Origin of the sequence: Streptomyces sp. NPDC059909, assembly GCF_042730885.1 — a bacterium.
GTDB lineage: Bacteria > Actinomycetota > Actinomycetes > Streptomycetales > Streptomycetaceae > Streptomyces.
The window spans coordinates 58,728-114,272 of the sequence record NZ_JBHWKX010000004.1 but is presented as its reverse complement, the minus strand read 5'-3'; the positions used below and the strand labels follow the sequence as shown (position 1 = coordinate 114,272).

Annotated in this window: 50 protein-coding genes and 6 pseudogenes (1 of these 56 cut by a window edge); 34 read left to right on the top strand and 22 right to left on the bottom strand. The window is 71.5% G+C overall.

All coding sequences use genetic code 11. The features are described from left to right. The 3 genes from ACFV9O_RS05760 to ACFV9O_RS05750 form a co-directional block, all read left to right on the top strand. Positions 1–592, top strand: the end of a protein-coding gene (locus tag ACFV9O_RS05760) for a glycoside hydrolase family 13 protein (protein WP_385412756.1). 1,025 nt of this gene lie to the left of the window's left edge; the window shows 592 of its 1,617 coding nt (coding positions 1,026–1,617); its start codon lies off the left edge, out of view; its stop codon occupies positions 590–592. Positions 593–617: 25 nt separating this feature from the next. Next, entirely contained in the window at positions 618–1,652 is a 1,035-nt protein-coding gene (locus ACFV9O_RS05755) for a LacI family DNA-binding transcriptional regulator (RefSeq protein ID WP_385412754.1), read from the top strand. An 86-nt stretch (positions 1,653–1,738) separates the two neighbouring features. Next, complete coding sequence (locus ACFV9O_RS05750; RefSeq protein ID WP_385412751.1) at positions 1,739–2,614, top strand: phosphatase PAP2 family protein; 876 nt, start codon at positions 1,739–1,741, stop codon at positions 2,612–2,614. A 149-nt stretch (positions 2,615–2,763) separates the two neighbouring features. Here ACFV9O_RS05750 and ACFV9O_RS05745 read toward each other — a convergent pair. Beyond that, positions 2,764–3,189 (bottom strand): annotated as a pseudogene (locus ACFV9O_RS05745) (amidohydrolase family protein); the annotation flags it as partial. Between ACFV9O_RS05745 and ACFV9O_RS05740 the strand changes: the two are divergent. The 3 genes and pseudogenes from ACFV9O_RS05740 to ACFV9O_RS05730 form a co-directional block, all read left to right on the top strand. Next, positions 3,183–3,440, top strand: a pseudogene (locus ACFV9O_RS05740) (TetR/AcrR family transcriptional regulator); the annotation flags it as partial. The pseudogenes ACFV9O_RS05745 and ACFV9O_RS05740 sit on opposite strands and share 7 nt — an antisense overlap. Before the next feature lie 69 nt (positions 3,441–3,509). After that, entirely contained in the window at positions 3,510–4,412 is a 903-nt protein-coding gene (locus tag ACFV9O_RS05735; RefSeq protein ID WP_385412749.1) for a DUF2199 domain-containing protein, read from the top strand. Then, the gene (locus tag ACFV9O_RS05730) at positions 4,409–4,885 is read left to right on the top strand and encodes a DUF6924 domain-containing protein (RefSeq protein ID WP_385412748.1); all 477 of its coding nucleotides are present in this window, start codon (positions 4,409–4,411) and stop codon (positions 4,883–4,885) included. The genes ACFV9O_RS05735 and ACFV9O_RS05730 overlap by 4 nt, the downstream gene beginning before the upstream one ends. A 25-nt stretch (positions 4,886–4,910) precedes the next feature. On the opposite strand, the gene ACFV9O_RS05725 is transcribed toward ACFV9O_RS05730, so the two are convergent. Then, positions 4,911–7,898 (bottom strand): bifunctional [glutamine synthetase] adenylyltransferase/[glutamine synthetase]-adenylyl-L-tyrosine phosphorylase, encoded by a 2,988-nt coding sequence (locus ACFV9O_RS05725; RefSeq protein WP_385412745.1) that lies wholly within the window; start codon positions 7,896–7,898, stop codon positions 4,911–4,913. Positions 7,899–8,041: 143 nt separating this feature from the next. Here ACFV9O_RS05725 and ACFV9O_RS05720 point away from each other — a divergent pair, with 143 nt between their 5' ends. From ACFV9O_RS05720 to ACFV9O_RS05710, 3 genes are read left to right on the top strand one after another with little or no spacing between them, the layout of a single operon-like run. Beyond that, on the top strand, positions 8,042–8,605 hold the full coding sequence (locus tag ACFV9O_RS05720) for a pyridoxamine 5'-phosphate oxidase family protein (protein ID WP_385412922.1): 564 nt from the start codon (positions 8,042–8,044) through the stop codon (positions 8,603–8,605). 33 nt (positions 8,606–8,638) lie between these two features. Next, entirely contained in the window at positions 8,639–9,073 is a 435-nt protein-coding gene (locus tag ACFV9O_RS05715) for a VOC family protein (RefSeq protein WP_385412743.1), read from the top strand. A 37-nt stretch (positions 9,074–9,110) separates the two neighbouring features. Then, a complete protein-coding gene (locus ACFV9O_RS05710) occupies positions 9,111–9,554 on the top strand; it encodes a VOC family protein (RefSeq protein WP_385412742.1) in 444 nt (147 codons plus the stop codon). Positions 9,555–9,595: 41 nt separating this feature from the next. On the opposite strand, the gene ACFV9O_RS05705 is transcribed toward ACFV9O_RS05710, so the two are convergent. Further along, positions 9,596–9,790: a hypothetical protein gene (locus ACFV9O_RS05705; protein ID WP_385412740.1), complete on the bottom strand. Its 195-nt coding sequence runs from the start codon at positions 9,788–9,790 to the stop codon at positions 9,596–9,598. Between the two features lie 217 nt (positions 9,791–10,007). Next, a pseudogene (locus ACFV9O_RS05700) lies at positions 10,008–10,091 on the bottom strand (glutamine synthetase); the annotation flags it as partial. A gap of 81 nt (positions 10,092–10,172) precedes the next feature. On the opposite strand from ACFV9O_RS05700, the pseudogene ACFV9O_RS05695 reads away from it, so the two are divergent. After that, positions 10,173–10,271: pseudogene (locus tag ACFV9O_RS05695) on the top strand (Ku protein); the annotation flags it as partial. A 237-nt stretch (positions 10,272–10,508) separates the two neighbouring features. On the opposite strand, the gene ACFV9O_RS05690 reads toward ACFV9O_RS05695, so the two are convergent. After that, positions 10,509–10,850, bottom strand: a complete 342-nt coding sequence (locus ACFV9O_RS05690; protein ID WP_385412737.1) for an SH3 domain-containing protein — start codon at positions 10,848–10,850, stop codon at positions 10,509–10,511. A gap of 410 nt (positions 10,851–11,260) precedes the next feature. Between ACFV9O_RS05690 and ACFV9O_RS05685 the strand changes: the two genes are divergently transcribed. Together ACFV9O_RS05685 and ACFV9O_RS05680 are read left to right on the top strand one after the other, a co-directional pair. After that, on the top strand, positions 11,261–11,491 hold the full coding sequence (locus ACFV9O_RS05685) for a response regulator transcription factor (RefSeq protein ID WP_385412734.1): 231 nt from the start codon (positions 11,261–11,263) through the stop codon (positions 11,489–11,491). A 375-nt stretch (positions 11,492–11,866) separates the two neighbouring features. Next, positions 11,867–13,510 (top strand): FAD-dependent oxidoreductase, encoded by a 1,644-nt coding sequence (locus ACFV9O_RS05680; protein WP_385412732.1) that lies wholly within the window; start codon positions 11,867–11,869, stop codon positions 13,508–13,510. A 504-nt stretch (positions 13,511–14,014) separates the two neighbouring features. Here the strand turns inward: ACFV9O_RS05680 and glnA are convergent. Next, complete coding sequence (gene glnA, locus ACFV9O_RS05675; RefSeq protein ID WP_385412729.1) at positions 14,015–15,376, bottom strand: type I glutamate--ammonia ligase; 1,362 nt, start codon at positions 15,374–15,376, stop codon at positions 14,015–14,017. 141 nt (positions 15,377–15,517) lie between these two features. Here glnA and ACFV9O_RS05670 point away from each other — a divergent pair, with 141 nt between their 5' ends. The 4 genes from ACFV9O_RS05670 to ACFV9O_RS05655 all read left to right on the top strand — a co-directional run bounded on the left by ACFV9O_RS05670 (position 15,518) and on the right by ACFV9O_RS05655 (position 18,107). Beyond that, the gene (locus ACFV9O_RS05670; protein ID WP_385412726.1) at positions 15,518–15,919 is read left to right on the top strand and encodes a hypothetical protein; all 402 of its coding nucleotides are present in this window, start codon (positions 15,518–15,520) and stop codon (positions 15,917–15,919) included. 153 nt (positions 15,920–16,072) lie between these two features. Next, a complete protein-coding gene (locus ACFV9O_RS05665) occupies positions 16,073–16,717 on the top strand; it encodes a DUF3105 domain-containing protein (RefSeq protein ID WP_385412723.1) in 645 nt (214 codons plus the stop codon). Next, the gene (locus ACFV9O_RS05660) at positions 16,714–17,412 is read left to right on the top strand and encodes a DUF305 domain-containing protein (protein ID WP_385412720.1); all 699 of its coding nucleotides are present in this window, start codon (positions 16,714–16,716) and stop codon (positions 17,410–17,412) included. Before ACFV9O_RS05665 ends, ACFV9O_RS05660 begins: the two co-directional genes overlap by 4 nt. Before the next feature lie 275 nt (positions 17,413–17,687). Further along, positions 17,688–18,107, top strand: a complete 420-nt coding sequence (locus ACFV9O_RS05655; protein ID WP_385412718.1) for a CBS domain-containing protein — start codon at positions 17,688–17,690, stop codon at positions 18,105–18,107. A 148-nt stretch (positions 18,108–18,255) separates the two neighbouring features. On the opposite strand, the pseudogene ACFV9O_RS05650 reads toward ACFV9O_RS05655, so the two are convergent. Together ACFV9O_RS05650 and ACFV9O_RS05645 are read right to left on the bottom strand one after the other, a co-directional pair. Continuing rightward, positions 18,256–19,089: pseudogene (locus tag ACFV9O_RS05650) on the bottom strand (alpha/beta fold hydrolase); the annotation flags it as partial. Next, complete coding sequence (locus ACFV9O_RS05645) at positions 19,086–19,769, bottom strand: DUF998 domain-containing protein (protein WP_385412715.1); 684 nt, start codon at positions 19,767–19,769, stop codon at positions 19,086–19,088. The gene ACFV9O_RS05645 and the pseudogene ACFV9O_RS05650, both read right to left, overlap by 4 nt. A 401-nt stretch (positions 19,770–20,170) precedes the next feature. On the opposite strand from ACFV9O_RS05645, the gene ACFV9O_RS05640 reads away from it, so the two are divergent. Both ACFV9O_RS05640 and ACFV9O_RS05635 read left to right on the top strand, forming a co-directional pair. Beyond that, positions 20,171–21,865 carry a multicopper oxidase family protein gene (locus ACFV9O_RS05640; RefSeq protein ID WP_385412713.1) on the top strand — a complete coding sequence of 565 codons (1,695 nt, stop codon included), beginning with the start codon at positions 20,171–20,173 and terminating at the stop codon, positions 21,863–21,865. A gap of 97 nt (positions 21,866–21,962) precedes the next feature. Further along, positions 21,963–23,723, top strand: a complete 1,761-nt coding sequence (locus tag ACFV9O_RS05635) for an NAD+ synthase (RefSeq protein WP_385412711.1) — start codon at positions 21,963–21,965, stop codon at positions 23,721–23,723. Here ACFV9O_RS05635 and ACFV9O_RS05630 read toward each other — a convergent pair. The 4 genes from ACFV9O_RS05630 to ACFV9O_RS05615 all read right to left on the bottom strand — a co-directional run bounded on the left by ACFV9O_RS05630 (position 23,689) and on the right by ACFV9O_RS05615 (position 28,835). Continuing rightward, complete coding sequence (locus ACFV9O_RS05630; RefSeq protein WP_385412708.1) at positions 23,689–24,927, bottom strand: MFS transporter; 1,239 nt, start codon at positions 24,925–24,927, stop codon at positions 23,689–23,691. The two genes, ACFV9O_RS05635 and ACFV9O_RS05630, sit on opposite strands and share 35 nt — an antisense overlap. A gap of 255 nt (positions 24,928–25,182) precedes the next feature. Continuing rightward, complete coding sequence (locus ACFV9O_RS05625) at positions 25,183–26,130, bottom strand: endonuclease/exonuclease/phosphatase family protein (RefSeq protein WP_385412920.1); 948 nt, start codon at positions 26,128–26,130, stop codon at positions 25,183–25,185. Positions 26,131–26,468: 338 nt separating this feature from the next. Then, complete coding sequence (locus ACFV9O_RS05620; protein WP_385412918.1) at positions 26,469–27,092, bottom strand: TetR/AcrR family transcriptional regulator; 624 nt, start codon at positions 27,090–27,092, stop codon at positions 26,469–26,471. A gap of 111 nt (positions 27,093–27,203) precedes the next feature. Next, positions 27,204–28,835 (bottom strand): MFS transporter, encoded by a 1,632-nt coding sequence (locus tag ACFV9O_RS05615; protein ID WP_385412707.1) that lies wholly within the window; start codon positions 28,833–28,835, stop codon positions 27,204–27,206. A gap of 182 nt (positions 28,836–29,017) precedes the next feature. On the opposite strand from ACFV9O_RS05615, the gene panB reads away from it, so the two are divergent. From panB to ACFV9O_RS05595, 4 genes are all read left to right on the top strand, one after another. Continuing rightward, entirely contained in the window at positions 29,018–29,884 is an 867-nt protein-coding gene (panB, locus tag ACFV9O_RS05610) for a 3-methyl-2-oxobutanoate hydroxymethyltransferase (RefSeq protein ID WP_385412704.1), read from the top strand. A 178-nt stretch (positions 29,885–30,062) separates the two neighbouring features. Further along, complete coding sequence (locus tag ACFV9O_RS05605) at positions 30,063–30,428, top strand: cupin domain-containing protein (RefSeq protein WP_385412702.1); 366 nt, start codon at positions 30,063–30,065, stop codon at positions 30,426–30,428. A 166-nt stretch (positions 30,429–30,594) separates the two neighbouring features. Further along, the gene (locus ACFV9O_RS05600; RefSeq protein WP_385412699.1) at positions 30,595–31,590 is read left to right on the top strand and encodes an ATP-binding cassette domain-containing protein; all 996 of its coding nucleotides are present in this window, start codon (positions 30,595–30,597) and stop codon (positions 31,588–31,590) included. Next, entirely contained in the window at positions 31,587–32,420 is an 834-nt protein-coding gene (locus ACFV9O_RS05595; protein ID WP_385412696.1) for an ABC transporter permease, read from the top strand. The genes ACFV9O_RS05600 and ACFV9O_RS05595 overlap by 4 nt, the downstream gene beginning before the upstream one ends. Here ACFV9O_RS05595 and ACFV9O_RS05590 read toward each other — a convergent pair. Beyond that, on the bottom strand, positions 32,368–35,856 hold the full coding sequence (locus ACFV9O_RS05590) for a BTAD domain-containing putative transcriptional regulator (protein ID WP_385412693.1): 3,489 nt from the start codon (positions 35,854–35,856) through the stop codon (positions 32,368–32,370). The two genes, ACFV9O_RS05595 and ACFV9O_RS05590, sit on opposite strands and share 53 nt — an antisense overlap. 158 nt (positions 35,857–36,014) lie before the next feature. Between ACFV9O_RS05590 and ACFV9O_RS05585 the strand changes: the two genes are divergently transcribed. Further along, on the top strand, positions 36,015–36,821 hold the full coding sequence (locus ACFV9O_RS05585) for a site-2 protease family protein (protein WP_385412690.1): 807 nt from the start codon (positions 36,015–36,017) through the stop codon (positions 36,819–36,821). Here the strand turns inward: ACFV9O_RS05585 and ACFV9O_RS05580 are convergent. The 3 genes from ACFV9O_RS05580 to ACFV9O_RS05570 form a co-directional block, all read right to left on the bottom strand. Continuing rightward, on the bottom strand, positions 36,811–37,005 hold the full coding sequence (locus ACFV9O_RS05580; protein ID WP_385412687.1) for a hypothetical protein: 195 nt from the start codon (positions 37,003–37,005) through the stop codon (positions 36,811–36,813). The two genes, ACFV9O_RS05585 and ACFV9O_RS05580, sit on opposite strands and share 11 nt — an antisense overlap. Before the next feature lie 100 nt (positions 37,006–37,105). Then, positions 37,106–37,822, bottom strand: coding sequence for an NADPH-dependent F420 reductase (gene npdG, locus ACFV9O_RS05575; protein ID WP_385412684.1), 717 nt, complete (start codon positions 37,820–37,822; stop codon positions 37,106–37,108). Between the two features lie 10 nt (positions 37,823–37,832). Then, a complete protein-coding gene (locus ACFV9O_RS05570; protein WP_385412681.1) occupies positions 37,833–38,156 on the bottom strand; it encodes a hypothetical protein in 324 nt (107 codons plus the stop codon). A gap of 119 nt (positions 38,157–38,275) precedes the next feature. Here ACFV9O_RS05570 and ACFV9O_RS05565 point away from each other — a divergent pair, with 119 nt between their 5' ends. Continuing rightward, a complete protein-coding gene (locus ACFV9O_RS05565; RefSeq protein WP_385412678.1) occupies positions 38,276–38,881 on the top strand; it encodes a hypothetical protein in 606 nt (201 codons plus the stop codon). Positions 38,882–39,104: 223 nt separating this feature from the next. Beyond that, complete coding sequence (locus tag ACFV9O_RS05560) at positions 39,105–40,418, top strand: MFS transporter (protein ID WP_385412676.1); 1,314 nt, start codon at positions 39,105–39,107, stop codon at positions 40,416–40,418. A gap of 18 nt (positions 40,419–40,436) precedes the next feature. Here ACFV9O_RS05560 and ACFV9O_RS05555 read toward each other — a convergent pair whose 3' ends face one another. Beyond that, entirely contained in the window at positions 40,437–40,667 is a 231-nt protein-coding gene (locus ACFV9O_RS05555; RefSeq protein ID WP_385412674.1) for a hypothetical protein, read from the bottom strand. Between the two features lie 119 nt (positions 40,668–40,786). Here ACFV9O_RS05555 and map point away from each other — a divergent pair, with 119 nt between their 5' ends. Both map and ACFV9O_RS05545 read left to right on the top strand, forming a co-directional pair. After that, on the top strand, positions 40,787–41,644 hold the full coding sequence (gene map / locus ACFV9O_RS05550; protein ID WP_385412672.1) for a type I methionyl aminopeptidase: 858 nt from the start codon (positions 40,787–40,789) through the stop codon (positions 41,642–41,644). A gap of 146 nt (positions 41,645–41,790) precedes the next feature. Then, positions 41,791–42,441: a heme oxygenase (biliverdin-producing) gene (locus ACFV9O_RS05545; RefSeq protein ID WP_385412916.1), complete on the top strand. Its 651-nt coding sequence runs from the start codon at positions 41,791–41,793 to the stop codon at positions 42,439–42,441. A 24-nt stretch (positions 42,442–42,465) separates the two neighbouring features. On the opposite strand, the gene ACFV9O_RS05540 is transcribed toward ACFV9O_RS05545, so the two are convergent. Then, on the bottom strand, positions 42,466–43,164 hold the full coding sequence (locus ACFV9O_RS05540; RefSeq protein WP_385412670.1) for a PhzF family phenazine biosynthesis protein: 699 nt from the start codon (positions 43,162–43,164) through the stop codon (positions 42,466–42,468). Between the two features lie 293 nt (positions 43,165–43,457). On the opposite strand from ACFV9O_RS05540, the gene efeO reads away from it, so the two are divergent. Genes efeO through ACFV9O_RS05520 form a run of 4 tightly spaced genes read left to right on the top strand, consistent with a single transcriptional unit; the run spans position 43,458 to position 47,794 of the window. Next, the gene (efeO, locus tag ACFV9O_RS05535; protein WP_385412667.1) at positions 43,458–44,606 is read left to right on the top strand and encodes an iron uptake system protein EfeO; all 1,149 of its coding nucleotides are present in this window, start codon (positions 43,458–43,460) and stop codon (positions 44,604–44,606) included. Positions 44,607–44,625: 19 nt separating this feature from the next. Beyond that, the gene (gene efeB / locus ACFV9O_RS05530) at positions 44,626–45,924 is read left to right on the top strand and encodes an iron uptake transporter deferrochelatase/peroxidase subunit (protein WP_385412664.1); all 1,299 of its coding nucleotides are present in this window, start codon (positions 44,626–44,628) and stop codon (positions 45,922–45,924) included. Positions 45,925–45,951: 27 nt separating this feature from the next. Beyond that, positions 45,952–46,926, top strand: a complete 975-nt coding sequence (gene efeU, locus ACFV9O_RS05525; RefSeq protein ID WP_385412662.1) for an iron uptake transporter permease EfeU — start codon at positions 45,952–45,954, stop codon at positions 46,924–46,926. After that, positions 46,844–47,794, top strand: coding sequence for a hypothetical protein (locus ACFV9O_RS05520; protein WP_385412913.1), 951 nt, complete (start codon positions 46,844–46,846; stop codon positions 47,792–47,794). The genes efeU and ACFV9O_RS05520 overlap by 83 nt, the downstream gene beginning before the upstream one ends. A 63-nt stretch (positions 47,795–47,857) precedes the next feature. Here ACFV9O_RS05520 and ACFV9O_RS05515 read toward each other — a convergent pair whose 3' ends face one another. Beyond that, positions 47,858–48,631, bottom strand: a complete 774-nt coding sequence (locus ACFV9O_RS05515; protein ID WP_385412659.1) for a bifunctional DNA primase/polymerase — start codon at positions 48,629–48,631, stop codon at positions 47,858–47,860. Between the two features lie 146 nt (positions 48,632–48,777). Further along, a complete protein-coding gene (locus ACFV9O_RS05510) occupies positions 48,778–49,386 on the bottom strand; it encodes a TetR/AcrR family transcriptional regulator (protein ID WP_385412655.1) in 609 nt (202 codons plus the stop codon). 148 nt (positions 49,387–49,534) lie between these two features. Between ACFV9O_RS05510 and ddaH the strand changes: the two genes are divergently transcribed. Then, a complete protein-coding gene (gene ddaH, locus ACFV9O_RS05505) occupies positions 49,535–50,389 on the top strand; it encodes a dimethylargininase (protein ID WP_385412911.1) in 855 nt (284 codons plus the stop codon). Positions 50,390–51,095: 706 nt separating this feature from the next. Here ddaH and ACFV9O_RS05500 read toward each other — a convergent pair. Continuing rightward, a complete protein-coding gene (locus ACFV9O_RS05500; RefSeq protein WP_385412653.1) occupies positions 51,096–52,067 on the bottom strand; it encodes a small ribosomal subunit Rsm22 family protein in 972 nt (323 codons plus the stop codon). Positions 52,068–52,212: 145 nt separating this feature from the next. On the opposite strand from ACFV9O_RS05500, the gene ACFV9O_RS05495 reads away from it, so the two are divergent. Continuing rightward, complete coding sequence (locus ACFV9O_RS05495) at positions 52,213–53,547, top strand: hypothetical protein (RefSeq protein WP_385412652.1); 1,335 nt, start codon at positions 52,213–52,215, stop codon at positions 53,545–53,547. On the opposite strand, the gene ACFV9O_RS05490 is transcribed toward ACFV9O_RS05495, so the two are convergent. After that, positions 53,529–54,854: a multidrug effflux MFS transporter gene (locus tag ACFV9O_RS05490; protein ID WP_385412650.1), complete on the bottom strand. Its 1,326-nt coding sequence runs from the start codon at positions 54,852–54,854 to the stop codon at positions 53,529–53,531. The two genes, ACFV9O_RS05495 and ACFV9O_RS05490, sit on opposite strands and share 19 nt — an antisense overlap. A gap of 59 nt (positions 54,855–54,913) precedes the next feature. On the opposite strand from ACFV9O_RS05490, the pseudogene ACFV9O_RS05485 reads away from it, so the two are divergent. Next, a pseudogene (locus ACFV9O_RS05485) lies at positions 54,914–55,545 on the top strand (Gfo/Idh/MocA family oxidoreductase); the annotation flags it as partial.

Below are 55,545 nucleotides of genomic sequence, written 5' to 3'. Positions count from 1 at the left end.
CCACCCGACCCGCTACGGCGACGGCCCCGTCGGTGTGCGGCGGGCGCGTGCGGCGACGTTGCTGATGCTGGCGTTGCCGGGTTCCGCGTATGTGTATCAGGGGGAGGAGCTGGGTCTGCCGGATGTGACGGATCTTCCGGACGAGGTGCGTCAGGATCCGTCGTTCTTCCGTGCGGAGGGGCAGGACGGTTTCCGGGACGGGTGCCGGGTGCCGATCCCGTGGACGCGGGAGGGTTCCTCGTACGGGTTCGGCAGCGGCGGCAGCTGGCTTCCGCAGCCGCGGGTGTGGGGTGAGCTGAGCGTGGAGGCGCAGACCGGGGTTCCCGGCTCGACGCTGGAGCTGTACCGGGCGGCTCTCGCGGTGCGCCGTGAGCACCCGGGTCTGGGCGCCGGGGACGCGGTGACCTGGCTGGACGCGCCCGAGGGCGTACTCGCCCTCGCCCGCGACGGATTCATCTGCACGACGAACACGCGCGACACGGAAGTGGAACTGCCCGTACCGGGCAGCGTGCTCCTGTCGTCGGCGACACCCGAGTTCACCGGCGGTACGGTTCGCCTTCCCGCCGACTCCAGCACCTGGTGGGCAATCTGACATGCGACCGGTACAGTCCAATCCCATGACCGCACGGCTTGCCGACATCGCAGCCCAGGCGGGGGTCAGCGAAGCCACGGTCAGCCGAGTGCTCAACGGCAAGCCCGGCGTGGCCGCGACCACCCGCGAATCGGTGCTCGCCGCACTCGACGTCCTGGGCTATGAACGCCCCGTCCGGCTGCGCAGGCGCAGTGCCGGACTTGTCGGACTCATCACGCCTGAACTGGAAAATCCGATATTCCCGGCCCTGGCCCAGGTCATCGGACAGGCGCTGACCCGCCAGGGCTACACCCCCGTGCTCGCCACCCAGACCCCCGGCGGCTCCACCGAGGACGAGCTCACCGAAATGCTCGTGGACCGCGGGGTGTCCGGCATCATCTTCGTCTCCGGACTGCACGCCGACACGAGCGCCGACATGCAGCGCTACGAGAAGCTGCGCGCCCAGGGCGTCCCCTTCGTCCTCGTCGACGGCTTCTCGCCGCAGGTGCAGGCCCCGTTCATCTCGCCCGACGACCGGGCGGCGATGCGGCTCGCGGTGACGCATCTCGTCTCCCTCGGCCACACCCGGATCGGCCTGGCGCTCGGACCGAAGCGATTCGTCCCGGTCCTCCGGAAAATAGAGGGTTTCGTCAAGGCGGTCCATGAACAGCTCGGCCTGACGGACGAGGAGATCGAGGCGGAGCTCATCCAGCACTCCCTCTACACCCTGGAGGGCGGACAGGCCGCGGCGTCCGCGCTGATGGACCGCGGATGTACGGCGATCGTCTGCGCGAGCGACATGATGGCGCTCGGCGCGATCCGGGCGGCACGGCAGCGCGGACTCGAAGTGCCGGACGACATCTCGGTCGTCGGCTTCGACGACTCCCCTCTCATCGCCTTCACCGACCCGCCGCTGACGACGATCCGCAAGCCGGTGCCGGCGATGGGCCAGGCGGCGGTCCGGACACTGCTGGAGGAGATCGGCGGGACGCCCGCACCCCACAGCGAGTTCGTTTTCATGCCGGAGTTGGTCGTACGTGGTTCAACGGCTTCCGGTCCCGGGGTTGCACCTAGTTCCTAGGTAGTACTCAGGACGTACCGCATGCGGTCGGAACCAGCCCGGGGGATGATCGGACGAGAGTTGTCTATCTGGCAGACTCTCTCCCTATGGGTGAATCGACCGTGAAGACTTTGGTAGGCCGGACGGCCCCTCCGTCACCCATGGTGAGCGAGGAGAGTCCGGAGCCGAAGCGCGGACGGCTGCGCGGACCGCGGACTCCGCGCCGGCCCCGGATCTGGTTCGAGATCCTGCTCATCGCGGTCAGTTACTGGACCTACTCCCTCATCCGCAACGCGGTGCCGGAGCAGAAGGTCCAGGCCCTGCGCAACGCCGACTGGATCTGGGACGCCGAGAACGCGCTCGGCATCGCGGTCGAACAGACGGTCAACCACGCCGTGAACTCGGTGACATGGCTCGTCGTGACGATGAACTACTACTACGCCACGCTGCACTTCCTGGTGACCATCGGCGTGCTCGTCTGGCTCTACCGCCGTCATCCGGGCCGCTATGCGGCGGCGCGCTCCGTCATCTTCGCGACGACGGGTGTCGCGCTCGTCGGGTACTACCTGTACCCGCTGGCCCCGCCGCGCCTGATGAACGGCCAGAACTTCATCGACACCGTGCTCGTGCACCACACCTGGGGCTCGATGGCCTCGGGCAATCTGAAGAACATGTCGAACCAGTACGCGGCGATGCCGTCGATGCACATCGGCTGGTCGCTGTGGTGCGGGCTCATCATCGTCGCGCTGGCGTCGGCGCCGTGGGCAAAGGTCCTCGGCGTGCTGTACCCGACCCTCACACTCATAGTCATCGTCGCCACGGCCAACCACTTCTGGCTCGACGCGGTGGGCGGCCTGATGTGCCTCGCGTTCGGGTACGGCGTGTCGTACGTGCTGTACGGGGCGATGCCGCACCGCTTGCCGAGGCATGTCGCGATGCCGGCGACCGTTGCGGTGACGGAGCTGAACGCGGCGCGGCAGTGACATGACGCCTGGGAGACGCCGGGGCATGCGCCGTCACAATGCGTAACACGGTTGTGGGCATACGCTCCGCCGCGACGGGACGCGACGAGACGGGGGGCACAACCCCCCGGTACCCGGCACCGTTACGGCACCAGCCGCCCCGGGGGCGGTCAGGAAGCCCGATGCACGACATGCCCGCCCATCATCGTGAGGCGGATCGGCGCATCCGTGACCTCGTCCACGGGCGCCTCCACCGGATCCACCCCGAACGCGGTGACGTCGGCCCGGAAGCCGACGGCCACGCGGCCCGCCACCGTCTGCTCACCCGCCGCCACCGCCGCATGCGATGTGCAGCCCTCCAGCGCCATCAGCCCGGTCAGCCCGCGCCCGAGTGACGCCGAGCCGTGCGGAGCGCGGCCCATCGCCGGCACCTGACGGGCGTCGTGGTGCGCGATCGGCCAGTCCGAGCCGAGTGCCGGCCACTCGCCCGCGTCACGCAGATCGCGGCAGCGCCACGCCCGCAGCGCCCGCTCGTCGCCCAGCCGCTGCGACCACTCGTCGCTGTGGTCGGCGCGCGTGTACGCGGTGTGCGGTGGGCCTGCTGCTGGGCGCCGGTTTCGTGCTCCAGGACGTCATGCCCGTGATCACCGCCCTGGAGAACCTGGTCCTGGGCTCGGCGCTGGACCTCGCGGCGCCGGAGACGATGTGGGAGCTCCCGGACGAGACGACCACCCCGCAACTCGCCGCCGTGCTCACTGCGGTGGCCTCACCCGGCCGGGCGGACACGGCGTTCGAACTGGCGCCGGCGGGGTGCATCGGGCACTTCCGGGAGCTGCCGGCGGGCTGAAACGCTTGGCCCCGCCGGCACCCTGCCCTGCCGGTCATGGCCCACGGGCCAGGGCCTAGGCTGCGGGGCGTGACGACCCCAACGACTTCCTGTTCCTGCTGCGGGGAAACCCTCGCGGACGAGCGGCGCATCGACGTCCGTTTCAACCTGCCGGACGCGGCGCTCACCGCACCGGACGAGGCCCGGCACAGCCTGGGACCCTCCCACCTGCTCCGCGTGGACGGCGTCGGCTCGTTCGTCCGCTGCCTGCTCCCTGTCCGGCTGACCGGCGACACCGAACTGGTCATGAGTGCCTGGCTGGAGGTCGACGACACCGCCCTGCGGCACGCCCACGCCGTATGGGAGGACCCCGCCTACGCGGGTCTGACCCTGCGGGGCACGCTGGCCAACGCGATTCGGCCGTGGGGCGACGAGTTGTTGGGCGCACCCGTCACGGCCGAGGTCAGGAACCCGGAGGAGCTGCCGTACGTCGTCGCCGGCCACGACCCGCTGGCCGGCCGCCTCCTGGCGGACACCTGGGACCGCGACGACGTCCTCAGCCGCTTCGCGCACCCGCTGCCCGTCGCCATACGCCTCGAGCTGGACGACCACTGGTCCGTCGAGCGCAGCGCCGGTATGGCGGCCCGGTTCGCCGACGGCGCGGACCAGTTCGCCGGGCCGGCACGCAGCGTGGCCGTCACCGTGTTCGAGGACGACACCCCGGGCCGCACCCCCGACGACTTCCTGGCGGCCCTTCTCGCCGGCTCCCCCGACGCCCCGCCCGCACAGCGCCTCACCGAACGCCTGCCGCACGGCGTGCGCCACGCCTTCTGGCTCACCCCGCGCGACCACGGCCGGGAGCGGCACGAGTTCTACGCGTTCACGGTGCCCTCCGGCGGGACTGCCGCCGGCTTGTTCTGCAGTCACGAGGCGGCGGAGGACCTCCCCTGGGCCCAGCACGTCTGGCGGTCCCTGCAGTGGAGCGGAGCATGAGCGCGCGACCCGCCGTCACCGGGCGCGGCGAGTGGGACGCGCTGGTCGTCAGGACCGACTACAGCGACGAGCAGGCATGGCGGGACGTTGCGGCAGCGTTGACGGAGCCCTGGGGTGACGGAGCGTTCGAGTCGAGCATCCATTTCATCGACGGCCCGGCCTGGGCGGATGCGACCGTCGACGACGTGCTGGTGGCGGTCTCCGGCGACGAGGATCTGAGCGTCGTCTTCCTCGCGGACGGGACGACCATGCGGGACCAGCGGCACCCGCTGCTCGCGGTCACCACGCTCACGCGGGAGGACTGCGGGGACGACGAGGACTACGAGCAGCTGACCGAGTTCGGCCGCGAGTTCCGCACGGTCCCGGGGGGAGTCCCCGACATCCACGCCAACCTGAGCATCGCCAACCTGGGCTTCGAGGACTACGCAGCGGCCGCGCACCAGGACCCCGAAAGGATCCTGCGGGCCCTCTGAGTCCGAGTCGAGAAGCGGCCCGGCCCTACGCCCCGTAGAACAGCTCCTCCGCCACCGCCCGCGCCCTCCGCGTCATGCGCCGGTAGTCGTCGACCATCTCCCCCACATGCCCGGGCCCGTACCCCAAGTACCGCCCCACCGCCCCCAGTTCGCGGGAGTCCGACGGGAAGGTGTCGCCCGGGCGCGCGCGCACCAGCATGACGCCGTTGCGGACGCGAGTGGCGAGGACCCAGGCGTCGTCGAGGGTCTGGGCGTCCTCCGTGGACAGCAGTCCCGCGGCGTGGGCGGCGGCGAGGGCCTCGCGGGTGCGGGTGGTGCGCAGGCCGGGTTCAACCCAGCCGTGGCGCATCTGGAGGAGCTGGACCGTCCACTCGACGTCGCTGAGGCCACCGCGGCCCAGCTTGGTGTGGAGGGTCGGGTCCGCGCCGCGCGGCAGGCGTTCCGTCTCCATCCGGGCCTTGAGGCGGCGGATCTCGCGGGCCGCCTCCTCGCCGAGGCCCTCCACGGGATAGCGCAGGGGGTCGATCAGCTCGATGAAGCGCGCGCCCAGGTCGGCGTCGCCCGCCATCGGTTCGGCGCGCAGCAGGGCCTGGCTCTCCCAGACGAGCGACCAGCGCCGGTAGTACGCGGCGTACGAGGCGAGGGTGCGCACGAGCGGGCCGCTCTTGCCCTCCGGGCGCAGGTCCGCGTCGATCATCAACGGCGGGTCGGCGGTGGGGAGCTGGAGCAGGCGGCGCATCTCGGCGACGACGGTGTTCGCGGCCTGCGCGGCCTCCTGCTCGTCGACGCCTTCGCGCGGCTCGTGCACGAAGAGGACGTCGGCGTCGGAGCCGTACGAGAGCTCGTGCCCGCCGAAGCGGCCCATGCCGATGACGGCGAAACGGGTCGGAAGGGTGTCGCCCCACTTCTCGCGGACGACGGCACGCAGCGCGCCCGCGATGGTCGCCGCGCTGAGGTCGGTGACCGCGTTGCCGACACGGTCGACGAGCGCGCCGGGGTCCTGTTCGGCGGGGCTCTCCTCGGTGCCGTACGAGCCGATCAGATCCGCCGCGGCCGTACGGAACAGCTCGCGCCGCCGCACTCCGCGCGCCGCCGCGACCGCCGCCTCGGCGCCGTCCGCACGGCCGACGGCGGCCAGCACCTCCTGTTCCAGGTGCTCCCGGCCGCGCGGCTTCAGCCCCTCCGGGTCACCGAGGAGCGCCACTGCCTCCGGTGCGCGCAGCAGCAGGTCGGGGGCGAGGCGGCCGGCGGACAGGACGCGCGCGAGGTTCTCGGCCGCCGCGCCCTCGTCGCGGAGCAGCCGCAGGTACCAGGGCGTCTTGCCGAGCGCGTCGGACACCTTGCGGAAGCCGAGCAGCCCCGCGTCCGGGTCGGCCGAGTCCGCGAACCAGCCCAGCAGCACCGGCAGCAGCGTCCGCTGGATCGCCGCCTTGCGCGTGACCCCGGACGACAGGGCCTCCAGGTGGCGCAGCGCGGCGGCCGGGTCGGCGTAGCCGAGCGCTTCGAGACGCTGCCGGGCGGCCTTCGCGCTGAGCCGGATCTCGCCGGGTGCGAGCTGCGCGACCGCGTCCAGCAGCGGCCGGTAGAAGAGCTTCTCGTGCAGCCGCCGTACGACCGCCGCGTGCCGCCGCCACTCCTTGTTGAGTTCGGCGACCGGGTCGGTGCGCAGGCCGAGCGAGCGTCCGAGGCGGCGCAGGTCCTCCTCGCCCTCCGGTACGAGGTGGGTGCGGCGCAGCCGGAACAGCTGGATGCGGTGCTCCATCGCCCGCAGGAAGCGGTACGCCTCGTCGAGCTGGGACGCGTCCACGCGGCCCACGTAGCCGCCGGCCGCGAGTGCCTTCAGCGCGTCGAGCGTGGTCCCGCTGCGCAGCGTCGCGTCACTGCGGCCGTGCACCAACTGCAGCAGCTGGACGGCGAATTCGACGTCGCGCAGCCCGCCGGGGCCCAGTTTCAGCTCGCGGTCTATCTGGGCGACGGGGATGTTGTCGACGACCCGGCGGCGCATCTTCTGTACGTCGGGGACGAAGTTCTCGCGCTCCGACGCCTGCCACACGAGGGGCGAGACGGCCTCGATGTAGTCCGCGCCCAGCTCGGGGTCCCCCGCCACCGCACGGGCTTTCAGCAGCGCCTGGAACTCCCAGGTCTTCGCCCACCGCTGGTAGTACGCGAGATGGCTGGTGAGCGTGCGGACGAGTGGGCCGTTGCGGCCCTCGGGGCGCAGATTGGCGTCGACGGGCCAGATCGCGCCCTCGACGGTGGTCTCCGAGCAGATCCGCATGAGGTGGGACGCGAGCCGGGTCGCGGCCTTGAGGGCCGTGGACTCGTCGGACCCGTCCGCCGGCTCCCCGACGAAGATCACGTCGACGTCCGAGACGTAGTTGAGCTCATGGCCACCGCACTTGCCCATCGCGATCACCGCGAGCCGGCAGACGGCGGCGTCCTCGGGCGCGGCGGTACGGGCGATGGCGAGCGCCGCACGCAGCGTCGCCGTCGCCAGGTCGGCGAGCTCGGCCGCGGTCTGGGCGACGTCCGTGGTCCCGCACACGTCGCGCGCCGCTATGGACAGCAGACAGCGGCGGTAGGCGACGCGCAGCGACACCGGGTCGGTGGCCTCGGCGAGCCCGCGCTCGAACTCCTCCACACCGGGGTGCAGATCGGCCGCCTCGTACGTCACGAGCGCATACCAGTCGCGCGGGTGCCGCGCCAGGTGGTCACCGAGCGCCTCGGACGCGCCGAGCACGCCGAGCAGTCGGTCCCGCAGCGGTTTCGCGGAGATCAGGGTGTCGAGGAGGCCCTGCCGCTCGTCGGGCTCCTGTGCCTCCACCAGGCGTACGAGCCCGCGCAGCGCCAGGTCGGGGTCGGCGGTGGCGCCCAGCGCGTCGAGGAGGACGGAGTCGGCTCGTACGGGCGCCATCTCGGGCAGGTCGAGGAAGCGCTCCGCGACCGCGGGGTGGGTGAAGCCGTGCCGCAGCAAGCGGGTGAACGTACTGCTTCTGCGCCCCGGCACCGTCATCCCGCCGCCTCCGATCACGCACCCGATCAAGGTCCCGGTCCGAGCCTAACGGCAGGCGGCGGATTGCGATGAGTCCGGTCGGCGGGCGGAGTCAGCACTTCGAAGGGACCATGTGAAGGATGCAGGACCGAGAGGACGCCGACATGCCTGCACAGTCGCAGTCGCAGTCACAGTCACAGGAGCAGCCGCAGGGAGCACAGGAGCCGCGGACCGAGCTGGACCCCCGCTACAGCTCCCCCGACGCCACCGCGACGCCGTGGTCCGACGCCGTCGCGCTGCTGGAGAAGGCCGAGGTCTTCTGGCTGGCGACCGTACGGCCCGACGGCCGCCCCCATGTCACGCCGCTGCTCTGCCCCTGGCTGGACGGGGCGCTGTACTTCACCACGGGTGAGGACGAGCGCAAGGCCCGCGACCTCGCCGCCAACCCGCACGTCGTGCTCACGACCGGCACCAACGCGTCCGACGGCGGCTGCGACCTGGTCGTCGAGGGCGAGGCGGTCCGGATCGGCGACGAGAAGCGGCTGGCCCGGCTGGCCGAGGCGTGGGCGGCGAAGTACGGGCCGGAGTGGCGCTTCGAGGTACGGGACGAGGCCTTCCACTCCCAGGCGGGTGGCCGCGCCCTGGTCTTCGAGGTCGCGCCCCGCACGGCCTTCGGCTTCGGCAAGGGCGAGACCTTCAGCCAGACCCGCTGGCGCTTCACCGGCTGAGCCCCACCCAGGACCCGTGTTCGGAGAGCCACCATGGAATGGACCCTCGAGGTGATCACCGTCCCGGTCACCGACGTCGACCGGGCCAGGGAGTTCTACGTGGACAGATGCGGATTCAGGGCCGACGTCGACGTGTCCCCGTTCGAGGGCGCCCGCTTCGTACAGCTCACCCCGCCCGGTTCCCGTTGCTCCATCGTCCTCGAGGCCGGCCTGCCCGACTCACCGGGCCAGCCGCGGATGGCCCCGGGCTCGCTCCAGGGCCTGCAGCTCTGTGTCACCGACATCGACGAGGCCAGGGACGAACTCTCCGCCCGCGGGGTCGAGGTCGGTCCGGTCCAGCACGTCGGGCCGTCCGGCTGGGAGGATGGCAAGGGCAAGGAGACCTGGAACTCCTTCCTCTTCTTCAAGGATCCCGACGGCAACGGCTGGGTCGTGCAGGAGGCCCCGGTCCCGCTCGCCGAACGGTGACGGACGGCCGAAGGGCCGAGACCCCCCGGAGGGCGCCATGGAATGGACCCTCGAAGTGATCCTCATCCCGGTCACCGACGTCGACCGGGCCAGGACCTTCTACGCCGATCAGTGCGGCTTCACGGTCGACCACGACACCCGCATCGGCAAGGGCGTCCGCATCATCCAGCTGACCCCGCCCGGCTCGCCCTGCTCCATCGTCATCGGCTCCGGCATGCCCCCCGCCCCCGGCCAGACGACGATGACGCCGGGCGCGATCCAGGGTCTCCAGCTCTGCGTCCCGGACATCGCCTCCGCCCACGACGAACTGCTCGCCCGCGGCGTCGGGGTCAGCGCCGTCCAGCACGTCTCCCCGACGGGCTGGGCCCCGGGCAAGGGCGATCCCTGGAACTCGTTCATGTTCTTCCAGGACCCCGACGGCAACGGCTGGGTGGTCCAGGAAGCGCCGACACCCCTCGCGGAACGCCGCCATCTCGTGTGACGGCGTGCGAGGGGTGCGAGGGGAACGACGGCGGCGGAGGACTACGGCACGTCGACGAGGATGATCAGGACGTTGTCGAAGTTCCTGTGGTGGACGAAGTCGAAGTAGTCGCGGTCATCATCGTCGTCGTCGTCGCAGTGGTGGCCGTGGTGGCGACCGTCGTGCCAGCTCCCCCAGTCGGAGCACCCGCGGTCGGCCCTGACGTCGCTCGAGGCGAACGCCCCGGTCGCCGGCATCACGCCAAGTGCGAGTCCTGCAGCCGCTGCCGAGACTGCAGCAACGATCCTTCGGCGCATTTCCATGCACCTCCCAGCGCTTGTCGCCAATCGGGCATTCAGCCCATTTACACCCTCCTCTCTCTTCGGGCACGTCGTCAACAACACGCCATGGCCGACGGTTCACCACCGTCGGACCTCGGGTCACGTCGGCGGGATCCTCCCTGACCTGTGGTGACAGCACCGGCAGGTTCTTCCGCAGCTCGAAGGCCGTGACCTCGGAGCGGCACTCCTCCCACTCCTGCATCTTGTTGCGCGGGAAGTGATGAGCCGCCGCGCCCCGCGTGCCACTCTGTGCCGGTCGCAATAGCCTGGCGATCCCAGGGAGGCCTGGAGGTGCACGATGCCCCGGCCGGTGCGGAGCGGCGCGATCTCGTTCGGCCTGGTCACGATCCCGATCAAGCTGCTGCCCGCGACCGAGGACCGCAGCGTCCGCTTCCGGTCGCAGCGCGCAGGGCTGGGAGATGCGCCTCCTCTACGCGCTGTCGCCCTGCGGCCTGGCGCTCCTGGCAGTGGGTCAGGGATGGTCGCTGCGCCGTAGAAGCTGACCGTCGCCCCGCCGGAGACGCCGGCCGGCGCCCGCACCGCCCGCTCCCCGTGCGTGCGACGCGGCATAGTCCCGCACGCCACGCCGCACGCGTCCGTCGTCCCGCTCATGCAAGCCGGGGCGGCCTCCGGGTCAGAAGCCGCACCACACGTAGGAGCCGTTGCCGGGCAGCAGGGTGTCCTTCACCCACCCTTCGGTGCCGTCGTCGCTCTCGTTCCTGAGATACGTCCAGGTGGACCCGTCAGAGGCGACCGTGTAGCAGTGGTAGTCCAGGGTGTCCTGGTTGTCGGCCCAGCCCTTGACCGCGCAGCTTGTGCTGGAGCCGCTGCGCATGTTCGCACTGACGCCCGCCGTCTGCCTCGGCCAGCTGCTCGAGTCCTTGTCCGGCGCCGTCCTGCCACAGGAGGCGCTCGCCGAGGCCGTTCCCGCGGTACCCACCACCAGCCCTGCCGGGACGGCAAGTGCTGCCACCATCAACGACGCCAACTTCACCCGTCGTGCCACTCGCATATCCGATCCCCTCCCGATGGCCCCTGACCTTTTGCCCTGGGCACGGAAGGAGCATGGGGGAGCAGCGGCTCCGTCCGGAAGAAGTTTTGAGCTCAGTCGAATTGAGCGCCGTGGCTCGACTCGTGGACCGCAGATGTCGCCGCCGTGTGCGTTTCGGGCATCGCCGTCCTCGCGCCCCCGCCAACCCGCCGACGCACCGCGATGCACCTGCGGGTGTGCCCTGTGACGCGCCTGTGACAGTCGGGGGACACCGTCATGAAGTCGCGGCGGCAGGCTTTTGAACAGAGGACAAAAGACTCTATTCGGACATACGCCCCCTGCTTCCGACGGTGCGAGCAGTGACGACGACCGTCCGATCCGTCGGAGGAAATCCCATGAGCCTCGCACTCGCCACGCCGAACACCGAAACCGCCGCACCCGCCCTGGCCCCGCGCGAGCAGGAGACGCTGCGACACATCGCCGCCGGGCGCACCTACCTGCAGACGGCCCGCCACATGGGGCTCTCCAAGCACACGGTCGACGCCTATCTCCGCCGTATCCGGGCCAAGCTCAACATCAACAGCACGGCCGAGCTCACCCGACTGGCCATCTCCCTCGGCCTGTGACACCCTCCTGCCCGACGGGTCACCACCCGTGGACGGGACTCCGGCCCAGAGCCGGTGACAAGCCGTAGGGCCACCACCGTCGGTCGGTCTGGCTCGCTCGGCAGGGCGCTGCCGCCAGGGCCAGACTACCTAGAATCGAACTTATGTACGAATAAGTCGCGTCTGGAGCGCCTGCGCAGTGTCCGCGAGTGGCCGGCCCGGCAACTGCGCCGCACCGACGAGATCATCGCGGAGCTTGAGCGGCAGGAGGTAGCGGCTGCCCGTGCGGTCCGTACGGGGCCCCCGCCCCAACCGGGGTGGAAGCGCGCGATGCAACGAGCGGGCGGTAAGGCTGTGAGCACGTGGTCGGCCTCGGCGCCACGCAGATCCTCGACGGTGCAGTGGCCGTCGGCGACCCCAACCGCAGTCGCACGTGCCGTCCCTCGTCTCCCGCAAAGCACTGCGCCGGCCGGACGGAAACGGTCCAGTGTTGCCGCGCGGGTGGCCAGTTGCGGCGGCACGGTGTCGGTGGTGCTGTTGAAACGAAGGAGGTGGCCGCACCCGGCCCAATGCACAACCGGTCGATACGAGTCGCTTTCCTGTTCATCTATTTCGCGCTCATATATCGAAACGGGAGCGGACATGGGCAACACGAACCAAAGCCTTCATGCCGATGTGCTCGTGATCGGGTTCGGCAAGGGCGGGAAGACGGTGGCCACGACGATGGGTCGGCTCGGCAAGCGCGTGGTGCTGGTCGAGCGGTCGGAGAGGATGTACGGCGGCACCTGCCCGAACGTCGGCTGTGTACCGACCAAGGCACTTGTCCACCATTCCCGCAAACGTCGGCCGGAGGACGTGCCGCAGGAGTGGTACGAGCGCTCCGTCGGCGAGGTGCAGGCGCTGACCAAGCTGTTCCGCGGCGTCAGCTACGACGTGTTGAACGACATGGACACCGTCACGGTGATCACCGGCGCGGCTGCGTTCACCGACCCGCACACCGTGAGCGTCGAGACCGGCGACGGCCGCCTGACGGTCACCGCCGAGACGATCCTGATCAACACCGGGTCGGAGCCGATCGTCCTCGATATTCCCGGCCTGCGGACCAGCCAGTACACCGTGACCAGCCGCGAACTGATCGACACGACCATCCTGCCGGGACGGCTGGCGATCATCGGAGGCGGCTACCTCGGCCTGGAATTCGCCTCGATCTATGGGCAGTTCGGATCCCAGGTCACCGTGCTCGAGGCAGGACCGAAGATCTTTCGCCTCGTGGATGACGACGTTGCCGCTGTCGCCGAGGGCATCCTGGTGGACGAAGGCATCGAGATCATCGTCGGTGCGAACAGCACGGAAATCCGTGACGGCGAGACCTCCGCGACCGTCGTCTACGAAAAAGACGGCCAACAACACACCCTGGAAGCCGACGCGATCCTGGCCGCCACAGGCCGCGCACCGGCCACCGGCGATCTGGCGCTGGACGCCGCCGGTGTGCGCACCACCGAGCGCGGCGCGGTCGAAGTCGACGAGTACCTGCGCACCAGCCAGCCGCACATCTTCGCCCTCGGCGATGTCAACGGCGGGCCGCAGTTCACCTACATCTCCCTCGACGACAGCCGCATCGTCCTCGACCAACTCACCGGCGAGGGCAAACGCTCCACCGCCGACCGGGTCGCCATCCCCCACACCCTCTTCATCACCCCCCCACTGGCAACCGTGGGACTCACCGAGAAGGAAGCCCGCGCGGCCGGGCACCGAGTCAAGATCGCAAGCCAGCCGGTCGCCGAGATCCTCCCCATGCCGCGTGCGTACATCGTCGAGGAGACCCGCGGAGTCATGAAGTTCGTCATCGACGCCGACACCGACGAGATCCTGGGCGCCGCCCTGCTCGCCGTCGAAGCGCAGGAACTCATCAACACCGTCGCGCTCGCCATGCGGCACGGGGTCACGGCGGCCGAACTCCGCGACACCGTCTACAACCACCCCACCTCCACCGAGGCCTTCAACGGCGTCCTTGCCACCATCGTCCGAGCCGACACGTAAAAGCTGCCGGCATGCCATCCATCCCGCAGACGGCTGTGATCGCCGAGTGGCGACGGTTCGGCCGCGCCCCAGTCAGGTCGCCCCGAGCAACCGCCCCCGACGCGCCTGCCGAGGTGCGCGCTCGAGTCCGGGCCGACACGCCCAGGTCCATGGTCCACAGCGAAACCCGGCCGAAAGGGTGACCCGCTGGGTCCCCCGGCATGGTCACCTGGCGTGGGCCGGGCTGCGCAACCAGAGCTGATACGGCGCAGCGGTACCGCAAACGGGCCTGTCGCAGCAGTTGCGGGTACGCCGGCAGGCCGCCGGGAGCCACCGGGTCTGTTGCGACGCATGTCCAGCAGCGTCGGCTGATCTCAGAGAGGGCCGTGGACAGCCTCTCTCTGCGGCGCTGACTCGCCCCACGGCCCACAGACGGCCCAGGCCGGTAAGACGCCTTCGGGCCGACGGTCCGGTGACCGTCGGCCCGGAGTGGCGTCCAGTGCGAAAAGCCGCGCTGACCTGCGCTTACAGCACCGGCAGGTTCTTCCGCAGCTCGAAGGCCGTGACCTCGGAGCGGTACTCCTCCCACTCCTGCTTCTTGTTGCGCAGGAAGAAGTCGAAGACATGCTCCCCGAGCGTCTCGGCGACCAGCTCGCTGCGCTCCATCAGCGTGATCGCCTCGCCCAGGTTCTGCGGCAGCGGCTCGATACCCATCGCGCGCCGCTCGGCGTCCGACAGGGCCCAGACGTCGTCGTCCGCGCCGGCGGGGAGCTCGTAGCCCTCCTCGATGCCCTTGAGGCCCGCGGCGAGCAGGAGCGCGTAGGCGAGGTAGGGGTTGGCGCCGGAGTCGAGGGAGCGGACCTCGATGCGGGCGGAGCCGGTCTTGCCCGGCTTGTACATCGGGACGCGGATCAGGGCCGAGCGGTTGTTGTGGCCCCAGCAGATGTACGAGGGGGCCTCGCCGCCCGATCCGGCGGTGCGGGCCGAGCCGCCCCAGATGCGCTTGTAGGAGTTGACCCACTGGTTGGTGACGGCCGAGATCTCGGCGGCGTGCTGGAGCAGGCCGGCGATGAAGGAACGCCCCACCTTGGAGAGCTGGTACTCGGCGCCCGACTCGTAGAAGGCGTTCCGGTCGCCCTCGAAGAGCGACAGGTGGGTGTGCATTCCGGAGCCCGGGTGCTCGGAGAAGGGCTTCGGCATGAAGGTCGCCTGGACCCCCTGCTCCAGCGCGACCTGCTTCATGACCAGGCGGAACGTCATGATGTTGTCCGCGGTCGACAGCGCGTCCGCGTACCGCAGGTCGATCTCCTGCTGGCCGGGCGCGCCCTCGTGGTGGCTGAACTCCACCGAGATGCCCATGGATTCGAGCATCGTGATGGCCTGGCGGCGGAAGTCCATCCCCACGTTCTGCGGGGTGTGGTCGAAGTACCCGGAGTTGTCCGCGGGGGTGGGGCGGGACCCGTCCAGCGGCCGGTCCTTCAGCAGGAAGAACTCGATCTCCGGGTGGGTGTAGAAGGTGAAGCCCAGGTCCGAGGTCCTGGCCAGGATGCGCTTGAGCACGAAGCGCGGGTCCGCGAAGGACGGGGAGCCGTCGGGCATGAGGATGTCGCAGAACATCCGGGCGGTGCCGGGGGCCTCCGCACGCCAGGGCAGGATCTGGAAGGTGCCCGGATCCGGCTTGGCGATCATGTCGGACTCGTAGACCCGCGCGAAGCCCTCGATCGCGGACCCGTCGAAGCCAATGCCCTCATCGAACGCCTGCTCGAGCTCGGCCGGGGCCACCGCGACCGACTTGAGGAAGCCGAGCACATCGGTGAACCACAGGCGCACGAACCGGATGTCGCGCTCCTCGAGCGTGCGGAGCACGAATTCCTGCTGCTTGTCCATAGCCACATCCTTGCAGTTCAGACGGCCTGTGCACCACCGCCAGGGCGTAGGGAGGAGCTTCAGTATCACGACCCGGGGTTTCGCCCAGATTACGCACCCCGTATGACATGCGGCACGCCCCCGCCACTACCATCAGCGCCCATGGGGGGCCCGCGGCACAAGCGCATCGTGCGCATCGCGCGTCCCACGGCGCTGGTGAGTGCCGTGGCGACGCTCCTCGCCACGCTCTTCATCTGTCTGGGCGGCCGGGCCGACGCCCGTACGGAAGCGGGACTGGACCATGCCGACGGCCATACGGCCATCACGGCCGCTCCCTCCGCCCAGGTCCGCGCCGAGTACACCTGTCCGTACGACCGCGGCGACTGCGGGCTCTTCCCGCATCTCAGCCCGGCCGTGCTCACCGCCCCGCCGGTGGACGGGCCCGTGGACGGCGCCACGCCGCCGCCCGTCCCCGCCCCGGCGCACGATGCCGGTCCGGCGCCCCGCACGGGAGCGCTTGCCCGCGCCCCGGATCTCCACGTCCTTCAGGTGCTGCGGACGTAGCGGGGCGCTCCATCCCGCACCGCACGCACAGCACCGCACCGCATCGCACGCGCCGCCTCGCACGGCACCGCGCCGCACGCGAGCGACGCAACGACGTCTCGACGCAACGACGTATCGACGTATCGACACAGCGCAGAAGAAGGACGAAAATTCATGGCCACCAAGACCAGCAGCAACGACCGCCGGGCCCGCATAGAAGAGATGCGCCGCGCCGACCAGGCCCGCGAGCGCCGCAACCGCATCATCACCATCTCGGTGAGCGCCCTCGTGGTCGCCGGGCTCGTCACCTTCGGTACGTACGTACTGAACAAGGAGTCCGAGAAGAAGGAGCAGGCGGAGGCCGCCGCCAAGGCGCCCGTCAAGGAAGAGAAGTCCTGGGACGCGAAGAAGCTCGGCCGCAACCACGTCGCCAAGGCGGTGACGTACCCGATGAAGCCGCCGGTCGGCGGTGACCACAACCAGGTGTGGATGAACTGCGACGGCGACGTCTACGACAAGGCGATACCCGACATGAACGCCGTGCACTCGCTCGAGCACGGCGCGGTGTGGGTCACCTACAGCGACAAGGCCCCGGCCGGCGATGTGCAGAAGCTCAAGGACAAGGTCAACAAGACCCCGTACTCGCTGATGAGCCCGGTGAAGGACCAGGCCGGGGCGATCATGCTCAGCGCCTGGGGCAAGCAGGTCACCGTGGACGGCGCCGACGACCCGCGGGTCGACCAGTTCTTCACCAAGTACGTCCAGGGTCCGCAGACCCCGGAGCCGGGTGCCGCGTGCACAGGCGGGCTGAGCTCGTGACCCTGAGGCTGACCCGCACGCACTGGGCCTCGATCAGCGCGGTCGTACTGGCCCTGCTGTTCGCGGGCGCGGCCACCGTCGCGTCCGCGGGCGACGACGGCGGCACGGGGACCGCGGCGACGGTCCCGGCGGCGGACTCCGCCGAGGCGGGCTTCGCCCGCGACATGGCGGTCCATCACCAGCAGGCGGTGGAGATGTCCTTCATCGTCCGCGACCGTACGCAGGACGAGGAGGTACGCCGGCTCGCGTACGACATCGCCAACACGCAGGCCAACCAGCGGGGCATGCTGCTGGGGTGGCTGGATCTGTGGGGGCTGCCGAAGGTGGAGTCGGGGACCGAGCCGATGGCCTGGATGTCGTCGGCGGGTTCCGCACATGCAGGGCACGGCGGGCAGAGCGGCCATGGCGAGCACGGCGGGCACAAGGCGCGCGACGGTTCCCTGATGTCCGGCATGGCCACGAAGACCGAGCTCGACCAGCTCGCCGAGGCGAGCGGCAAGCAGGCCGAGATCCTCTATCTGCAGCTGATGACCGACCACCACAAGGGCGGCGTCACGATGGCGCAGGGCTGTGCCGACCTCTGCACGGTGCAGACGGAGAAGTCCCTCGCCCAGGGCATGGTCGACGCCCAGCGGTCCGAGCTGGACCTGATGGCCGACCTGCTGAAGAAGCGGGGCGCGGCGCCCCGCGGCTGACCGGGCTCCGCCGCCCGCCCCGGACCGCCGCACCGTCCGGGGCGGGCGGGTGGCCGCCACGCACAGCGGCGGCCCGTAGGAACCGCTCGTCCCGTCGGGCGCCTCGCCGATGACGGCGGTAACGTCGAATACGGCCTTCTCACGGAGGCCGAGGTGAGCGAGCCGGGCCATCGGCAGGCTCCAGTCCGCCCGTTCGGGGCAACCTTCGGGCTACCACGGGTGACGTCGGGGGACAACGGTCGTCGCGTGGGCCGCACTCAGGAGGTACGAACTCCATGACCACCGCCAAGGACATCATGCATCCCGGGGCCCAGTGGATCCCGGCGCACGAGACGCTCGACCGCGCCGCGCAGCTGATGCGCGAACTGAATGTGGGCGCACTGCCCATCGCCGACGCCGATGAACGGCTCTGCGGCATACTCACGGACCGCGACATCGTCGTCGGCTGTGTGGCAATGGGCCATGACCCGTCACGGATCACGGCCGGTGACATGGCCAAGGGCACCCCGCGCTGGATCGACGCGGGCGCGGATGTGGACGAGGTGCTGCACGAGATGCAGGACCACCAGATCCGCCGGCTGCCCGTGATCGAGAACAAACGGCTGGTCGGGATGATCAGCGAGGCCGATCTGGCCCAGCATCTGCCGGAGGACCAGATCGCGTCGTTCGTCGAGCAGGTGTACGCGAGGAGCTGACCCCTGTCGGGTCCTCCCCCACCTGATCCCGACCCTGACCCAGGTCCCGTCCCTGATCCCGGTCCCGACCCTGACCCAGGTCCCGTCCCTGATCCCGGTCCCGACCCTGACCCAGGTCCCGTCCCTGATCCCGGTCCCCACCCTGATCCAGCACCGCCCGGGCCACCGCGTCCGGGCGGTCCAGCATCATCAGATGGCCCGACGGTTCGACGGCCTCGAAGCGGGCGTCGCCGAGCCGCCGGGCCAGCGCGCGCTGACGCGCCGGCCAGGCCGGCGCGATCCGCCCGACGCGCCCGTCGTACGCCACGAGCACGGTCACCGGGGCCCCGTCCGGAAGCGGGAACCGCTCGCGCAGGGCGAGCAGTTCGGCGGCGACGGCACGGTAGTGGGTGTTCTCCAGCAGGGCCCCCCGCAGCACCCGCGAGGTGCCGTAGCAGCGGCGTACAAGCGCGGCGGGGGCCGGGTCGCCGCCGCTCGCGCGGGAGAGCCGGACCATGGCCCGACGGGTGAGGGGGCCGAGCGCGGCGGGCGCGCCCACGGCGGTCAGCGCCGTCCCGACACCGCGCGCGACGGCCGTACGGACGGCGGGGGCGGCGGGTACCCGCGCATGCTCCTCGACGCTGGAGTCGACGAGGACGATGCCGGACGTACGGGCCGGGTGGAGGCGGGCGAAGGCTTCCGCGTGGAATCCGGCGATGGAGTGGCCGACGACGGTGGCGGGCCCGCCGCCGAGTCCGAGCGCGTCGAGGAGCGCGGCGATGCGGTGGGCCTCGCCGGCGGCGGACGGGGGCACGAGCGCCGGTCCGCTCAGTCCGTGACCGGGGCGGTCGAAGCGGACCACGGTGCGGTGCGGTGCGAGCAGGGGGACGACGGGGTCCCAGTCGAACCAGCTCATGGCGAGGCCGGCGCTCAGGACGCAGACGGGGCCGCTGCCCTCGACGACGACGTGGTGCGGTACGCCGCCGATCCGTACGAAGCTCACCTTGCGCGTCTCCCCTCCCGCGCCACGGACAGCGCGAGTACCGCCAGCCACCCTGCCACGAGCAGCACCTGGACGCGCTGCCCGGCGCCGAGCGCCCAGCTGCCGCGGCCCGTCTCGAGGGCGGCGACTGCGGCCAGGGTCCAGGCGGTGGCGGCGAGTTCGAGGACGACGAGGAACGGTCCGGTCCGTGCGAGGGGCCGCCACCAGCCGTAGCGGCGGGCGGCGGCGGTGAGCGCCACGACGCCGGTGAGCGCGCCGGCCATGGCGAGACCGGAGCTGACGGCGTGCGCACTGTGGGTCGCCGGGACGAGCCCCGCGGTCTCGCGTGCCGCGCACTCCGGATCCGCGGTGGGGGCACAGCTGAGCGGCAGCTGTGAGTCGAGGGCGGTCGCGGCGCCGAACAGCAGCAGTCCGGCCCAGCCGCCGACCGCCCAGGGGCGCCGCGGCAGCCGCACCAGGGCCACGCACGCACCGGCGAGCACGAGCAGCCCGGCGGCGAGGTCGGTGGCACGGAACAGTCCGCCGAGGGGCTGGTCGGCGGCGGCGAGTTCGCTGACGTACGCCCGGACGGGATCGAGCCCGGTGTGGAGGACGAGTTCGAGCACCCATGCGGTGTACGCGACGGCGCCGAACGCGATCAGCAGGGCGACAGTGCTGGACTTTCCGAATGATTCGGACATGATGGCCCCGCATGCATGCTGATGCGCGTCGTTAGGTGTCGTTGGTGTCGTTACGTGTCGATACGATCCATCTACCCGGACTGTATACCCGGTAGGGGTAGTGTGCCTCGTATGACGAACGACCGGAGGGACCCGTACGGACGGCACCTACTGCCGTTCGCCGCCCTGCTGTTCGGAATATCCGCGCGCCCGCTCTGAGCGGCGGCCCGGGCACAGGCAGGGAGCGAAGGAGCGCCCGCCGCTGTCCGTACGGCCGATTCCGCCACCCCGCCGGACCGTGCTCGTCGCCTCGTCGGTGCTGCGCCAGGAGGAGCGCGTCCGGCCGTCCCGTCCTGCCCGGACGGCGGTGGCAGACGCACGCCTCCCCCTGCCTTCACCCCACAACGAGGTGCACACCAGACATGCGCATGGACCACACCAGTCAGACCTCCCGCACGCGTCGCTCCGTGCTCGGCGCGGGGATCGCCGCGGCCGGCTCCGGGCTGCTCGCCGCCTGTTCGAGCGACGGAAGGGTGCACCACGGCAGCCCTGGCGCGCCCGCGGCGAACACCCCCGACGGCTTCGTCGCACCGAGTGACAGTGAGGTCGACGCGGCGCATCCGGAGCCGGTGGGACCGCTCCGCAAGCACACGTTCACCGCCACCCCCACCGCGGTCGAGCTGGGCGCCGGACGCACCTTCAGGTCCTGGACGTACCAGGGCCTGCTGCCGGGCCGGGAGGTACGGATCACCGCGGGCGACACCCTGTCGCTCACCCTCGCCAACCATCTGCCGGTGGCGACCACGGTGCACTGGCACGGCATCGCCATCCGCAACGACATGGACGGCGTGCCGGGGGTGACACAGCGGCCGGTCAAGCCGGGCGAATCGTTCGACTACCGCTTCGCCGTGCCGCACCCGGGCACGTACTGGTTCCATCCCCACATGGGTGTGCAGCTCGACCGCGGGATGTACGCGCCGCTGATCGTGGACGACCCGCGGGAGCCGCTCAAGTACGACCACGAGTGGATCATCGTCCTGGACGACTGGATCGACGGGGTGGACGGCTCGACCCCGGACGACGTCCTCGCCCAGCTCCGCCACGGCAAGCCCGCCATGGGCCACGGCGGGGAGCACGAGGGCCACGAGGACGACGGCCAAGGGAACGGCAAGCCCGACGGGCCGCTGGGCGCCGGCGGCGGGGCACTGTCGTCGGCGCCGGCACAGGACGGGAAGGCCCCGTCACCGTCGCCGTACCGCGGGAAGGGTCCGCGTCGGCTGATGACGGGCGCCCACAGCGAGCTGCTGGGCGGCCACGCGGGCGACGTGGCCTACCCGTACTACCTGATCAACGGGCGCACCGCGGACGACCCCACCCAGTTCAAGGCCAAGCCCGGCGACCGGATCCGGCTGCGGATCATCAACGCCGGCGGGGAATCGGCCTTCCGGGTGGCGCTCGGCGGACACGAACTCACGGTCACCCACACCGACGGCTATCCGGTCCGGCCCTACCGGACCGACGCGCTCGTCATCGGCATGGCCGAGCGGTACGACGCGCTGATCACCGCGAAGTCCGGGGTCTTTCCGCTCGTCGCGCTCGCCGAGGGCAAGAAGGGCCGGGCGATGGCGGTCCTGCGCACGGGCAGCGGCGCGGTCCCCCCGCCGTCCGCGCACCCCGCGGAGCTCGACCGCAAGGTGCTGGTCTCCGCCCGCGGACTCGTGCCGGACGAGTCGGTCGCGATGTCCCACCGCAGGTACGACCGCCTGATCAAGATCACGCTGACCGGCAACATGAAGAAGTACGACTGGGGCATCGACCACAAGCCCTACGACCCGGACGTGCGCCACACGGTGGAACGCGGCGAGCGGGTGCGGCTGGTGGTCATCAACGCCACCGACATGTGGCACCCCGTACATCTGCACGGCCACACCTACACCCTGGCCGGCATCGACTCGCACGGCGCGCGCAAGGACACGTCGATCCTGCTGCCGCACCACAAGATGGTCGCGGACTTCGACGCGGACAATCCGGGCCTGTGGATGCTGCACTGCCACAACATCTACCACTCGGAGTCCGGGATGATGACGACCCTCGCGTACCGCCGCCGCCGCAGGTAGCTCTCCGCACCGCTCCCCGGCGCAGCCGCCGCGGGAGTGGGGCGGCCCACATCTCCGCACAGGGACATTGCGTCAGAGAGACGATTACACTGGGCGCGTGCCTCAACTTCGCCTCGCTCTGAATCAGATCGACTCGACCGTCGGCGACCTCGCCGGCAACGCCGAGTCGGTCGTGCACTGGACCCGGCACGCCGCCGAGCAGGGAGCGCACCTCGTCGCGTTCCCCGAGATGGTGCTGACCGGCTACCCCGTGGAGGACCTGGCCCTGCGCTCGTCCTTCGTGGAGGCGTCCCGGGCCGCCCTGCGGGCACTCGCCGCGCGCCTCGCCGACGAGGGTTTCGGGGAGATCCCCGTGATCGTCGGCTATCTGGACCGCTCCGGGAAGGCCCAGCCGCGGTACGGCCAGCCCGCGGGCTCCCCGCAGAACGCCGGGGCGGTGCTGCACCGCGGCCAGGTGGTGCTGAGCTTCGCCAAGCACCACCTGCCCAACTACGGCGTCTTCGACGAGTTCCGCTACTTCGTGCCGGGCGACACCATGCCGGTCGTCCGTGTCCACGGCATCGACGTCGCCCTCGCCATCTGCGAGGACCTCTGGCAGGACGGCGGCCGCGTCCCGGCCGCCCGGTCCGCCGAGGCCGGGCTGCTGGTCTCGATCAACGCCTCGCCGTACGAGCAGAACAAGGACGACACCCGTCTGGAGCTGGTCCGCAAGCGCGCCCAGGAGGCCGGCTGCACGACGGCCTATCTGGCGATGATCGGCGGCCAGGACGAGCTCGTCTTCGACGGCGACTCGATCGTCGTCGACAAGGACGGCGAAGTCATCGCCCGCGCCCCGCAGTTCTCCGAGGGCAGCGTGATCCTCGACCTCGACCTGCCGGCCGCGTCCCCCGAGCCCCCGACGGGCGTCGTCGACGACGGCCTCGCCATCGACCGGGTCGTCATCTCCGACGAGCCGCTCCCGTCGTACGAGCCGGAGCTGACGGGCGGTTACGCCGAGCGCCTCGACGACGACGAGGAGGTGTACTCCGCGCTGGTCGTCGGCCTGCGCGCGTACGCCGCCAAGAACGGATTCCGGTCCGTCCTGATCGGCCTCTCCGGCGGCATCGACTCGGCGCTCGTCGCCACGATCGCCTGCGACGCGCTCGGTGCGGAGAACGTGTACGGCATCTCCATGCCGTCCAAGTACTCCTCGGACCACTCCAAGGGCGACGCGGCCGAGCTCGCGCGCCGCACCGGTCTGAACTTCCGCACCGTGTCGATCGAGCCGATGTTCGAGGCGTACATGTCGTCGCTCGGCCTCACCGGTCTCGCGGAGGAGAACCTCCAGTCGCGGCTGCGCGGCACGATGCTCATGGCGGTCTCCAACCAGGAAGGCCACATCGTGCTCGCGCCGGGCAACAAGTCCGAGCTGGCAGTGGGCTATTCGACGCTGTACGGCGACTCGGTCGGCGCGTACGGCCCGATCAAGGACGTCTACAAGACCTCGATCTTCCGGCTGGCGAAGTGGCGCAACCGGGCGGCCGAGGAGCGCGGCCAGACCCCGCCGATCCCGGAGAACTCGATCGTCAAGCCGCCGAGCGCCGAACTGCGCCCGGGGCAGGTCGACACCGACTCGCTCCCGGACTACGACGTCCTCGACCGGATCCTGGAGCTGTACGTCGACCGCGACCAGGGCAAGGACGCGATCGTGGCGGCCGGGTACGACGAGGAGCTGGTCGCGAGGACCCTGCGGCTCGTCGACACGGCCGAGTACAAGCGCCGCCAGTACCCGCCGGGCACCAAGATCTCGACGAAGGTCTTCGGCAAGGACCGGCGGCTGCCGATCACGAACCGCTGGCGCGAGACGACGACGCACTGACCTGCTGGTCGGCCGCCGCCACTGTGAGGGGGCTTCCCGTGACGACGCGGGAGGTCCCCTTCGCCGTACGGTCCAGCAGACCGGCGACCGCCGCGACGGCCAGGCCGACGACGGTGAGGGCCGCGCCGACGAGGGCCGGCGACGTCCAGCCCCAGCCGGCGGCGATGGCGGCGCCGCCGAGCCAGGCGCCGCCCGCGTTGGCCAGGTTGAAGGCGGAGTGGTTGGAGGCGGAGGCCAGGGTCGGGGCGTCCTGGGCCTTGCGCATGACCAGCATCTGGAGCGGGGTGGTGGTCATGAAGCCGACCGCGCCCAGGACGACCACGGTCACGAGGGCCGCCCACGGGATGTGCACGGTGAAGCGGAAGGCGACCAGCACCAGGGCGAGGGCGGCGAGCGCGCCGTACAGGGTGGGGCGCAGCGCCCGGTCGGTCAGGGGTCCGGCGGCGAGCGCGCCGAGCGTCATGCCGATGCCGAACAGGGCGAGGACGAGCGTGACGGAGGACTCGCCGAGCCCCATCGCCTCGGTGGTCATCGACGCGAGGTAGGAGTAGACGGCGAAGACCCCCGCGAAGCCGAACACCGCGGTGAGCAGTCCGAGCAGCACCTGCCGGTTGCCGAGGGCGCGCAGTTCGCGGCCGAGGCTCTGGTGGGCCTCGACGGGTACGTACGGGACGAGCCGCGCGAGTGCGGCCATGGCGACCAGCCCGATCGCCGTCACGACGAGGAACGTGGCGCGCCAGCCGAGGTGCTGGCCGAGGAGGGTGGCGGCGGGCACGCCGACGATGTTCGCGACGGTGAGGCCGAGGAACATCGTGGCCACCGCCCGCGCCTGCCGCCCCTCGGCGACGAGCCGGGCGGCGACGACCGCGCCGACCCCGAAGAACGCGCCGTGCGGCAGCCCCGCGAGGACGCGCCCCGCGAGAAGCGTGCCGAAGCCGGGGGCGAGCGCGGAGGCGAGGTTGCCGACCGTGAACAGGGCCATCAGCAGCACGAGCATCCGCTTGCGGGGCACGCGCGAGCCGAAGGCGGTGAGCAGCGGGGCACCGATGACGACCCCGATGGCGTACGCGGAGACGAGGTACCCGGCGGTGGGGACGGAGGTCCCGAGATCGTCTGCGACGTTGGGGAGCAGGCCCATCATCACGAATTCGGTGGTGCCGATGCCGAAGGCGGAGACGGCGAGTGCGAGCAGCGCCAGGGGCATGAAGAGAGCCTTTCCGATTTAGTTCTCCTACGGAACAAAGGCTCTCACGCGGATTCTTCCCGCACGTGAACACATGGTTGCGCCGAGATTTTCCCCACCGCGCCTGGCAGGCACCGGGGCTCCGCCCCGAACCCCGCCGGTTCCGGCGCCCATCAAGCCCGTCCGGCGACCGAGGACGGACACGCGGGCCACCCCGCGGTATCGGCCGCCCGCAGGGCGCGGGGGGCCGGGGCGGGGCCCCGTGGTGGGGGAAGGTCAGAGCTTGACGCGGGCCGCGATCGGGAGGTGGTCGCTGGCCGTGCGCGGGAGGGTCCAGGAGGACACCGGCTCGACGCCCCTGACCATGATCTGGTCGATCCGTGCCATCGGGAACGACGCCGGCCAGCTGAAGCCGAAGCCGTCCCCCGCCGCGCCCTGCGTCGAGCGCATCTGGGACGTGACCGCGTTCAGGGCACGGTCGTTCATCGTGCCGTTGAGGTCGCCGAGCAGGATCACGCTGCGCACCCCGTCACCCGCGATCGCCTCCCCGAGCGCGTCCGCGCTCTCGTCCCGCTGGTTCGCCGTGAACCCGGCGTTCAGCTTCACCCGCACCGAGGGCAGGTGCGCCACGTACACCGCCACCTCGCCCGCCGGCGTCGTCACCGTCGAACGCATCGCACGGACCCAGCCGAGCCGGATGTCGACGTTCCGGGTGTCGCTCATCGGGTACTTGCTCCACAGCCCGACCGTGCCCCGCACGGAGTGGTAGCGGTAGACCGACGCGAGCGCCTTCTCGTACGCGGGGACCGCGTCCGCCTTGAGCTCCTCCAGCGCCACGACGTCCGCCCCGGACTCCGCCACCTGGCGCGCGGTGCCCTCCGGGTCGGTGTTGTCGGCGTTCACATTGTGCGTCGCGACCGTCAGGTCTCCCCCGCCGCCCGTCTTGTCCGTCAGCAGTCCGCCGAAGAGATTCAGCCACACCACCGCCGGCACCAGCAGCGCGATCAGCGCCGTCGCGGACCGTCGCACCAGCCCGCACACCAGCAGCACCGGGACGAACACCCCCAGCCAGGGGAGGAACGTCTCCGTCAGACTGCCCAGGTTGCCCACCCTGTTCGGAATCTCCGCATGGAAGATCATCAGCAGCGCGAGGACCACGGCACAGATCGCGAGCAGGATGCCGCGCCGCCAGATCCCCGCGTCGCCGCGCCAGCGGTCGAGCATCGCCCGGACCCGGGATCCGGGACGGGGGTCCTCCCCGCCGTCGTTCCCCGTCTCCGTCATGTATGCCTGCCGCATCACGTTGTCCTCACTGCCTTGCTGACTTGCTGCCTTGCTGCCGTACGGCTCAATACCGCTCGTCCCGCACGCCGGTGCACGCCCGCCCCGACCCTAGGCGATGACCGACGGCTTGCTGCCGTACGGTCACGAGGACGACCTGGCGGCGCGCCGGGTTCCGATCAAGGACGTCAGCACGTCGGCTGTGACAGAACGCGCATATTGCACGTCACGGGCTGTGGTTCTCAGGCCATGCATCTCAGGCTGGGCATCCGGATTGCCCGTCAGGGGGCCGCCGTTGGCGGCGGACGCAGCCCCTGCAGCGCCACCGAGACGATGCGCTCCGCCAGATCGTCGGCGAGCGGGGCGTCGGGCCGCATCACGGCACGTACGAGCATGGGGCCGACGACGAGATCGTTGATCAGGTCGATGTCGACGTCGCCGCGGATCTCCCCGCGGGCGATCCCGCGCCGCAGAATCTCCAGCACGGTCACGCGCCGGGGATCGATCACGGTCGCGACGTACGCCTCCCACAGCCTGGGGTGGCTCTTCATCTGTGCCACCACGTTGTGCAGAAGCGTCGACGAGCGCTGCGCGAGACCGCGCACGCGCACGGACTCCAGCATCACGACGAGGTCGTCGCGGGCGGAGGTGCCGGGCAGTTCGGGGTCCGGGGGCTCGATGTCGCGGAGGACCTCGACGAAGAGCTCCTCCTTGTCGCTCCAGCGCCGGTAGATGGTGGCCTTGCCGACCCCCGCCGTGCGGGCGATGCGCTCGATGGAGATCTCGCCGAGCGGTACGCCCTCCTCGAGGAGGGTCACCACAGCGGCGCGGATCGCCCGTTCGGCCGCCTCGCTCCGGGGGCGGCCACGCCGTGCCGCTCTGCCCACGGGTGCGTCCACGCCCACGCCGGCACTCGCGCCCGCGCCCGCACCGCGCACCGTCTCGACCTCGCCCCGCACCGCCGTCGCCTCCGCTCGTCCGTCCCGTACCGGCGCCCGCTGCTCACCCGACGGCCCTCACCCCCGGGCCGCCTCCGCCTCCGGCCGTTCCCCCGCCCCCTGCAGGACGGGCGGCGGCCCGTCCTTCGCGGGACGGGCGCGCCCGGGAAGGTACCGCGCCACGACCACGGCTCCGACCAGCGTCACCGCGGCCGCCCCCAGCGAGGCGAGGTGCATGGCGCCGATGAAGGCGTGGTACGCGGGCCCGATCAGCACCTCTCCGGGCGGCCCGAGCTTCTCCACGACACTCAGCGTCGCCTCGAGCGACTCCCCCGCCGCGCCCTTGGCCTCGGCCGGCACAGCCGCCGTCGCGTTGAGGGTCGGCTCGATCCCGGTGCGGTACGTCGCGGACAGGATCGAGCCGAGCACCGCCACTCCGAGCGCACCGCCGATCTGCCGGAAGGTGTTGTTGATCGCGGAGGCCACGCCCGCCTTCTCCCGAGGCAGCGCCTGCATCACCGTGGTCGTGACCGGTGACATCACATGCCCCATTCCGGCGCCCTGGATGAAGAGGGCGATCTCGATCGCCCACAGGGGTGTCGAGGTGTCGAAGAAGGCGAAGGAGGCGAGCCCCGTGGCGATCATCAGCATTCCGGCCGTGCAGGTCGCCTTGGCGCCGAACCGGCCGACGGCCAGCCGGGCGCGCGGCGCGAACGCCGACTGGGCCACCGCGAGCGGCAGGACCAGCAGTCCGGCCTCCAGCGGGCTGTGGCCGAGCACGGTCTGCAGATAGAAGACGGAGAAGAAGGCCACGCCCATCATCGAGAGGAAGGCGAGCGCGGTCGCGGTGATCGCGGCGGAGAACGCGGGGTTCCTGAAGTACGAGAAGTCGAGCGCCGGATGGTCGATGCGCAGCTCGTACAGTACGAACGCCGTCAGCACGGCCAGCCCGCCGAGCAGGGGCAGCAGCACACCCCGGTCGGTGAGGGAGGCGAGTTCGCCGCCGCGGATGATCCCGTACACGAGCAGGACGAGTCCGACGATGGACAGCAGCACGCCGACCGGGTCGATCCTGCCGGGGCCCGGGTCCCGGGAGTCGGGGATCAGCAGCAGCATCGCGGCGAAGCCGACGATCACCACGGGGACGTTGACCAGGAAGATCGAGCCCCACCAGAAGTGCTCGAGCAGCAGGCCGCCGGTCAGCGGGCCCAGCGCGATGGCGATGCCCACGGCACCCGCCCAGATGCCGATGGCCTTGGGCTGCTCGTCCCGTTCGAACACATTCATCAGGACGGCGAGCGTGGCCGGCATGACGAACGCGGCGCCGACGCCCATCACCGCGCGGTACGCGATGAGCTCGGCCGAGGACCCGGAGAACGCGGCGAGCGCCGAGCCGATGCCGAACACGACCATGCCGCAGAGCAGTGCCTTCTTGCGGCCCGTTCGGTCACCGACCAGCCCCGCCGTGAAGAGCAGCGAGGCGAAGACGAGCGTGTAGGAGTTGATGGCCCATTCCAGCTCGGCCTGGGTGGCGCCGAGACCCACGGGCGCGGGTGTGGCGATCGTCTTGACCGCGACGTTCAGGACCGAGTGGTCCAGCACCATGATGAGGACGGTGAACATGAGGACGCCGAGGATGGCCCAGCGGCGTCGGTGTACGGCTTCCGGTACACGGGGCGGGGCGGCGGGAGCCCCCGGTGGGGTGGACATGGTCCCACTACTTCCCGGAATTTCGATACGAGACCGTTTCGTATAGAAAAATGACCGGGATGGCCCAAACATCGCGGGGGTGTGAACGGCACCACTTCACGCGACGGGCGCGGGGATGCCACCATGGATCCGGTCCGGGGACGCCGTAAGGGCGCCTCGAGATGACGAAGGAGCCGTTCACCATGACGCTTCAGGCTGCCTCGAAGCAGCCCGCCGACAGCAGCAGCAAGGCGCTGTACGGCGGCAAGGGCACTCGCCGCATCACCGTCCACGACATCGCCGCCGCCAAGGAGCGGGGCGAGAAGTGGCCCATGCTCACCGCGTACGACGCCATGACGGCGTCCGTGTTCGACGAGGCCGGCATCCCGGTCATGCTCGTCGGCGACTCGATGGGCAACTGCCATCTCGGTTACGACACCACCGTGCCCGTCACGATGGACGAGATGACCCTGCTGTCCGCCGCCGTCGTACGGGGCACGAAGCGTGCCCTGGTCGTCGGCGACCTCCCCTTCGGCTCGTACCAGGAGGGCCCGGTCCAGGCCCTGCGCTCGGCGACCCGGCTGGTCAAGGAGGCCGGTGTCGGTGCCGTCAAGCTGGAGGGCGGGGAACGCTCCCTGCCCCAGACCGAGATGCTGGTCCAGGCCGGCATCCCCGTCATGTCCCATCTGGGCCTGACCCCGCAGTCCGTCAACACGATGGGGTACCGGGTCCAGGGCCGCGGCGACGAGGCCGCGCACCGGCTGATCCGCGACGCCAAGGCGGCGCAGGACGCGGGCGCGTTCGCCGTCGTGCTGGAGCTCGTACCGGCCGAACTGGCCGCCGAGGTCACCCGCTCGCTGCACATCCCGACCATCGGCATCGGCGCCGGTCCCGACACGGACGCACAGGTCCTCGTCTGGACCGACATGGCCGGGCTGACGGGCGGGAAGGTGCCGCGCTTCACCAAGCAGTACGCGAACCTCCGGCAGACGCTCGGCGACGCGGCGAGGGCCTTCGCTGACGACGTCGTCGGCGGGGCGTTCCCGGCCGAGGAGCACACCTTCCACTGACGGCGCCACAGGCCGTAAGGCACCAGGCAACACCGCCCGAGCCACTCCTGGCACCAACGACAGCCCGCCGATCCTCCCCCGTCGGCGGGCTGTCGGCGTGCGGAGGACGCCTCCGGCACCCGGGCGTAGCCTGAAACCGGACTCGGGACCCGCCACTCCGCCCGGAAGGCGGATGATCATGGCCGGAATCTTCTCCAAGAATTTCGACTCCGCCGACGAAACCCGCCCCTTCGAGGACGGCAAGGGGAGGGTCGAGGTCCTCACCACGGACCGCGGACCTGTCGGCCGTGGCGTCTTCGAGCCGGGCTGGCAGTGGTCCAAGCACGTCAAGCCCATCGCCGGCACCGAGAGCTGCCAGGCCGCCCATGCGGGATACGTCATCAGCGGGCGGATGAAGATCGTCATGGACGACGGCGAGTCCGCGGAGGCGGGGCCCGGCGACTGCATCGGCATCGCGCCCGGGCACGACGCCTGGGTCGTCGGGGACGAGCCCTGCGTCGTCGTCGACTGGGCGGGTTTCGGGGACTACGCCAAGCCCGCGTAGGCCTGACGCCGGCCTGTCGTACGTCCTCGCAGGGCTGCCGCAGGTCTCTCGCAGGCCATTCGCCGACCCTCCGCCGGCCCCGCGTCATGTCGTGTCGGTGCGGTTGTCCACAGGCTGTCGGCGGCTTGTCGGTGGTTTGTCGGTGGTGGCTGGCACCTTGTACGGCATGACGCGAAACGACAAGAACGCCGTCGAGGTACGAGGCCTCGTGAAGCACTACGGCGAGACGAAGGCCCTGGACGGCGTGGACCTGGACGTCCGCGAGGGCACGGTCCTCGGCGTCCTCGGTCCCAACGGGGCCGGCAAGACCACGCTTGTGCGCTGCCTGTCGACCCTCATCGCCCCGGACGCCGGACGCGCCACCGTCGCCGGGTTCGACGTGGTCAGGCAGCCCCGCCAGCTGCGCCGGACGATCGGCCTGACCGGGCAGTACGCATCGGTGGACGAGAAGCTGTCCGGCTGGGAGAACCTGTACATGATCGGGCGGCTGCTCGATCTCTCCCGCAAGGACGCCCGCCGCCGGGCCGACGAGATGCTCGAGCGGTTCTCGCTCACGGAGGCGGGCAAGCGCCCGGTCTCGACGTACTCGGGCGGTATGCGGCGCCGCCTCGACCTGGCCGCCTCGATGATCGGGCAGCCCGCCGTGCTCTATCTGGACGAGCCGACGACGGGCCTCGACCCCCGCACGCGCAACGAGGTGTGGGACGAGGTCCAGCGGATGGTCGCCGAGGGCGTCACCGTCCTCCTCACCACGCAGTACATGGAAGAGGCCGAGCAGCTGGCGAGCGCGCTGACGGTCATCGACCGCGGCCGGGTCATCGCCGAGGGCCGGATCGACGAGCTGAAGGCGAAGGTCGGCGGCCGCACCCTGCGGATCCGGCCCGCGGACCCGGCCCAGCTGCCCGCGATGGCCACGGCGGTCCGCGAGGCGGGTCTGGACGGGGTCTCCGGCGCGCAGGCCGTGCCGGACGAGGGCGTGCTGTACGTACCGATCCTCAGCGACGAGCAGCTGACCGCCGTGGTCGGCCTGCTGGGGACCCATGGCTTCGCCATCGCCGACATCGGCACCGATCTGCCCAGCCTGGACGAGGTGTTCCTGGCCATCACCGGCCAGAGGACGGCGTCCGTCAACGACACGATTCCCCAGGAGGTCGCGGCGTGAGCGCCACCACCGTCAGCCCCGCTCCCACCCCCCAGCCCCACACCCTCGCCGACGAGGGGCGGATCGGCCTGCGCGGCAATCTGCGGCACATCGGCGCTCTCGTCCGCCGCAATCTTCTGTGGATCCGGCAGGACCCGGAGTCGATGTTCGACGCCGTGCTGATGCCGATCGTCTTCACCCTGCTGTTCGTGTTCGTCTTCGGCGGCGCGATCGCCGGCAAGGGCAATCAGGAGCAGTACGTCAACTATGTCGTGCCCGGCCTGATGGCGATGATGGGCATGAACATCGCGATGGGTGTCGGCACCGGCTTCAACCAGGACTTCCAGACCGGTGTCATGGACCGCTTCCGGTCCCTGCCCATCGCCCGGTCCTCCGTCCTGATCGCCAAGATCGTCGTCGAGATCGGCCGGATGCTCGTCGCCACGGCGATCCTGCTGACGGTCGGCTTCCTGCTCGGTCTGTCCGTGGCTGACGTCCCCGGACTGATGGCGGCCGTCGGACTCTCGCTGGTCTTCGGCTCGTCGATCATGTGGATCTTCCTCACCATGGGCGTGACCATGAAGAACGCCCAGGCGATTCAGGGAATGGGCTTCCTCGTGCTGATGCCGCTGCAGTTCGGGTCCTCGATCTTCGCGCCGACCAGCTCCATGCCGGGCTGGCTGCAGGCCTTCACGGACTACAACCCGCTGTCGTCGCTCGCCGACGCGGCCCGCGGACTGATGAACGGCGGCCCGGTCGCCCACGACGTGTGGGTGACGCTGATCTGGTCGGCCGTGATCACCGCGGTGATGGCTCCGGTCGCGATCCGGAAGTTCCGTACGAAGTCCTGAGCCGTTCGACACGATCGCGTACGAGGGCGGCTGCCTGCTCAAGGGCGAGGCCGCCGCCCTCGGCGTACCGCGTCGCGTAGCCCTCGTCGCCGAGCGCCGCACGGGCGGCCCGCTCGGCGCGGGCGAGGCTCTCCCGCTCCACGGACGAGGCCATGACATGGCCCGCCGGGAGCACAGGCCCGTGTGCGCCGAGCAGCCGGGCCGCGTCGCCGGCCGGTTCCTCACCGAGACCGGCCAGCGCCTCGGCCGCGGTCACCAGATGGACCGCGGCCATGTGCGGAGCGACCATCCGTGCGAGCGGGTCCATGGCGGCCTCCATCGCCCGCAGGGCACGGGGCAGCGCCTCGGCGTAGCGGCCGTCGAGGCAGTCCAGCCAGGCGAGGCCACCAGTCCGGAAGCCCTCGAAGATCGCGAGGGTTTCGGAGCGGAACTGCGTGGCCAGCTCGTCCAGCTGTTCCCGTGCCTCGGCGGTGCGCCCGTCCGAGCCGAGGAGCAGCGAGAAGATGAGGCGGGCGGCGTGCACCGCTTCGTGCGCGCTGTCCTCCGCATGCGCCAGCACCTCGCGGAGGATCGCCTCCGCCTCCTCACGGCGGCCCAGTTCGGTGAGCACTCCCGCCAGCCGGGCCCGCAGCAGCGGGACCTGGCTCTGGGCGCCGAGGCACCGCGCCCGGTCGATGGCGGAGGTGAAGTCCTCGGCGGCGAGCGCGAATTCGCCACGCCGCTCGCGCGCCTCGCCGCGTGCCGACAGGGCCTCGGCAGCGCCGAAGAGGTCACCGAGCCGCTCGAAGATCTCCAGGCTGCGGTCCGCGTCCGCGGTCGCCGCGCCCGCCCATTCGGTGCGGTTCGCCAGCACATTGGCCCGGATCTGGAGCACGGCCGCGAGGTCCCACTCGTAGCCGAGCTCCTCGCAGCCCCGGACGGTCTCGTCGACGGCGTGCCGGAGCTGTACGGCGTCGCCGGTCAGCAGGAGCGCGTAGAACCAGAGCGATCCGGGGAAACGACAGGTCTGCGGCAGCCCGGGGCGATAGACGGTGACGACCCCGCGCAGCCACTCCATCCGCTCGGGCGCCCTCCAGTCCTCCACGGCGTGCTCCATGCTGACCATCCCGATCAGCCTCACCCCGCGCCGCGCCTCCTGGAGCCGCTCGGGCTCCAGCGGCGGTGGGGCGTCGGTGACCCAGCTGTGCATGGGCTCCGCCGGGGCGAAGGGCGGTGCGAACGGATCGGGACCGAGGTCCGCCGCGGCCCGCGACCAGTGCCGGGCGTCGGCCCGCAGATCCCTCATCTGCCAGTACCAGGCGAGGGAGAGCACCAGGCAGAGGGACTCGTGCTCGTCCCCGGCGGCGACGGCCCGCCGCAGCGCGGTGCGCAGGTTCTCCTGCTCCCGTTCCAGGAGTGCGATGGCGCTGATCTGCTCGGGTCCGCGCAGCAACGGGTCGGTACGGCGCGCGAGTTCGCGGTAGTACACGAGATGCGCCCGCTCGGCCTCCGTTCGGTCGCCCGCCTCGTCGAGCCGCTCGGCGGCGTACTCACCGACAGTCTCCAGCAACCGGTACCGCATCCCCCCGTCCGGCGTGGGCGCGGCGACGACCAACGACTTGTCGACGAGTGCGCCGAGCACGGCCACGACGTCGCGGGCATCGACGCGGGCACCCAGGGCGGCGGAAACGCCGGAGGAGGCGGCGGCGGGCAGGGCCGAGGTCGCGCAGACCGCCTCCGCCGCCGGGAGGTCGCAGCCGCGGGCGAAGACCGACAGCCGGCGCAGGACCGTGCGCTCGGACGCGTCGAGGAGTTCCCAGGACCAGTCGACGACCGCACGGAGGGTCTGCTGGCGGGGCAGATGCGTGCGGCTGCCACTGGACAGGAGACGGAAGCGGTCGTCGAGGCGGTCGGCGATCTGGCGCGGGGTGAGCATCCGCAGCCGGGCGGCGGCGAGTTCGATCGCGAGCGGCAGTCCGTCGAGACGGCGGCAGATCTCGGCGGCCGCCTCCGGATCGTCCCCGACCCGGAAGGCGGGGTTCGCGGCCGTGCCCCGGTCGGCGAGGAGGCGCAGCGCCATCGGGTCGGGCAGGGGGTCGACGGGACGTACCGCCTCGCCGGGGACGCCGAGCGGCTCGCGGCTGGTCGCGAGGACCGTGAGCCCCGGGCAGTGCTCCAGGAGCCGCTCGCACAGCTCGGCGGCCGCGGCCACGACGTGCTCGCAGTTGTCGAGGACGATCAGCATGCGGCGGCGCGCGCAGTGCTCGGTGAGGCGTACGACCGGGTCGTCGCCGTGCCGGTCCGAGACGGCCCGCAGCTCCTCCGCGCCCGCCCCGCGCAGCACGGTCCCGCGCGCCCCCAGCGCGGTGAGCACGGCCTCGGGCACGTTCTCCGGGTCGCCGACGGGCGCGAACTCCACCAGCCAGACGCCGTCCGCGTACGCTCCGGCCGCCCGCTCGGCGGCCTCCTGCGACAGCCTCGTCTTGCCCGCCCCGCCGGGGCCGAGCAGGGTGACCAGTCGCGACCGGCCGAGGTCCCCGCGGATGGCCTCGATGTCCGCCTCACGCCCGACGAAGCTGGTCAGCCGCGCCCGCAGATTCCCCACCGGGGCGGGCTTGCGGCCTGCCCCCGGCTCCGGTTCAGGACCGGGACCGGCCCCCGGGCCCGACCCGTTCCCGTTCCCGTTCCCGTTCCCGGCGCCTGGATTCAGCAGCTCCGCGTGCAGCGTGCGCAGTTCCGGGCCGGGGTCCGTACCCAGCCGGGTCGACAGCTCGCGCCGCACGGACTCGTACGCCGCGAGCGCCTCGGCCGTGCGGCCCGCGGCGCGCAGGGCGCGGATGCGCAGCGCCTGCAGCGGTTCGTCGAGGGGGTGGTCGCCGCAGAGCGCGGCGAGCTGTGGCAGCGTCTCCTCCGCGCGGCCGAGCGCCAGCGCCGCGGCGAGCCGTGTCCGGCGGGCGTCCAGGCGCCGGGCCTCCCAGCGGGCCGCGTCGGCGGTGCGGTCCGGCAGATCGGCCAGCACCGGACCCCGCCACAGCGCGAACGCCTCGTCCAGCAGCTCCGCCGCCCTGCCCGGGTCGCCCTGCGCGAGCGCCCGCGCCCCTTCGACCGCGAGCCGCTCGAAGCGGTGCAGGTCCACGTCGTCGGGCCCGGCGCCCAGCCGGTAACCCCCGTCCGCGGACACGACCGCGTCGTGCCCGAGGGCCCGCCGCGCCCGCCCGACGAGCGCCTGCACCGCCCCCACGGGGTCGGCCGGCGGATCGCCGTCCCACACCTCGTCGACCAGTACGCCGACCGGGACCGTACGCCCGGCGCGCAGCGCCAGCACGGCCACGAGCGCACGCAGCCGCGCCCCGCCGAGCACGGCGGGGGTGCCGTCGTCGCGGAGTGCCTGGGTGGTGCCGAGTACGCGGTAGTGCACCGGCCCATTGTCGTCGATCGTCAGGAACGCTCGCGGCATCACAGCACGTTGCCCGGTTGTCACCGTGACGGTCTACTCTGCCCGAAGCCCGAAGCCCGAAGCCCAGCAGCCGGCCCGGCGCCTGAAGCCCAGCCGCACAGCCCGACGCCCGAGCCCCACGCCCGAAGCCGCGCACCCAGGACCCAGGAGCCCCGCCCATGACCACCGCCGCGACCCGCCGCAGCGAGAGCCGCATCTCCCCCGTCTTCCTCGGCATCACCGCGATCACGGCGGTCACCGGCTGGGCGGTCTGGACGGACTTCGCCTCCGAGCCGGGCGCCGCGGTGTTCCTCTTCGTCACGTCCGCGTGGATCGTCTCGCTCTGTCTGCACGAGTACGCACACGCCCGCACCGCGCTCCACAGCGGCGACCTCACCGTCGGCGCCAAGGGCTATCTGACGCTCAACCCGCTCAAGTACACGCACGCGCTGCTGAGCATCGTGCTCCCCGTCATCTTTGTGATCATGGGCGGCATCGGCCTGCCCGGCGGCGCGGTCTTCATCGAGCGCCACCGCATCCGGGGCCGCTGGAAGCACAGCCTGATCTCGGCCGCTGGCCCGCTGACGAACGTCCTGTTCGCGGCCGTGTGCACCGCGCCGTTCTGGCTGGACGCACTGGACGGCGTACCGATCGCATTCCGCTTCGCCCTGGGCTTCCTGGCGCTGCTGCAGGTGACGGCGGCGATCCTGAACTTCCTGCCGGTTCCGGGGCTGGACGGGTACGGGGTCATCGAACCGTGGCTGTCGCACGGCATCCGGCGCCAGATCGAGCCGTTCGCGCCGTTCGGGCTGCTCGCCGTCTTCGGCGTCCTCTTCATCCCCGAGGTCAACCACGCGTTCTTCGACGCGATCTTCGCGGTCATGGACGGGCTGGGCGTGTCACGAACGGAGGTCGCGTGCGGCCAGGACCTCTACCGTTTCTGGACCGAGCAGTACCCGGTCTGCACGGAGGCGGTCAGCCGCTAGCCTTCGCCGCCTTCAGCGCCTTCTCGGCCTTCGCCCGGCGGATGTAGTACACCGCCGTGTTCGAGGAGACACCGGCCATGAGCACCCACACGATCCCCAGCCAGCTGCCCTTCATGAAGGACACGACCGCCGCGGCGACGGCGAGGACGCAGATGACGACGGCGTAGAGGGCGAGGCGGGGCATGGGGGTCGGCTCCTGTCCGGGGGCTGTTCGGTGCCCGTCCAGTGTCCCCCATGCCGCCGGGCCGTCATGCCGCGGGCCGTAGGGCCGTCGGATCGGATCGTCAGACGTCGGTCACGCGCAGACCCGCGTGCGCCTTGTAGCGGCGGTTCACCGAGATCAGATTGGCGACCAGCGACTCGACCTGGTGCGCGTTCCTCAGCCGGCCGGCGAAGACGCCCCGCATGCCGGGGATACGGGCCGCCAGCGCCTGGACGAGGTCGGTGTCGGCGCGGGACTCGCCCAGAACCATCACATCGGTGTCGATCTCCTCGATCGACTCGTCCTGCAGCAGCACGGCCGAGAGGTGGTGGAAGGCGGCGGTCACGCGCGCCCCGGGCAGCAGGGCGGCGGCCTGCTCGGCGGCGCTGCCCTCCTCCGGCTTCAGCGCGTAGGCGCCCTTCTTGTCGAAGCCGAGCGGGTTCACGCAGTCGACGACCAGCTTCCCGGCGAGCTCGTCGCGCAGGGCCTCGAGGGTCTTGGCGTGCCCCTCCCACGGCACGGCGACGATCACGACGTCGCTGCGCCGCGCGCACTCGGCGTTCTCGGCCCCCTCGATGCCCAGGCCCAGCTCGGCGGCGGCGGTCTCGGCGCGCTCGGCGGCCCGGGAGCCGATGATCACCTTCTGTCCGGCGCGGGCGAGCCGGTAGGCGAGGCCCCGGCCCTGGTCACCGGTGCCGCCGAGGACGCCGACGACGAGTCCGGAGACGTCGGGGAGGTCCCACGGGTCCTTGGCGGGAGCGGCGGGCTTCGGGGTGGCGGCGTTGTCCTGTGAAGTCATGCCCTCGACATTACTGGCTGGTCGGGCCGGGGCGGACGGACCGCCGTTCGACGCGATCGACCCATGCGACCCAGCCGATCGCGGCGAACATCAGAACCGGCCCGGGCAGCATGCGCAGCGCGTACCAGTCGGTCCGGCCGGCCCCTGCCAGGTCGAGCACCCCCTGGACGAGCGCCCCGGCACAGGCCGCGAGCAGCAGCGCGCCGCGGGCCCTGATGCCACGGGGGCCGACACGACGGTGGAGCCAGGCAGGTGCCCTGCCGAGGAGCAGCAGTACCGCGAGGGGCAGCGCGACAGCCGTACACGCCGTCACCCATATCCAGGGGAAGCTCATGGCGTCATGATGCCCCGGCCCGGTGCGCGAGCACACTGCCCGGAACCGGCAGTTCCCGTACGGGTGAGCTGCCGCCAACAGCCCGTGCGGAGACCGTCGTTCGGGCAGGATGCGGGGCCATGGATGCCGTACGCGTCGCACTGTTGCGAGAAGTCCTCGCCGGGACCGCGTGGCCCGCGGCGGCCCGCCGGTTCGCGGGGGCGCTGCGGTCCTCCGTCGTCCCGCAGGGCGGTGGGCTGCTGCTGGTGGGCACGGCCGAGTACGAGCCGTGGCATCTCGCCGCGCATCTCGTGGACGAGGCCGCGTGGTCAGGGCAGCCGGAGCTGGCGCCGACCCTGGTACGGCACCGGGTGCGGCCCGGGGACCCGGCGCACCTGGCGGTCGGGCTCGGCCGGATCGAAGCGGCCGGACGCGGGGAGACCCTGCTGGTCGTGGCGCCGGAGCGACCGGAGGCGGGGCTGCTGGAGCGGGTGCACGACGCGCGCCGCTCCGGGGCGACAGTGCTCGCGCTGGACGGAGGGGACCCGGAGGTGCGGGGGCTCGCGCACGAGGGGCTCACGGTGGGCGGTACGGCGGAGGTGGACCTCGACACGGTTCAGCACCTGGTGAGTGCGGCGGCCGGTGAGAACAGCCTGCCGCCCGCGCCCCGTGGGCGGCGCGGCTTCCGCGACCGCCTGTCCCGCCTGGCGGACCAGCTGACGGCACCACCGCCACCACGCTGGTAGCGGGCGGCGGGCGGGTGCGCCTGCGGCGGGCCTTCTCCCGCCCCGCCCCTTGCCGCAGTCCCGCCCCTTCCCGCAGTGGCGATGTGCGGCTCCGCCTCGTGGAGGGCTCCGCCCCAGACACTCCAAAGGAGCCCCCGGGGGGCTCCATACCCGCGGGCGCCCACCGCGCGCTCCCCCGTAATTCGGTTGTCGCCCCCCGCGGCCCCGCGGAACATGGCCACTCGTGGCATCACGACTACGCGCGCTTCTTCCCGACCTCGCCCCGTGGCGGTCATCGCGGGACTTCCGGCTGCTGTGGGGCCAGGGACTGGTCACCTACTTCAGCAGCTTCATGGCCATGGTGGCGCTGCCCCTGCAGATCAAGGAACTGACCGGCTCGCCGCTCGCCGTCGGGGCGATGGGGGCCGTGGAGCTCGTGCCGCTGGTGGTGTTCGGGCTGTACGGCGGGGCGCTGGCGGACGCCGTCGACCGGCGCAAGGTCATCCTGCTCACCGAGGCGGGCCTGGGCGTGCTCGCCGTGATTCTGCTGGTGAACGCCCTTCTGCCCACGCCCATGCTCTGGCCGCTCTACGTCGTGGCGGCCGGCGTCTCGGGGCTCGCGGGGCTCCAGCGGCCCGCGCTGGACTCGCTGCTGGCGCGGATCGTGCCGCACGACCAGATGACGGCCGCGGCCGCGCTCAACGCCCTGCGCTGGCAGCTCGGCTCGATCGCCGGGCCCGCGCTGGCCGGTCTGGTCGTGGCGTACGCGGGCCACGCGGCGGCGTACGCCGCGACGGCCGTCGGCTTCGCCGTCTCCGTGCTGCTGTGCACACGGCTCACGGCGGCACCGCCCGCGCACGACGCGGAGAAGCCGTCGCTGCGGGGCATCGTGGAGGGCGCGCGGTACGCGTGGAGCCGGCCGGTGCTGCTCGGTACGTACGCGATCGACCTGGCCGCGATGCTGTTCGCGTTCCCCAACGCGATCTTCCCGTTCCTCGCGGACGAGCTGGACGCGGAGTGGTCGCTGGGGCTGATGTACGCGGCGGGGTCGGTGGGCTCGCTCGTGCTGAGCCTGACCAGCGGCTGGACGTCGAGGGTGCGGCGGCACGGGCTGTTCGTCGTCCTCGGCGCGGCCGGGTGGGGGCTGGCGATCGCGGCGGCGGGACGGCTGACGAACGTCTGGCTGGTGCTGCTGTGCCTCGCGTTCGCGGGGGCGGGCGACATGCTCAGCGGTCTGGGCCGCTCCACGATCTGGAACCAGACCATCCCGGAGTCCCTGCGCGGCCGCCTCGCCGGGATCGAGGTCCTCTCGTACAGCATCGGCCCCCAGCTGGGCCAGGTCCGCGCGGGCGCCATGGCGGGATGGACCGGCACGCGCGCGGCCTTCTGGACCGGCGGTCTGGCGTGCGTCGCCTCGGTGGGGCTGCTCGCCGCGGCCCTCCCGAAGCTGCTCACCTACGATGCGGAGACGGACGAGGACGCCCTCCGCCGCCGCGCCCAGAAGGAGGCGGCGGGGGAAGCGGCGGAGGGTGCGGCCGTCAGGGAAGCAGCCCGCTGATCGGTCGGCTCAGCCGGCTCAGCCGGCCGTGTCCTCGTCACGGGGGGCGTCGTGCCACCTCGGGTCGTTCTCCCACTCCAGGTTCCGCTCGCGCGCCGTCTCCATCGCCTGCTCGGCCTCCTGGCGCGAGGCGTACGGGCCGAAGCGGTCCTTGGCCGGGCACTCGGGGCCCTCCTCGACCTTCTTGTGCTGCAGGCAGTAGTACCACTCGCCCGGCTTGCCCACCGTGCGCTTCTTGAACAGGGCCATCTTCGGCTCCTTCCTCTGACGCCATGCTGCCCCACCGCCTTCCCCCTACGCCTGGTGGCGTGGGGGGGACCCCCACCTACGGCCGGTGGGCGCGGGGGACCCCCGGTTAGACTCGCGACATGTCTGGCCAGTCGCTGCTCGTACCAGGGGAGCTCTCTCCCACCCGTTCCGTTCCCGGAAACATCCGGCGCCCCGAGTACGTGTGGAAGCCCACGCCGAAGCCGTACACCGGGCCGGAGATCCAGGATGCCGAAACGATCGAGCGCATGCGCATCGCGGGCCGCATCGCCGCACAGGCGATGGCGGAGGCCGCGAAGCTCATCGAGCCCGGGGTGACCACGGACGAACTGGACCGCGTCGCGCACGAGTTCATGTGCGACCACGGCGCGTACCCGTCGACGCTCGGCTACCGAGGCTTCCCGAAGTCGCTGTGCTCGTCGGTCAACGAGGTGATCTGTCACGGGATCCCCGACTCGACGGTGCTGCGCGACGGCGACATCGTCAACCTGGACGTCACCGCGTACATCCACGGCGTGCACGGCGACAACAACGCCACCTATCTGTGCGGTGACGTGGACGAGGAGTCGAAGCTCCTCGTCGAGCGGACGCGGGAGTCACTCGACCGGGCCATCAAGGCGGTCAGGCCCGGCCGTCAGATCAACATCATCGGACGGGTCATCGAGTCGTACGCGAAGCGCTTCGGCTACGGCGTCGTGCGCGACTTCACCGGGCACGGCATCAATTCGTCGTTCCACTCGGGACTGATCATTCCGCATTACGACAGCCCGCACGCGACCACCGTCATCCAGCCGGGGATGACCTTCACGATCGAGCCGATGCTGACACTCGGGACGCACGAGTACGACATGTGGGCCGACGGCTGGACCGTCGTGACGAAGGACCGGAAGCGGACCGCGCAGTTCGAGCACACGCTCGTGGTGACGGAGAGCGGCGCCGAGATCCTGACGCTGCCCTGACCTGAATTCTGGCGTTGCCCCGACCGGGAAGAGGGGTAGCGTTTTTACCGACAGGCCGTCGGGAACCAGTTGACTTAGGTAAACCTAAGTAGCACGATCCTACTGGTTCCCGACCCCATCGGCCCCGGAGGTCCGCCTTGGACACACTGGACACGCCCTTCTCGACGCTGATCCGTGTCGCCTCGCACGAGCAGCACACCCAGGCGGAGACCTCCACCTTCATGAGCGACCTCCTCGGCGGCCGGCTGGGCGTCGACGCGTACGCGCGCTACACCGAGCAGCTGTGGTTCGTGTACGAGGCACTGGAGGGCGCGGCCGAGTCGCTCGAGGACGACCCCGTCGCCGGCCCCTTCATACAGCCGGAGCTGTTCCGGACGGCCGAGCTGGAGCGCGATCTCGCGCACCTGCGCGGCGCCGACTGGCGGGGCGGACTGCGACCGCTGCCCGCGACCGCGGCGTACGCGGCACGGGTGGAGGAGTGCGCCCGCACCTGGCCCGCAGGCTATGTGGGGCACCACTACACCCGCTACCTCGGGGATCTCTCCGGCGGTCAGATCATCCGCGCCAAGGCCGAGCGGACCTGGGGCTTCGACCGCAAGGGCGACGGCGTCCGGTTCTACGTCTTCGAGCGGATCGCCAATCCCGCCGCATTCAAACGGAGTTACCGGGAGCTGCTGGACCGGGTGAACGCGGACGACCTGGAGAAGAAGCGCATCGTCGACGAGTGCAGGCGCGCCTTCGACTTCAACGGCGCGGTGTTCCGTGAGCTCGGCCGGGAGTTCCCGCTCAGCGCCTGACCCGGCGAGGCGCACGCGGCTCGTTCACGCGAGGCGCACCCGGCCGCCGATCTCGATCGTGCCGTCGGGGCCGGGGGCGGTGAGGATCTGCGACCCCCGGCCCTGCGTGATGTTCAGGGCCCGGCCCAGCTGCGCGGTGAGCAGCAACGCGGCCGCACCCGTCGCCTCGTCCTCGTCGATCCCCCCGGTGCAAGCCCCGGCTCCACTGGAGCGGCTACCGCCGCGCTCATCGATACGCCCCGGGAACCCCCGTGCGCGCACCCGGCCGGCGGCTTCGTCCTCCCAACCCCACGCGTAGATCCAGTCCCCCGGCGGCGGCACCTCCATCGCCTCGACCTCGGCGGCCGACGCGTACGCCCGCAGGGTGCGCGGCGGCGCCCACTCGGGGCGCGCGGTGATCCAGGTGAACTCGCCGTCATGGCGCGCCCACACCTCGCCCGCGGGCGGGTTCACGACCTCCAGGTCGAGCAGCCAGGCGGCCCCGACGAGCGGATGGCCGGCGAACGGCAGCCGCAGCCCCGGTGTGTAGATGTCGACGACGCCCCGCTCGGGATCGTCGACGAACACGGTCTCGCTGAAGCCGAGTTCCCGGGCCAGCGCCTGCCGCGACTGCCGGTCGGGGTACGCACGTCCGTGGCGCACGACACCGAGGGCATTGCCGTGGCGGCCGTCGGCGCCGCAGAACACGCGGAGTACGTCGATGTCGTGGGGTCGTTCGGTCACGCCGGAATTCAAGCATCCCGGAACGGCCGTCCGGACGACGCGTTCCGCAAGGGTCGGCTCAGAGAGGTGTACCGGCAGCGTGGTCGAGGCGCTGCCGCAACCGCGCACCGGGACGCTCCTCGTCGTCCAGGAAAGCGATATTTGACCCCTGCTTGACCGACCCGTGATCGGGCCGTATCCGGGGGCCGGTTCGTGAGAGGTGAATCACTGGACGAAGGGGTATCGCTCAGGTAAGCCTCGGTTAAGTTAGGTTCGCCTCACCCCCGTCCCGTCCCGTCCTCTGTGGAGCCTTTATGCGACCCGTCCGTCTCACCGTCGTCACCGCCGCCGCGACCGCGGCCGCTCTGACCGCCATCACGGGCTGCGCCGAGAAAAGTGACGCCAAGGGCGGCGAGGGTGCCATCACCGTCACCGCGAAGGACGACTCCTGCGAGGTGTCCAAGAAGGAGTTCCCGGCCGGGCACGTCCAGTTGGACATCGAGAACAAGGGCTCGAAGGTCACCGAGGTCTACATCCTCTTCCCCGACGACCGCATCGTCACCGAGCGCGAGAACATCGGCCCCGGCACCACGACGAAGCTCACCGCCGAGGTGAAGGCCGGTGACTACGAGATCGCCTGCAAGCCCGGCATGAAGGGCGACGGCATCCGCCAGCAGGTCAAGGCGACCGGCGGCACCGCCGTGAAGCGGTCCCCGGAGATGGACAAGGCGGTCGCCGAGTACCGCAAGTACGTCCAGCAGCAGGCCGACGAGACGCTGCCGAAGGTGAAGGTGTTCACCGACGCCGTCCGCGCCGGGGACGTCGAGGCGGCGAAGAAGGCGTACGCCGACTCCCGTATCGGCTGGGAGCGCACCGAGCCGGTCGCCGAGTCCTTCGGCGACATCGACCCCAAGGTCGACCTCCGCGAGGACGGCGTCGGCGACCTGGAGAAGGGCCAGGAGTGGACCGGCTGGCACCGCCTGGAGAAGGCGCTGTGGCAGGACAAGAAGCTCGACCCCGAGGCGAAGACGCTCGCCGACACCCTCGACAAGGACCTCGCCGACTGGGTGAAGAAGGTCGGCACCGCCGAGATCACGCCGACGTCGATGGCGAACGGCGCCAAGGAGCTCCTCGACGAGGTCGCGACCGGCAAGGTCACGGGTGAGGAGGAGCGTTACTCCCACACCGACCTGGTCGACTTCAAGGCGAACGTCGAGGGCGCGCAGATGTCCTACGAGCTGCTGAAGCCGGTCGCGTCGAAGAACGACCCGCAGCTCGTCGCCGAGCTCGACAAGCAGTTCGCGGCGCTGAACACGCTGCTCGACAAGTACCGTGCGGACAAGGCCTCGTACGTCTTCACCTCGTACGACAAGGTCACCGAGCCGCAGCGCAAGGAACTGTCCGACGGCGTGAACGCGCTGGCCGAGCCTCTGTCGAAGCTCGCCGCCGCGGTCGTGAAGTAACCGGCAGGGGGACGCGACGATGACAGACAAAGCGACTGACGAGACCACCGCGGTGACCGCCGGGGACACCTCCGCGGCGACCGCGGACCAGGCCGCCCCGTCGCGGCGCGCCCTGCTCGGCTGGGGAGGTGCCGGGCTCGCGCTCGGCGCAGCCGCGGCCGGCGGGGCGATCACCGCCGTGACGCGCGACGGGGACGACACCGCCCTCGCCGCCGCGAGCGGCGCGGCCGTGCCGTTCCACGGAGCGCACCAGGCCGGAATCGCCACGCCCGTACAGGACCGGCTGCACTTCGCGTCCTTCGACGTGAAGACCACGGACCGCGCGGAGCTGATCCAGTTGCTGAAGGACTGGACGCGGGCCGCCGAGCGGATGACGACCGGACAGACGGTCGGCGAGGGCACGTACGGGGGTCTCGCCGAGGCGCCGCCGGACGACACCGGCGAGGCGCTCGGCCTCAAGCCGTCCCGGCTCACCCTCACCATCGGTTTCGGGCCCTCCCTCTTCGACGGCCGCTTCGGGCTGAAGGACCGCAGGCCCGCCGCGCTCGTCGACCTGCCGAAGTTCCCGGGCGACAACCTCGATCCGGCGCGCAGCGGCGGCGACCTTTGCGTCCAGGCCTGTGCGGACGACCCGCAGGTCGCCGTGCACGCGATCCGCAACCTCGCCCGCATCGGCTTCGGCAAGGTCGCCGTCCGCTGGTCGCAGCTCGGCTTCGGCAAGACGTCGTCGACGACGCCCGATGAGCAGACGCCGCGCAACATGATGGGCTTCAAGGACGGCACCCGGAACATCTCCGGCACCGACAAGGCCGCCCTGGACAAGCACGTGTGGGTGTCCGACAAGGACGGCCCGGGCTGGATGGTGGGCGGCTCGTACCTTGTGGCGCGCCGGATCCGGATGAACATCGAGACCTGGGACCGCACGCCGCTGCAGGAGCAGGAGGACATCTTCGGCCGGGACAAGCGCGAGGGCGCCCCGGTCGGCAAGGCCAAGGAGCACGACGAGCCGTTCCTGCCCGCGATGCTGCCGACCGCGCATGTGCGTCTCGCCCACCCGGACTCCAACGGCGGGGCGACGATCCTGCGCCGCGGCTACTCCTTCACGGACGGTACGGACGGTCTCGGCCGGCTGGACGCGGGCCTGTTCTTCCTCGCGTACCAGCGGGACGTCGCCAAGGGCTTCGTTCCGGTGCAGCGGAGTCTCGCCGCGAGCGACGTCCTCAACGAGTACATCCAGCACGTGGGTTCGGCGCTGTTCGCGGTCCCGCCGGGCGTCCGCGGCAAGGACGACTGGTGGGGCCGTGCGCTGTTCTCGTAACGAGCGCGACAGGAAGGACGGACCGACGTGTTCGGTAACTATCTGATCGGCCTGCGCGAGGGTCTCGAGGCCAGTCTGGTCGTCTGCATCCTCGTCGCGTATCTCGTGAAGACGGGCCGCAGGGACGCCCTGAAGCCGATCTGGATCGGCATCGGGGTCGCCTGCGGTGTGTCGCTCGCGTTCGGCGCGGCCCTCGAATTCGGCTCGCAGGAGCTGACGTTCGAGGCGCAGGAGCTGCTCGGCGGTTCGCTGTCGATCCTCGCCGTCGGTCTCGTCACCTGGATGGTCTTCTGGATGCGGCGCACCGCGCGGCATCTGAGGGCCGAGCTCCACGGCAAGCTGGACACGGCGCTGCAGATGGGGACGGGCGCGCTGGTCGCGACGGCGTTCCTGGCGGTGGGCCGGGAAGGCCTGGAGACCGCGCTGTTCGTGTGGGCGTCGGTACGGGCGGCCACCGACGCGAGCGGCTCGTCGGCCCCGCTGACCGGGGTACTGCTCGGGATCGCGACGGCGATCGTGCTGGGCTGGCTGTTCTACCGGGGCGCGCTGCGGATCAATCTGGCGAAGTTCTTCACCTGGACCGGCGGGATGCTGGTCGTCGTGGCCGCGGGCGTGTTCGCGTACGGCGTCCACGACCTGCAGGAGGCCCGGTTCCTGGGCGGCCTCGCGGACAAGGCGTTCGACATCAGCGCGACCGTCCCGCCGGACAGCTGGTACGGCACGCTGCTGAAGGGCGTCTTCAACTTCCAGCCCGATCCGACCGTGTTGCAGGTCACGGTGTGGCTGCTCTATCTGGTCCCGACGCTCACCCTGTTCCTCGCCCCGGTAGGGTTCGGACGGTCAGTGGGGGACGAGAAGCAGAAGGCGCAGAAGGCAACCGATGAGCAGGCTGGGTCGGGCGGCGACGGGGCTCGCGGCGATGACGGTGCTGTCGCTGACGGCGAGCGGGTGCGTGACGGTTCACGGCGAGCTGGAAGTCGTACCGGCGGCGACGAGGACTGAGGCCGCGCAGGCCCTCGAGGACTTCACCGACGCGTACAACAAGGCGGACAAGGCGTACGACCCGGCCCTCGATGCGGGCCGGGTCACGGGCGCGCTCGGCGCGATCAACCAGGCGGGCCTGAAGGCGCGCAGCGTGACGCAGCCGGGCGGCAATCCGCAGCACCGGCCGCTGGAGCTGACGGACGCGAAGTACTACGTGCCGAAGAAGGCGGGCTGGCCGCGGTACTTCTTCGCGGACACCGACAGCAACCGCGATGTCGACAGCGGTGGTCAGGACACCCGCTGGCTGGTGGCGTTCGTCAGGAACGGCAACGACCAGCTGTGGGAGGCCGCGTATCTGGCGATCCTGACGCCCGACGAGGTGCCGAAGTTCCGTACGGACAAGGACGGCTGGGCGGAGCCGGTCGCCGCGGACTCGTCGGCGACGGCGGTCGCCCCGCGCGATCTGAGCGAGGAGTACGCCTCGTACATGCAGGGCGGAAAGCCGGACCACTTCGCCGCCGGCCCGCACACGACGGGCTGGCGGCAGGAGCGCAAGCAGAACGAGCGGCGTCCCGGCCTCTCCACGCAGTACGTCGACCAGCCCCTGGACACCGGGGACTTCGCACCGCTGGGGCTGGCCACGGAGGACGGCGGAGCGCTGGTGTTCTTCGCGATGCGCTACTTCGACCGGCAGACGGCGGCGCAGGGTTACCGGCCGAAGGTCAGCCCGGACGTGAAGGCGCTGATGACCGGTGACGTGAAGAACACGCTCACCAAGGAGTGGATGTCGAGCCAGGCGGTCAGGCTGGCTCCGGACGGCGGGGCGGGTCCTGCGGTGACGATCGTGGGGCGGCTGCAGGGTGTGACGTCGGCGGAAGGGTCGTAGGCGCAGGGCCGGCCCCTGCGCGTTCCTCGCCCGCCCTTGGTTCGAGGGCCCCGGCGCGCAGCGTCAGCGGTGCTGTGGCCACGCCACGGAGTGGCGGTCGTGGTCGTGCTCGTCCGCCTGGTCCACGTATGTCGCGCAGGCGTCGGCGAGCACCTCGAGCAGGGTCAGCGGGTCCGGCAGCGGATGCTCGGGGCCGCGAGCCCAGTCGACGGTGAGGCCGTCAGGGAGCCGCGCGGGCGGTACGAGCACGTAACTGCCGCGGCTGTGCCAGCGCAGCCCCGGATGCTCGTCCATCGTCTCGGGATGGCAGTCCAGTTCACAGGGCCACCACTCGTCCTCGTCCTCGGGCGTGCCGCGGGTGGCGGTGAAGAACAGCATCCGCTCCTCCCCGGACTCGGCGACCGGGCCGACGTCGATGCCTTCGGCGAGGAGCCGCTCCAGAGCGGCGCGGCCGGCCTCCAGCGGTACGTCGAGGACGTCGTGGACCATGCCGGTGGCGGTGATGAAGTTCGCCTCGGGCTCGTCGGACGCCCAGCGCTCGATCGTGTCCCGGTCGGTCGTGGACTGCGTCTGCCAGGCGAAGGAGACGGGGTGCCGGGCAGGGGTGGGACAGCCGATGCGCTCACAGGAGCAGCTGTAGCCCGAGGGGTATGCGGCGGGTGCGATCGGCAGTCCGGCGGCGGCGGTGGCCAGCAGCAGGGGCAGACGGTGGCCGGAGGCCTCCCCGGCGTCCTCTCGGGGGCGCCTGCGCAGCCACTGCGGCAGCCGGCTCTCCCAGGACGTCCTGCTCTCCGTGTCGCGCCCCGTGCCGCGGTAGCGGCCGATACCGTCGCCCATCTATCCCCTCACACCTCATGTCGCGCCCCCGGACCACGCGGCGGAGCCGCATGTCACTGCTGTCATCGTCCCACCATCGGGCGCGCGAGGTTGCCGCACCCCCCGATCGGGTGGCCGGCCCCTCACCGGGCGCCCCGCTCACCGCCTCACTCGGCGCTCGGCGCCAGGCCGTACAGCGCGTACTCGACGATCTTGTCGGCGTAGTCGTGGGTGAGCGGGAGGGTGCGCAGCAGCCAGCGGTGGGTGAGCGGGCCGGTGAAGAGCTCCAGGGCGGTGCGGAGGTCGATGCCGGCGCGTACGTGACCGGCTTCCTGGGCGGCGCGCAGCCTGCGGACGTACAGCTGGAGCTGGGGTTCGAGGAGCTTCTCGACGAACCGGGCGCCGAGCTCGGGGTCGACGATGCCCTCGGCGGTGAGGGCGCGGGTGGGGGCTTCGTGACGGGGCGAGTTCAGCTCGTCGACGGTGGCGCGGAGGACGAGCTTGAGGTCGGCCTCCAGATCGCCGGTGTCGGGGATCTCGCTCTCGCCCTGGGCGGCCTGCTCACCGAGGTCCAGGAAGGCTTCGAGGAGGACCGCGGCCTTGGAGGGCCACCAGCGGTAGATGGTCTGCTTGCCGACGCCGGCGCGGGCGGCGATGCCCTCGATGGTCGTCCTGGCGTAGCCGACCTCGCCGACGAGGGCGAGCGCGGCGTCGTAGATGGCGCGGCGGGAGCGCTCGCTGCGCCGGGAGGCGTCGGGGGCCTTGGTCTCTGCCATACGGGTCAATCTACCAGCAGACGTGACGATACGTATCGTCTCTCCATCCGGGGCCTCAACCGGACCTCACTCGGGACGCATGTGTGATGAACCACCCGTTCGGATCACTGCGCGGCGCCCCCGGACGACGCACCATGGCAGCACGCACATCCGTGCGTCGCAGTCTGCCGCTCGTGAGGAGCCCTCATTGCCTCGTGACGCTAGATCCCGCCGCTACCTCATGTGCCCACCCACGCACTTCGAGGTGACGTACTCCATCAACCCATGGATGGATCCCGGGAAGCCTGTCGATCTGCCGCTGGCGCTCGCCCAGTGGGAGACCTTGCGCGACCGCTACCGTGCACTCGGTCACACGGTGGAACTGCTGGACCCGAAGCCCGACCTGCCCGACATGGTCTACGCCGCGAACGGCGCGACGGTCGTGGACGGGCGCGTGCTCGGCGCACGCTTCGCCCACCGCGAGCGGGAGGCAGAGGCGGCGGCCCACCTGGAGTGGTTCCGCGCGCACGGCTACACCGAGATCCACGAGCCGGTGCACATCAACGAGGGCGAGGGCGACTTCGCGGTCACCTCGACCTATGTGCTGGCGGGGCGGGGCTTCCGGTCGAGCCCGCTGTCGCACGACGAGGCGCAGGAGTTCTTCGGACGGCCGGTGATCGGGCTGGATCTGGTGGACCCGCGCTACTACCACCTGGACACGGCGCTGTCCGTCCTCGACGACGAGACGGACGAGATCATGTACTACCCCGGAGCGTTCTCCCCCGGCAGCCGCGCGGTCCTCGCCCGCCTCTTCCCCGACGCGCTCGTCGCCCGCGAGGCGGACGCGGCGGCGCTTGGCCTGAACGTGGTGAGCGACGGCCTCCATGTGCTGCTCCCCCAGGAGGCCGTGGGCCTCTTCGGGCCGCTGCGGGCGCGGGGGTTCGAGCCGGTGGGGGTGGATTTGGGGGAGCTCCTGAAGGGCGGCGGCAGCGTCAAATGCTGCACCCAGGAGCTCCGCTCCTGACCTCGCGGGGGGTACGGGGTGGCCCCGTACCCCCCTGCCCCGGGCGCCCCGGGCGCGGGGGTGTGCCGCCCCGCGCCGGGTGCGGGGTGCGCGGGTTCGCGTCGGCGCCGCCCCGCGCCGGGTGGCCCGGCGTGTCCGTCCTCAAACGCCGGACGGGCTGGGAGGGTGCCGCCGCCGTCGAACGCCGGGCGGGCTGGGGTGCCCGTAGGGCCAACCCCGCGGCTCTGCGGCGCGAAGCTGCCGGGGCGCCAGTCCCCGCACCCCCGGCGACGCGAGCGTCAGGTCAACCCCGCAGCCCGCGGCGCGCAGCTGCCACAGCCGGTCAGGGGCGCAAGCCCCCGCCCACGGCGCGAAGCCGCCGCAAGGGATCGAGGAGCGTCGGCCCCCGCAACCCCACCCCTCGCCTCCGCGCGGCCCGAAACCGCCGAAGAGCGTTGGGGGGCGCCGGCCCCGGCACGCACCTCCCCCGCGACGCGAACGTCAGGCCAACCCCGCAGCCCACGGCGCGAAGCCGCCACAGCCGGTCAGGGGCGCAAGCCCCCGCCCACGGCGCGAAGCCGCCGCAGGGGATCGAGGAGCGCCAGGCCCCGCAACCCCACCCGCGCCTCCGCGCGGGGGGTCGGGCTCCGGCCCCGGCAACGCCACCCCCGGGGGGCTGGGGGCGGAGCCCCCAGTGCGGGAAGGGGCGGGGTGGGGGAAAGCCCCCTTACGGGGGCCACTCCGCGCCCCAAGGCGTGTCGCGGGCGTCGCGGTAGAGGGGGCCGTGGCGTTTGGTGACGGTCGTGCGGTGGAGGGACTCGTCGGAGGAGCAGAGGTCGAGGAGGACCTGGCCCTTGCGGATCTGGGGCTTGCGGACCACCCGGGAAGCCGTCGGGGTCGCGGGGAAGCGGGTGGCGGCGACGTAGCTGAACTTCTCGTCCTCGTAGGCCAGCGAACCCCCCTTCACCTGCCGGTGCAGCGACGACCGGCTCACACGCGCCGCGAAGTGGCACCAGTCCGTGCCGGGCACGATCGGGCAGGCCGCGCTGTGCGGGCACGGCGCCGCGACCCGCAGGCCCGCCGCGATCAGCCGGTCGCGGGCCTCGATGACGCGCTCGTAACCGTCGGGCGTGCCGGGCTCGACGATCAGCACCGCCTGCCCCGCCGCCGCGGCCTGCTCCACGACCTGCGTGCGGTCGGCGGCGCTGAGCTCCTTCAGGACGTACGAGACCGTGATCAGGTCCGCCGGCTCCAGCCGCATCGCCGCGCCGATCCTGGCCCGCCGCCACTCCGCCCCGCGCAGCGCGGGCGAGTCCGAGGCGGCCGCCAGCTCCCGTCCGAGGGCCAGCGCGGGCTCCGCCCAGTCCAGAACGGTGGTGCGATGGGCGCCTTCGGGCCAGGCGTCGGCGACCGCCCAGCTCGCCGCGCCCGTACCGCCGCCGATGTCCGTGTGCGTGGCCGGTGCCCATTCGGGCGCCGCCACCCGGAGCGCGGCGAGTGCGGACCGTACCGCCTCGTACGTCGCGGGCATCCGGTACGCGGCGTACGCGGCGACGTCCGCCCGGTCGCGCAGCACGGGCGCGTCCGTCGGCGTCTCCCCCCGGTAGCTGGCGATCAGCCGGTCGACGGCCTGGGCGAGGCGGCCCTGGGGCAGACCGTCGAGCAGTCCGGCGAGAGCAGCGGAGAGAGTGGCGTTCACCGGCGAATTCTAGGCCGGATTCCCGACCGGATTCCCGACCGGATTCCGCCCCCCGGCGGCGCCGGACCGAACCCCTGTCCCCCTCTGGCCAGTTGCTAGTCTGACGGCCGTTGTCCATCGGCAGTGCTCATCGGGGGGACCAGCAGTGCTCATCGGGGGGACCACGGGACAGCGGGTCGTGCGCATCGCCCTGGTGGCCGGAGTGGCCGTACTGGCGCTGCTCCTCCTGCTGGCCACCTGCGGCGGTGGCGGAGGCAAGGAGGCCGAGGGCGGCGGCAAGCCGAAGAAGCCCCCCGCCAAGAGCAAGGGACCTGCCACCCAGCTCACCGTCCCGCCCGCCTACGACACCGGCAAGGGCTGGGAGCTCCCCGACACCTCGCCCGACTTCGCCATCGCCCGCGAGACGGGTCTGATCGCCTACCTCGTACGGGAGAAGGACGACTTCCGGCTGCGGACGGTGGACGCCGCGACCGGCAAGCCCGGCTGGTCGGACGAGCCCAGGTCCGCGCTGGCCGGACCGCAGAACTTCCCGCGGCTCTTCACGGTCACCAAGGACGAACGGCAGTTCTTCGTCACCTGGTCGTTCGGGAAGGCCCGGCACGCCTCGCCGACCCCGTCCGGCACCTTCGTCTCGCTCGACATCTACAACGCCCTCGACGGCGACCGGCAGCGCGTCGAGGTCCCCTGGCCCACCGCGCCGACCGTCTCCGGCACCGGCCCCGGCATCCTCATCGGCGACGGCGGAGCGCGCAGCGCCGTCGTGGACCCGGTCACGGGCGGCGTGACGATGATCGCGCCGAAGGAGCTGGGCCACCCGAAGGGCTGCGCGACCTGCCGGCAGCTGACCGAGGTGCGCGGGCTGACCGCGAAGGGCCTGCTGGTGAGCGGGGCCCGGGAGTTCTGGGTGCGGGGCGGCTGGTTCAGCCGGAACGTCGCACCGGCCGGCGCCGAACGCGCCTACGGCGTACCGACGTCGCTCACCTCCGGGCAGGTGCTCGTCCGCTGGAAGAAGGCGCCGAAGGCCAAGCGTGCCACCACCCACGACCTCTGGGCCGTGCACGACGCGGCGACCGGGAAGGCGCTGGTCACGGCCGAGTGCCACAAGCCGGCGATCGAGCCGGGCGAGTATCCGCAGGCCGTGGTCTCGCCCGACGGCCGCTATCTGATCGCCGGGAATCTCGCCTTCGACCTGGAGGAGCGCTCCGGGCACTGCTTCGAGGAGGAGGACGGCACCCGCCGGCTGACGCTGACGACGGTGACCGACGAGGGCATGGCGTACGGGGCGATGAACACCCGCGGCGCCGCGGAGGCCCTGGCCGGCGGCGGCGCCCCGTACGAGGTCGATCTGGCGACGAGCCTGCCCGAGCCGCTCTCCCTCAACGCCCGGCTGCCGAACACCGAGGTGTCAGGGGTCGGGCTGTTCCGCTGGACGGACACGAAGGACCGGCTGCACCTGATCGGTTACGTACGCGCGGACTGAGACGCGACGTCCGTCGCGCCGGTCCGCCACGGCCGGCACAGCAGGACGAACGCGGCGACCGCGCCCAGCGCGCACACCAGCTGCACCAGCGCCATGGGCACCGCGGTCGCCTCCCCCGCGATTCCCACCAGCGGGGACGCGACCGCACCGATCAGGAACGAGGACGTGCCGAGCAGCGCGGAGGCCGACCCCGCGGCGTGCGGGGTGCGCATCAGTGCCTGGGCGTTGGTGTTCGGCATCGCCAGCCCCATCGCGGACATCAGCACGAAGAGCCCGGCGGCGATCGGGGCGAGCCCGACGTGCCCGAAGACGCCCGAGGTCATCAGAAGCAGCGCCACCGCGGCGAGGGTGATCACTCCGAGTCCGAAGCCGAGCGCCTTGTCGAGGCTGACCCTGCCCACGAGCAGCTTGCCGTTGATCTGGCCGACCGCGACCAGGCCGATCGAGTTGAGCCCGAAGAGCAGGCTGAAGGTCTGCGGCGAGGCGCCGTAGATTTCCTGCACGACGAACGGCGAGGCCGAGATGTACGCGAAGAGCGCGGCGAAGGCGAGCGATCCGGCCAGCATGTAGCCGGTGAAGAACCGGTCGGTGAGGAGGCCGCGCATGGTGCGCAGGGCCTCGCCGACGCCGCCGACATGCCGTCGCTCGGGCGGCAGGGTCTCGTGCAGCCAGCGCCATACGACGAGGGTGAGCAGCAGTCCGACGCCGGTGAGGACGTAGAAGACCCCGCGCCAGTCGGTGACCTGCAGGATCTGGCCGCCGATGAGCGGGGCGACGATCGGGGCGACCCCGGAGATCAGCATCAGGGTGGAGAAGAACCGTGCCATCTCCACGCCGTCGTACAGATCACGGACGACCGCCCGGGCGATGACGATGCCCGCGGCTCCCGCGAGGCCCTGGAGCAGCCGGAAGGCGATGAGCATCTCGGCGCTGGGGGCGAAGGCGCAGACCGCGGTGGCGGCGACGTACACGAGCATGCCGATGAGCAGCGGGCGGCGGCGGCCCCATCTGTCGCTCATCGGGCCGACGACGAGCTGGCCGAGTGCCATGCCGGCGAGGCAGGCGGTGAGCGTGAGCTGGATGGTCGCAGCAGATGCGTGCAGGGACCCGGTGACCTGGGGAAGGGCCGGGAGGTACATGTCCATCGACAGCGGCGGCAGTGCGGTGAGGCCGCCGAGCACGAGCGTGACGAGGAGGCCGGCACGCCGTGCGGCGGCGACCGGTGCCGCAGCCGGAGCCTGGGCCGGAGCCCTGGCCGAGTCGACGGTGGATATGTGTCCCTGTGTGCTCTGGCCGCTTCCCGGCATCGACAGCTCCTGTTCTGGGTCTCGCCCCTATGCTCTCAGCTCGTCCGGAGTGGTCGAGCCGGCGGCCGGCGGAGCTGGTGCGGGAAGGGGCGATCGGTGACGTCCGTACGGTCCAGGCCGACTTCGGTCTCGAAGGGCCGTTCGCGGCGGACCACCGGCTGCGCGACCCGGCGCTCGGCGGCGGGGCGCTGCTGGACCCCGGTGTGTATCCGGTGTCGTTCGCGCAGCTGCTGCTCGGCGAACCCGATGCCGTCCAGGCGTGCTCTCGGACGAGGGGGTCGATCTGCACACGGGCATGCTGCTGGGCTGGTCGGATTCGGGGGCGTCGGCGCTGCTGTCGTGCTCGGTCGTCGCGGACACGCCGAGGACGGCGTCCGTGACGGGGACGGCGGGCCGGATCGGCCTCCCGCGGGGCTTCTTCCACCCGGACCGTTTTGTGCTGCACCGGACGGGGCGGGATCCGGAGGAGTACGTCGTCGAGGGCGACCGGCACCCGCTGCGGCACGAGGCGGCCGAGGTCGTGCGGTGTCTGCGGGCGGGTGAGACGGAGTCGCCGCTGGTGCCGCTCGACGGTTCGCCGGCGGTGATGCGGACGCTCGACGCGGTACGGGACCGACGGGGGAGGCCCCTGCCCCGGGGAGGAGGTCTCCTGTTTCCTTTGTGTGGAGGGGGTTTTTATCCTCCTGCCCTA

What these genes read in the sequence shown, in the direction of transcription:
- ACFV9O_RS05755 (WP_385412754.1), top strand. Translation starts at nt 618, where the DNA reads ATGACCGCACGGCTTGCCGACATCGCAGCCCAGGCGGGGGTCAGCGAA.
- ACFV9O_RS05750 (WP_385412751.1), top strand. Translation starts at nt 1,739, where the DNA reads ATGGGTGAATCGACCGTGAAGACTTTGGTAGGCCGGACGGCCCCTCCG.
- ACFV9O_RS05730 (WP_385412748.1), top strand. Translation starts at nt 4,409, where the DNA reads ATGAGCGCGCGACCCGCCGTCACCGGGCGCGGCGAGTGGGACGCGCTG.
- ACFV9O_RS05725 (WP_385412745.1), bottom strand. Translation starts at nt 7,898, where the DNA reads ATGACGGTGCCGGGGCGCAGAAGCAGTACGTTCACCCGCTTGCTGCGG.
- ACFV9O_RS05720 (WP_385412922.1), top strand. Translation starts at nt 8,042, where the DNA reads ATGCCTGCACAGTCGCAGTCGCAGTCACAGTCACAGGAGCAGCCGCAG.
- ACFV9O_RS05715 (WP_385412743.1), top strand. Translation starts at nt 8,639, where the DNA reads ATGGAATGGACCCTCGAGGTGATCACCGTCCCGGTCACCGACGTCGAC.
- ACFV9O_RS05710 (WP_385412742.1), top strand. Translation starts at nt 9,111, where the DNA reads ATGGAATGGACCCTCGAAGTGATCCTCATCCCGGTCACCGACGTCGAC.
- ACFV9O_RS05705 (WP_385412740.1), bottom strand. Translation starts at nt 9,790, where the DNA reads ATGCCGGCGACCGGGGCGTTCGCCTCGAGCGACGTCAGGGCCGACCGC.
- ACFV9O_RS05690 (WP_385412737.1), bottom strand. Translation starts at nt 10,850, where the DNA reads ATGGTGGCAGCACTTGCCGTCCCGGCAGGGCTGGTGGTGGGTACCGCG.
- ACFV9O_RS05685 (WP_385412734.1), top strand. Translation starts at nt 11,261, where the DNA reads ATGAGCCTCGCACTCGCCACGCCGAACACCGAAACCGCCGCACCCGCC.
- glnA (WP_385412729.1), bottom strand. Translation starts at nt 15,376, where the DNA reads ATGGACAAGCAGCAGGAATTCGTGCTCCGCACGCTCGAGGAGCGCGAC.
- ACFV9O_RS05670 (WP_385412726.1), top strand. Translation starts at nt 15,518, where the DNA reads ATGGGGGGCCCGCGGCACAAGCGCATCGTGCGCATCGCGCGTCCCACG.
- ACFV9O_RS05665 (WP_385412723.1), top strand. Translation starts at nt 16,073, where the DNA reads ATGGCCACCAAGACCAGCAGCAACGACCGCCGGGCCCGCATAGAAGAG.
- ACFV9O_RS05655 (WP_385412718.1), top strand. Translation starts at nt 17,688, where the DNA reads ATGACCACCGCCAAGGACATCATGCATCCCGGGGCCCAGTGGATCCCG.
- ACFV9O_RS05645 (WP_385412715.1), bottom strand. Translation starts at nt 19,769, where the DNA reads ATGTCCGAATCATTCGGAAAGTCCAGCACTGTCGCCCTGCTGATCGCG.
- ACFV9O_RS05640 (WP_385412713.1), top strand. Translation starts at nt 20,171, where the DNA reads ATGCGCATGGACCACACCAGTCAGACCTCCCGCACGCGTCGCTCCGTG.
- ACFV9O_RS05630 (WP_385412708.1), bottom strand. Translation starts at nt 24,927, where the DNA reads ATGCCCCTGGCGCTGCTCGCACTCGCCGTCTCCGCCTTCGGCATCGGC.
- ACFV9O_RS05625 (WP_385412920.1), bottom strand. Translation starts at nt 26,130, where the DNA reads ATGCTCGACCGCTGGCGCGGCGACGCGGGGATCTGGCGGCGCGGCATC.
- ACFV9O_RS05615 (WP_385412707.1), bottom strand. Translation starts at nt 28,835, where the DNA reads ATGTCCACCCCACCGGGGGCTCCCGCCGCCCCGCCCCGTGTACCGGAA.
- panB (WP_385412704.1), top strand. Translation starts at nt 29,018, where the DNA reads ATGACGCTTCAGGCTGCCTCGAAGCAGCCCGCCGACAGCAGCAGCAAG.
- ACFV9O_RS05605 (WP_385412702.1), top strand. Translation starts at nt 30,063, where the DNA reads ATGGCCGGAATCTTCTCCAAGAATTTCGACTCCGCCGACGAAACCCGC.
- ACFV9O_RS05600 (WP_385412699.1), top strand. Translation starts at nt 30,595, where the DNA reads ATGACGCGAAACGACAAGAACGCCGTCGAGGTACGAGGCCTCGTGAAG.
- ACFV9O_RS05590 (WP_385412693.1), bottom strand. Translation starts at nt 35,856, where the DNA reads ATGCCGCGAGCGTTCCTGACGATCGACGACAATGGGCCGGTGCACTAC.
- ACFV9O_RS05585 (WP_385412690.1), top strand. Translation starts at nt 36,015, where the DNA reads ATGACCACCGCCGCGACCCGCCGCAGCGAGAGCCGCATCTCCCCCGTC.
- ACFV9O_RS05580 (WP_385412687.1), bottom strand. Translation starts at nt 37,005, where the DNA reads ATGCCCCGCCTCGCCCTCTACGCCGTCGTCATCTGCGTCCTCGCCGTC.
- npdG (WP_385412684.1), bottom strand. Translation starts at nt 37,822, where the DNA reads ATGACTTCACAGGACAACGCCGCCACCCCGAAGCCCGCCGCTCCCGCC.
- ACFV9O_RS05570 (WP_385412681.1), bottom strand. Translation starts at nt 38,156, where the DNA reads ATGAGCTTCCCCTGGATATGGGTGACGGCGTGTACGGCTGTCGCGCTG.
- ACFV9O_RS05565 (WP_385412678.1), top strand. Translation starts at nt 38,276, where the DNA reads ATGGATGCCGTACGCGTCGCACTGTTGCGAGAAGTCCTCGCCGGGACC.
- ACFV9O_RS05555 (WP_385412674.1), bottom strand. Translation starts at nt 40,667, where the DNA reads ATGGCCCTGTTCAAGAAGCGCACGGTGGGCAAGCCGGGCGAGTGGTAC.
- map (WP_385412672.1), top strand. Translation starts at nt 40,787, where the DNA reads ATGTCTGGCCAGTCGCTGCTCGTACCAGGGGAGCTCTCTCCCACCCGT.
- efeO (WP_385412667.1), top strand. Translation starts at nt 43,458, where the DNA reads ATGCGACCCGTCCGTCTCACCGTCGTCACCGCCGCCGCGACCGCGGCC.
- efeB (WP_385412664.1), top strand. Translation starts at nt 44,626, where the DNA reads ATGACAGACAAAGCGACTGACGAGACCACCGCGGTGACCGCCGGGGAC.
- ACFV9O_RS05520 (WP_385412913.1), top strand. Translation starts at nt 46,844, where the DNA reads ATGACGGTGCTGTCGCTGACGGCGAGCGGGTGCGTGACGGTTCACGGC.
- ACFV9O_RS05515 (WP_385412659.1), bottom strand. Translation starts at nt 48,631, where the DNA reads ATGGGCGACGGTATCGGCCGCTACCGCGGCACGGGGCGCGACACGGAG.
- ACFV9O_RS05510 (WP_385412655.1), bottom strand. Translation starts at nt 49,386, where the DNA reads ATGGCAGAGACCAAGGCCCCCGACGCCTCCCGGCGCAGCGAGCGCTCC.
- ACFV9O_RS05490 (WP_385412650.1), bottom strand. Translation starts at nt 54,854, where the DNA reads ATGCCGGGAAGCGGCCAGAGCACACAGGGACACATATCCACCGTCGAC.